The sequence below is a fragment of the Streptomyces sp. NPDC005483 genome (assembly GCF_040606035.1).
Taxonomy (GTDB): Bacteria; Actinomycetota; Actinomycetes; order Streptomycetales; family Streptomycetaceae; genus Streptomyces.
This window is the reverse complement of sequence record NZ_JBEXEA010000020.1, coordinates 55,229-109,576: the sequence shown is the minus strand read 5'-3', so window position 1 is coordinate 109,576 and position 54,348 is coordinate 55,229. Positions and strand designations below refer to the sequence as shown.

The window sequence follows — 54,348 nt, the reverse complement described above, 5'->3', positions numbered from 1 at the left end:
AGACCGCCCAGAAGAACATGTCCGAGGCGATCAGTGCGCTCGGCAAGGGCAACATCAAGGCCGTGTACTCCGCCAACGACGCCATGGCCGGCGCCGCCATCCAGGCGATGGAGAACGCGGGCATGACCAAGATCCCGCCGATCACGGGCCAGGACGCTGAGCTGTCCGCCGTGCAGCGGATCGTCTCGGGCGAGCAGTACATGAGCGTCTACAAGCCCTACCCGGACGAGGCCGAGGCCGCCGCCGAGATGGCCGTCACGAAGATCCAGGGCAAGGGCATCCAGTTCGACGCCCTCGCCACGGACAAAGTCGACAGCCCCACGAACAAGGACATCCCGGCCCAGCTCGTCCAGGTCGTCGCCCTGACGAAGGACAACGTCAAGAGCACGGTCGTCAAGGACGGCATCTACACCATCAAGGACATCTGCACCTCGGACTACAAGAGCGCCTGTGCGGCCGCGGGCCTGCAGTAGCCGGTGACGGGGAGGGGCCGGAGGGTGATCCCCCTTCGGCCCCTCCCCGCTGTCACGCCACCCGCGTGAACTCCACCGTCACCTCCGGCGACCCGCCCGCGGCACCCCGGTAGATCCCCTTGTGCGGGGTCACGTCGTCGTAGTCGCGGCCCCGGGCCACCACCACATGGGTCTCGTCGGCGCGGACCCGGTTCGTGGGGTCGTAGCCGCACCAGTCGCCCGCCCAGTACTCGATCCAGGCGTGGCTCTCCCCCGCGACGGGCCGGTGGAGTTCGGCCTCGCGCTCCGGATGGAGGTAGCCGGAGACGTAGCGGGCCGGGAGGCCGACGCCCCGGAGCATGGCGATGGTGAGGTGGGTGATGTCCTGGCAGACGCCCGCGCCCTGCTCCCATGCCTCCACCGGGGAGGTGTTCACGCTGGTCGCGCCGGGGAGGTACGACACCCGGTCGGCGACCAGGTGGGACACCGCGACCGCCGTCTCGTGCGGGTCGAGGCCGGCCGCCGCCTTCCGGGCCTTCTTGGCGAGCCTCGGCGGGACCGTCGTACGGCCCGTCGGGCCCGCGAACTCCAACAGGCGTGAGCGCGCGACGCGTTCGCCCACCTCGGTCCAGGTGGGCGCGGCCGGCAGCGGGCCCGGCGGTGACGTCTCGACCAGGCTGGAGGCCGTGATGGTGAGATGGCCGTGCGGGTCCGCCAGGTCGAAGCCGGTGACCTGGGTGCCCCAGTAGTCCCAGTACGACCAGGTGGGCGTGGCCGGGCTGACGGTGACCCGGGCGTCCAGGGTGGTCTGGCCGGGCAGGGTCAGCGGGGTCATGCGGACCTCGTTGTGGGACGAGGCCGCGGGCTGGGCGTAGGAGACCTCGGTGACGTGCTTGATGCGGAGCCGGCGAGTCATCTCACGCGCCTTCCTGGGCCCACTCGACGGGCCCCTGGTACGGGAAGAACCGCTCCGCCACCGCTTCCGCGGAGACCATGCAGGCGGTCTGCAGGTCCCGGAGCAGCAGCGGGAGTTGCTCCTCCAGGGCGTGCAGGTCGAGGTATTCGAGGTGGGTGCGCATCCGGCCGATCGGGCCGCGCGCGGGGTCCTGGCGGGGACGGCCGAGCGCGGTCAGGCACTTCTCCGCCGTCGTCAGTGCGTGCAGCGCGGACCGCGGGAAGTCCCGGTCCAGGAGCAGGAACTCGGCCACCCGCGGGGTGTCGCCGAAACCGCCGTACAGGCGCGCGTACGCCTCGTCGGCGCCCGAAGCGCTCAGCAGGGTCGGCCAGTCGGGCGCGTGGGCCGCGTCCAGAACTCGCACCGACAGCAGCCGCACGGTCATGTCCACCCGCTCCAGGGACCGGCCAAGGACCACGAAACGCCAGCTGTCGTCCCGGCTCATGGTGGAGTCGGCGAGCCCGAAGAACAGGGCCGCGCGCCGCCGTACGAGTTCCAGATACGCGTAGGGGCCCGTACGGCGGGCCGCGAGCCGCTGGTCGGCCAGCGCGTGCCAGGTGGAGTTCAGGCACTCCCACATCTCCGAGGAGACGGCCTCACGGGCGCTCCTCGCGTTGAGCCGGGCCGCGCCGAGCGCGCCCTCGATGGAGCAGGTCGAGCGGGCGTCGAAGGCGAGCTGGTCGAGGACCTGCTGCATGTCGACCCGGGTGCCGCCCGCGTCGACGCCGAGGATCGCGTACAGCGACCGGCAGGCCACGTCCTCGTCGCGCCACGGGTCCTCCAGCATCCGGTGGAGGTAGGCGTCGAGGATCCGCCCGGTGTTGTCCGCCCGTTCGACGTACCGGCCGGTCCAGGTCAGTGCCTCGGCTATCCGGGAGAGGATCACGTCGTTCACTGCTGCTGCGCCCCTTCCTGTACGACGGTGGCGGTGCCGTCGGGACCGTGCTGACGTGGCGCGATGTCCAGGCGGGCGGTGCTGTCCGCGGGTGCGGGCGGTTCCGCGGGCCCCTCGGCGAGCACCCAGGTGTCCTTGGAGCCGCCGCCCTGGCTGGAGTTGACGATCAGGTTGCCCTCCTGGAGGGCGACCCGGGTCAGGCCGCCGGGCAGGACCCAGATGTCGTTGCCGTCGTTGACGGCGAAGGGGCGCAGGTCGATGTGGCGCGGTGCCATGCGTTCGCCCGCGAGGGTGGGGGAGGTGGACAGGGCGACCGGGCGCTGGGCGATGAAGCCGCGGGGGTCGGCTCTGACCGCCGCACGGGTGCGGTCGAGTGTCTCGCGGTCGGCCTTCGGCCCGATGACGATGCCCTGGCCGCCGGCCCCGTCGACGGGTTTCACGACGAGCTGGTCGATCTGGTCGAGGACGGCCTCCAGCTGCCCAGGTTCGTCGGGCCGGAACGACTCCACGTTGGGAAGAACCGGTTCTTCGGAGAGGTAGTAGCGGATCAGGTCCGGGACGTACGTGTAGAGCAGCTTGTCGTCCGCGATGCCGTTGCCGACCGCGTTGGCGAGGGTGACATGGCCCGCCATGGCCGCCCCCAGAATGCCCGGGCAGCCGATCACCGAGTCGGGGCGGAAGTGCAGCGGGTCGAGGAAGTCGTCGTCCAGACGCCGGTATACGACGTGGACGGGCACCTCGCCGCGGGTCGTGCGCATCCACACCCGGTTGCCCCGGCACACCAGGTCGTGGCCCTCGACCAGCTGCACGCCCATCAGCCGGGCGAGCAGGGCGTGTTCGAAGTAGGCGGCGTTGCTGGGGCCGGGCGTGAGGACCACGACCCGGGCGTCCTGGACGCCGTTCGGCGCGGCGGCGCGCAGGGCGGCGAGCAGCTTCTGCGCGTAACCGTCGACGGGGAGCACGTGCTGCCCGTCGAAGAGGGACGGGAAGACCCGGGTCATGGCGCGCCGGTTCTCGATGACGTACGACACGCCACTGGGAACCCGGACGTTGTCCTCCAGGACCCGGAAGTCGCCCTGTTCGTCCCGGACCAGGTCGATGCCGGAGACATGGATGCGCACGCCGCCCACGGGCTCGAGCCCGTGCGCGGCCCGGTGGAAGTGCGGGGAGTTCAGCAGCAGCCGCCAGGGCACGACCCCGTCCTCGAAGGCACGGGCGGGTCCGTAGGCGTCGGCGAGGTAGGCCTCCAGGGCCCTGACCCGCTGGCTCACCCCGCGTTGTACGAGGTCCCATTCGAGGGCGTCGAGGATCCTGGGCACGAGGTCCAGCGGCCAGGGCCGCTCCTCGCCCGCGAAGGCGTAGGTCACGCCCCGGTCGGTGAAGGCCCGGGCCATCTGGTCGGCCCGGAACCTGAGTTCACTCGGCTCGATCGGCTGGAGCGCGGCCAGCACCGGCTCGTAGGCGGTCCTGACCTCGCCCGGCCGCTCGAACATCTCGTCCCACGCGTCGGCCAACGCGTACGCGTCAAATATGTCCGCCATGACCTGACGTTAAGTGCGGCGCGTAACGAGGTGATCACTCCGGGGTTTCCGGGAGTTGACGTACGGAGCGGGTTGTTCCGATGCACCCGTGAGGGTGGCCGCACCACCAGCAGCTTGTCGCAGGGATGCGGGCAAAGGCCCGTAGGTAACGGTGGATACCGGCCGTTGTGCCTGCCGTCGGCCCGAGGAGCCGTGTTGCGGAGCCGGTCCGGTCCGCGCATAGTTGCGGAGCCGAGGGGGCTTCCGGGCTCCGATGGGGAACAGGACAAGAGGGCGGTAGACGCTGGAACCGGGGGTGGGATGGGCAATGGCCGGGCTCGGGACGGACGACCATCCACACGGTGCTGACCGGCTCTGCGAGGCCGGGGACCGGGTGTACTCCCGGGCGGTACGGCGCGGCCGCGTGCCGCGGACCGACGCCGAACCGGTGCCCTGCCTGCTCGAACTTGCCCTGCTGCACCCGGACCCCGACGACATGGACTGGCTGGTGCCCACGGCCCCGCAGGAGGTCATGACCCGGCTGCTGCGCGGGGTCCACGACGAGGTCAGCGCGAGCCAGCGGCGGGTGGGCGAGGCGGTCGCGGCGGTGGAGCGGTACGCCGGCCTCGGGCCCAGTGTCCTGCCGGGCGCCGGTGAGGGGACCGCGATCCGGGTCCTCGACGGCCTCTCCCGGATCCAGGCCGCGATGGACGAGGCGACCGAGGCGTGCACGACGGAGGTCCTCACGGTCCAGCCCGGCGGGATCCGTCCCGAGCACGAGCTGACGGAGGGCCTGCACCGGGCGCTGGCGCTGCGCGGCCGGGGCGTGCGGATGCGGGACCTGTACACCCATGTGGCCCGGCACGGCCAAGGGCTGCTGAACTACCTGGAGTTGATGGGCGGTTCGGTCCAGGCGCGGACGCTGGACGAGGTCATCGACCGGCTGATCCTCTTCGACCGCACGGTGGCCTTCATCCCCGCCAACGCCGACCGCACCCTCGCCCTGGAGCTACGGCACCCGGCGCTGGTGGAGTACCTGGTGACGGTCTTCGAGCGGCTGTGGCGCCTGGCGATCCCCCTCACCGCGCCCCTGCCCGACACCGGGATCGAGGGCATCTCCCACCGCGAGCAGTCCATCGCCGCACTGCTGGCCGAGGGTCACCAGGACGCGGTGATCGCGGAACGGCTGGGGATCAGCGTGCGCACCTGCCGGGCCCATATCGCGCGGCTGTCGGAGACGCTCGGCGCGGCCAGTCGTACGCAACTGGGCGTCCGGATAGCGCAGGTCGGCCTGGACGGCGCGCCGGCCGTGTCCTCGATCACGCTCCCCGGTCAAGAATCCCGGACCGTCCGATGAGGTAGCCGAGCTGGGCGCGGCTCTCGCTGCCCAGGGTGGCGGCGAGCTTGGCGATGTGGACGCGGGCGGTGCGGATGTTCATGCCGAGCCGGTCGGCGATGACGGCGTCGGTGTGACCTTCCACGAGCAGCCCGGCGATGGCCCGTTGGCGGGGCGTGACGCCGTTGAGGCTCGGCCGGTGCACGGTCTGCGGGTACATGGGCGTGGCCTGCCACCACAGCCGGTAGAAGGTCGCGGCGAGGAACTCGACCAGGGCCGGGTGCCGCACCTCCAGCGCGACCGTGCCGTCCTCGCCGGCCGGGATGAACGCCACGCCCCGGTCGGCGACGATGAGCCGGTCGGTGACCTCGTCCAGGGAGCGCGCCTCGGCGTCGCCGCGCAGTTGTTCGTACCGGGCGAGGACCAGCGGCATGTGGCGCTGGGTGTGCTGGTACAGGGTGCGGATGCGGGCGCCGCGGTCGAGCAGCGCCTGGTCCCGGTCCATCGCCACGACCTGGGCGGCGGCGCCCCGGCTGTCGCTGTAGTGGACGTTGGGCTGCACACACAGGAGTTCGTGCACGACACCGGTCATGGCCTCGGTGATGGCCTCGTTGATGGGGCCGGTACCGCTGACGACTTTGATCGCCGGGTTCTCCGCGACCGCCGTACCGCCGCCGCCGATCCGCATGAGCGGCGCGAACGCCTCGGCGAGCCGTTCCTCACGCCGCCGCTCGTGCGCCACACGGTCCGTGGTGGCGCGGAGCATGCGGTACAGGGCCAGGGCGGGCGGTACGGGCTCCAGGCGGCCGATGTCCCGGGCGTCGGGCCGCAGCAGCCCGGTGTCGACGAGACAGGGGACGGACGAGGCGTCCTGGCGGTCGATCCCGCCCTCGCGCAGGGCCCGTGCGTAGAGCTCGATGCCTTCCGGGCACGGGTCTTCCGGGCCGTGCTCCGGATGTGCCGCCGCCGTCGTCACTCGCCCGCATCCTCCTGCCCGAGGATGCCGGACTGCCCGATGAGATAACCGAGTTGGGCCCGGCTCTCGCTGCCCAGCGTCGCCGCGAGCTTGGCGATGTGGACGCGCGCGGTGCGGATGTTCATGCCCAGCCGGTCGGCGATGACGGCGTCGGTGTGGCCTTCGACGAGAAGGGCGGCGATGGCTCGTTGGCGGGGGGTGATGCCGTTGCGCGAGGGCTGCTGCACCGCCTCGGGGTACATGGGGGTGGCCAGCCGCCACAGCCGGTCGAAGGCGGTGACGAAGAAGGCGATCAGGGCCGGGTGGCGGATCTCCAGGGCGAGGGTGCGGTCCTTGTTGGCGGGGATGAAGGCCACGGTCCGGTCGACGATGATCAGGCGTTCCGTCACCTCGTCCAGGCTGCGGGCCTCGACATCGCCGTCCAGACGCTCGTAGCGGGCCACGACGCTCGGCGCGTGCCGGAGGGTGTGCTGGTAGAGGGTGCGGATACGGCCGCCGCGGTCGAGCAGGGCCTGGTCGCGGTCGAAGGCCTCGACATGCACGAAGGGAGGCGGCTCGGTGTGTCTGTCGCTGGTGTTCGGCTGGATGGACAGCAGCTCCGAGCCGTCGGCCATGGCGACGGTGGGGGCGACCGGCTCCAGCCTCTCCGGGTCCGTGACGGCGGGATGCAGGAGTCCGAAGTCGAGCAGACAGGGCGCTTCCCCGGCGTCGACGCCGAGCACGTACCCCTCGCGCAGGGCACGCGCGTACAGCTCCGTCCCTGCCGCGCACAGGTTCTCCACGCCGTGCTCGGGATGGGGCACCGGAATCACTCGGTCACTCCCTCCTGCTCGAGGATTCCTGATCCCGCGACGAGGTGGCCGAGCCGGGCCCGGCTCTCGCCGCCGCGGGCGGCGGCGACTTCGGCGCCGGGGAGGCGGGCGGTGCGGGTGTTCCTGCCGAACCGGTCCGCGAGGACGGCGTCGCTGATCAGCCGGTCGGTGACCGCGTCCAGGGTGCGGACCCGCCCGCGCCGGTCGCGCTGGGGCCGGTCGCGCCAGGCTTGGTCGGCCGCTGGGGCCGTGCGGTCATGTCCGCGCCGGTCGCGCTGGGGCCGGTCGCGTCGGTTCTGGTCGGTCGCCGGGGCCGTGCGGTCCCGCCCGCACCGGTCGCGCCGGGCCTGGTCGCCCGCCGGGGCCTCTTGGCCGGCATCGGCCACGGCCTGGGGGAGGGCCGCGTGGATCCGCTCGCATCCGCCGAGGACGCTGATCGCCATGGCCCCGGCGGCTGTCGGGTGACCGCTGCCGACACCCGTGACGGGCTCGGACAGCGCCGCCGGCCGCTCCGCGCGGCGCCGTTCGTCGGCGATGCGGTCCGCGACGCCGCTCCGCAGGGGGTGCGGGGCGAAGGCCGGGGCGACGGGGCGCAGCCAGCGCGGGTCCTCGACGTCGGGCCGGAACAGCCCCAGGCCGAGCGGACGGGGCGTTTCGTCCGCCGCTGCCCGGCGCACCCGCCCGTCACGCGGTGCACGGGTGTACAGGTTCAGGCCCGCCCCGCACAGTTCCTCCGTGCCGTGCGTGTGAGCCCCGGTCACGGGTGGTCGTCTCCCCCGGATATCGGCTGGTCGGGCTTGAGGATGCCCGACTGCGCGATGAGGAAGCCGAGCTGGGCGCGGCTGCCGCTGCCGAGGGCGGTCGCCAGCTTGGCGATGTGGGCCCGGCAGGTGCGCACGTTCATGCCCAGGCGGCGGGCTATCGCCTCGTCCACGTGACCCTCGACGAGGAGCTTGGCGATGGAGTGCTGGATGTCGGTGATGCCGTCGGCGGCCGTTTCGTACGGAGCTCCGGCGCTCAGCGGCACCGCGCGGCTCCACATGAACTCGAACACCTTGATCAGGTAGCGGACCAGTCCGGGGTGACGGAGCTCCAGGGCGACCTGCCGGTCGTCACGGGTGGGGATGAACGCGACGGTCTCGTCAAGGATGATGAGGCGCTCGACCAACTCGTCGATGGTGCGGTACTCCGCCTTCCCGTCGGCGAAGTGGTCCACCCAGGCGAGCCGTTCCGGACTGTACCTGGCGGTGTGTTGGTAGAGAGTCCGGATCCGCACACCGCGCTCTATGAGTGGTCTGTCGCGTTCCAGAGCCTCCATGAGCCTGTTCTCGGAGCTGCGGCGACCGCTCGGCTGGACCGTGAGCATTTCGGTCTGGCACTGGGCGGTGGCCAGGTCGAGCGCCGCGTTGATGCGGTCGAGGCCCTCCAGCACGGTGATCGAGTGGGTGGAGGTGGTCTCCTGCGCGCTGAGGGCCATGAACGGCTCGAAGACCTCGGTGAGCGCGATCGACAGCCGCCGGTTCTGGCTGATCTCGTGCTCTATGGGGTGCAGGCGCTGTGCCAGGGCAACGGCAGGTGAGACGGGTCGCAGCCAGTTCGCGTCGTCAGGATCGGGGTGCAGAAGAGCGAACTCCATCAGGCACGGGGCGGGTTCGATGTCCGCCCGGAGAATTCGTCCCGTGCGCAGAGCGTTTGCGTAGAGGCGACTTCCCTCTTCGCACAACTCGGTCATCGCATGGGGATGTGTCGCCTTAATCCCATTTGTTGCCAAATCTCCACCCCCCAGGGTCCTGAACATGCAGGAACATGATGCACCGATCGTGTGGCCATGACGTGCCTGAATGAGCCATCGTCTTACTCGACGGGGGAAGAGGGGACCTTCAAGTGAGGACGAAGCCGACTATGCGTAAGAGAATGCTTCGCTCGGTGCTTGTCGCCGCCTTCTCCGCCGTTGTGGCCTTCGGAGCTCTGAGTGGCCTCTCCGGTGCGAAGAGCGATGCGCACGAGACGGGTGGTGTGCAGTCTGCCGTCGTCGCGGGCGATGATGACGTGGTCATGGTCCCGGCCGACAGCAAGTGGGACTGAGGCCGATGACCACCCCACCCGACGACCGCTCGTTCCGCAGAGAAATGGCCACCGCCTACCGCTCCGGCTGGCACTTCATCGACCTCGTCACCGCGATCCCCCACCCCGGTGACTCGTTGATGGTGACCGTCTTCGGCGAACCGGTGGTGGTCACGCGGGACGATGACGAGGACGTGCGGGCGTACCGGTGTCTGCGGCGGCCTCGGGGGGCGCCGCAGCCCGTTCGGTGTGCCATCCGGTACGGAATGATCTTTGTGAATCTGGACCAACGAGACCATCGGCTGGTGGAACCGGAAACCCCCACCCCGCGGACCATCTCAGCCACCCCCCGCAGTGCCTGACGCGATTCCCCCGTCGTAACAGATCGCTCAGGTGCTTCCCCCCGCAGCGGCGTCACCGTGACCTGAACACGGTGACGCCGCTGCAGTTTCGGGCGACATTTCGGAGTATCGGGTGATCGCGCCCTGGCTCAAAAATGCCCTCAGAAATGCCCCATCGCTCCCGTGAGGGAGATCTCGATGACCACGCGCAGCGGGTTCGGCGCCGGGGTGCGCTCGTAGCGCTCGGCGTACCGCCGCACCGCCTCCGCCACCCGGTCCGGCTCCGTGCGGACGTGCGCCCGCCCTTCCAGTGTGGCCCAGCGCCGCCCCTCCACCTGGCACACCGCCACCGCCGCCCCGTCCGCACCGGCCGCCAGCACGTGCCGTACCTTCGCGCTGGTCCGGTTCGTGATCACCCGGGCGAGGCGGGCCTCCGGGTCGTACGTCACCCCGACGGGCACCAGGTGCGGCGTGCCGTCCGGGCGCGGTGTCGTCAGTGTGCACAGATGCCGTTCGCGCCAGAAGCTGAGGAACGACGGGTCCGGGGCACCCGGATCCTGGGCGTAGGAGGTCATGCCGGGAAAGCTAGTCCCCTCATCCCTCCCGTGGACCGCCTTGAGTGGAATAGACTCAACTTTATGTACGCTGACTGAATCAGTGCAGGAGTCGGTACAGGAGCGACACCAGGAGGAGTACGGACACGTGGATGCCGAGCTGACCAACCGGAGCCGGGACGCGATCAACGCGGCCAGCAACCGGGCCGTGACCGAGGGACACCCGGACCTCACCCCCGCCCACCTGCTCCTCGCTCTGCTCCAGGGGCAGGACAACGCGAACATCGTCGATCTGCTCGCGGCCGTCGACGCCGACCAGGCCGCCGTGCGGGCCGGGGCCGAGAAGGTGCTCGGCTCGCTGCCCAGCGTGGCCGGGTCCACCGTCGCGCCCCCGCAGCCCAACCGCGACCTGCTCACCGTCATCGCGGACGCCCAGGCCCGCGCCAAGGACCTCGGTGACGAGTACCTGTCCACCGAGCACCTGCTCATCGGCATCGCCGCCAAGGGCGGACCGGCCGCCGAGGTGCTGACCCATCAGGGCGCCACCCCGAAGAAGCTGATCGACGCCTTCCAGAAGGCCAGAGGAGGGCGCAGGGTGACCACCGCCGACCCTGAGGGGCAGTACAAGGCCCTGGAGAAGTTCGGGACCGACTTCACCGCCGCCGCGCGGGACGGCAAGCTCGACCCCGTCATCGGCCGCGACCAGGAGATCCGCCGGGTCGTCCAGGTGCTGTCCCGCCGTACGAAGAACAACCCCGTCCTCATCGGCGAGCCCGGCGTCGGCAAGACCGCCGTCGTCGAGGGACTCGCCCAGCGGATCGTCAAGGGGGACGTGCCCGAGTCGCTCAAGGACAAGCGGCTGGTCGCGCTCGACCTCGGGGCCATGGTCGCCGGTGCCAAGTACCGGGGTGAGTTCGAGGAGCGGCTCAAGACCGTCCTCGCGGAGATCAAGGACTCCGACGGGCAGATCATCACCTTCATCGACGAGCTGCACACCGTCGTGGGCGCGGGCGCCGGCGGCGACTCCTCCATGGACGCTGGCAACATGCTGAAGCCGATGCTGGCACGCGGTGAGCTGCGGATGGTGGGTGCCACCACCCTCGACGAGTACCGGGAGCGGATCGAGAAGGACCCCGCCCTGGAGCGCCGCTTCCAGCAGGTCCTGGTCGCCGAGCCCACCGTCGAGGACACCATCGCCATCCTGCGCGGCCTCAAGGGGCGCTACGAGGCCCACCACAAGGTCCAGATCGCCGACAGCGCGCTCGTGGCCGCCGCGACCCTCTCCGACCGGTACATCACCTCCCGCTTCCTGCCCGACAAGGCCATCGACCTCGTCGACGAGGCCGCCTCCCGCCTCCGCATGGAGATCGACTCCTCGCCCGTCGAGATCGACGAACTCCAGCGCGGGGTCGACCGGTTGAAGATGGAGGAGCTCGCCCTGGTCAAGGAGACCGACCCGGCCTCCCGTGAGCGCCTGGAGCGGCTGCGCCGCGACCTCGCCGACAAGGAGGAGGAGCTGCGGGGCCTGACCGCCCGCTGGGAGAAGGAGAAGCAGTCCCTCAACCGGGTCGGTGAACTCAAGGAGAAGCTGGACGAGTTGCGCGGCCAGGCCGAACGCGCCCAGCGCGACGGCGACTTCGACACCGCCAGCAAGCTGCTCTACGGCGAGATCCCCACCCTGGAGCGGGACCTGGAGGCGGCCTCCGAGGCCGAGGAGGAGGTCTCCAAGGACACCATGGTCAAGGAGGAGGTCGGCGCCGACGACATCGCCGACACCGTCGCCGCCTGGACCGGCATCCCGGCCGGCCGCCTCCTGGAGGGCGAGACGCAGAAACTCCTGCGCATGGAGGAGGAGTTGGGCAAGCGGCTCATCGGCCAGAGCGAGGCCGTGCAGGCCGTCTCCGACGCCGTACGGCGCACCCGGGCCGGCATCGCCGACCCCGACCGGCCCACCGGCTCCTTCCTCTTCCTCGGCCCCACCGGCGTCGGCAAGACCGAACTCGCCAAGGCGCTCGCCGACTTCCTCTTCGACGACGAGCGGGCGATGGTCCGCATCGACATGAGCGAGTACGGCGAGAAGCACACCGTCGCCCGGCTCGTCGGCGCGCCCCCCGGCTACATCGGCTACGAGGAGGGCGGCCAGCTGACCGAGGCGGTGCGCAGGCGGCCGTACAGCGTGGTGCTCCTCGACGAGGTGGAGAAGGCGCACCCGGAGGTCTTCGACATCCTGCTCCAGGTGCTGGACGACGGGCGCCTGACGGACGGGCAGGGCCGTACGGTCGACTTCCGCAACACGATCCTGGTGCTGACGTCCAACCTGGGCAGCCAGTTCCTGGTCGACCCGATCACCAGCGAGACGGAGAAGAAGGAACAGGTCCTCGAGGTGGTCCGGGCCTCCTTCAAGCCGGAGTTCCTCAACCGGCTCGACGACCTGGTCGTCTTCTCCGCCCTCAGCAAGGACGAGCTCGGCCGGATCGCGCGGCTCCAGATCGACCGGCTCGCACAGCGCCTCGCCGAGCGCCGGCTCACCCTGGAGATCACCGACGCGGCCCTGGACTGGCTCGCCGTCGAGGGCCTGGACCCGGCCTACGGCGCCCGCCCGCTGCGCCGCCTCGTCCAGACCGCGATCGGCGACCGACTCGCCAAGGAGATCCTGTCCGGCGAGGTCAAGGACGGCGACACGGTCCGGGTGGACGCCTTCGGCGACGGCCTGATCGTGGGTCCGGCGACCGGCAAGACGCTCTGAGCGCGGTGGTGACGAGGGGGCGGCGGCGCCCCCTCGTCCGTCACTCCGTGAACGCCACGAACCGCACGACGGACCACTTCGGCCCGTCGTAGGTGACCTCCAGCTGCACGGAGGCGCTCTGCCCGGCGACCGGGCCGCGGTTCATGCAGGCGTAGACGTCGTGGTCGCCGCCGCATGCCACGTGCCGCAGTCCCGGCCCGTCCGGGTAGCTCGCGGCCACCCAGGCGCTCACCTCGGAGCTCCGCAGCAGGAAGCGGGCCTCGTACCGGGGGTCCGGCGCGGCCTCCAGCACACACCCGAGGTCGCGCGCCCCGGTCGGGGGCTTCGCTCCGCCGTAGGCAAACGCCTCGGCGCACGAGACCTTCTGCTCTCCCGTGTCGACTGAGTCGTCCGTGAACAGCCAGGCGACCAGCAGCGCGATCAGGCCCGCCACCACCAGGGTCGGCACGGCCATGATCGCCGCGAACACCCCCCATCTGGTCCCGCCCGGCACGGTCTGTTCCACCGGCTCTTGGGCCTGCGTCTCGGTCTGCGTCTCGGTCATGTCTTCCCCGTTTCCTCGACACCTGCGTGCAGTGCTGACCGGATCATGTCAGCCCTGGGAGGACAGGGTCTGTCTGGGCTTGCCACCCCCCTCCCCGGATGGGGGAGGATGGCAGGATCCGTACGAAGGGAAATTCACGGTGACCATCGACCCGTCCTCGATTCCGAACTTCGGGGGCCAGCCCGAGCCGCAGCAAGGACCGGCGGGCCCCGTCGTCCCGGATCAGGATCTTGTGAAGCAGCTCCTCGACCAGATGGAGCTGAAGTATGTCGTCGACGACGAGGGTGACCTCGCGGCGCCGTGGGAGCAGTTCCGTACGTATTTCATGTTCCGCGGCGAGGGCGACCAGCAGGTCTTCTCGGTACGGACGTTCTACGACCGCCCCCACCAGATCGACGAGAAGCCGCAGCTGCTCGAGTCGATCGACGACTGGAACCGCCGCACCCTGTGGCCCAAGGTCTACAGCCACACCCATGACGACGGCACCGTCCGTCTGATCGGCGAGGCGCAGATGCTCATCGGCACCGGCGTCGCTCTGGAGCACTTCGTCTCCTCGACCGTCAGCTGGGTGCGCGCCGCCATCGAGTTCGACAAGTGGCTCGTCGAGCAGCTCGGCCTCGAGGAGGACGTCAACGACTCCGAGAAGCCCGAGGACGACGAGTAGACGTCCTTCCGCTACTGGTGCGTATCGGCTACGGGGGCGTATCGGCGACCGTATACACGCCGTAGGCGAACGAGAGCCCGGCCAGGGCACCGGCCACCACGGCCGCGTGCCGGGGCCGGGCTCTGGTCGTTTGCACCAGCCGGGCGGGGTGAGCGCGGCTTCCGTCCACAGCCTGTGGGTAACTTTTCGCTTCTGCGAGTGCAGTGACGCTTGGGAGGCAAGTGCACGTGAAGGTGGTGAGACGAACGGTGAGGCTGGGAGTCCTCGTGATCGTGTCCGCCGTGGCGGTGACCGCGTCGGCGTGCAGCAGCTCCAAGCCGTGCGCCGGCGTCGGCGTCACATCGCAGGTCGGCGTGATGTTCCTCCAGCAGGGCTACACCGACCTCGCGGGCACCTCCTACGAGCTGTGCGCAGGGGGCACATGTGTCAAGGACAGGCTCGAACAGGAGGACATCACCCGAGTGAGCCTGCCTCTTCCCGGCGACGTGGATCCTGACCTCGGTACGGTCCGGTTTCGCGTCACCCCGAACGGAAGCAGCAGTCCCGAGATCGACGCCTCCACCGACGTGAAGCTCACCCGCCGGTCGGACGGCTGCGGGGGCGGTGCTTACAGTCAGGGCCTCGCCTTCACCAAAGAAGGCGGGTTGACCATCAAGATCCCGTCAAGCGTTACGGTTGCCTGGCGCGATCACCTCAAGTCACTGGCCTCACCCTCCGGATCCTCCTGAGACACATGCTCCTCCACAGCCGCACATGGCTGTGAAGGAGCGTTGATCAGGTGCGGACGGGAGAAGGGCTGGACGGCGATGACCTCGTCGTCCGGCTCACCCCAGCCGCTTCAGCCGGCCCACAGCCTCCTCCAGCACCGATGTCTGCTTGCAGAACGCGAACCGCACGAACGGCGCCCCCGCCTCCCGGTGGTCGTAGAAGACCGCGTTCGGGATGGCGACGACGCCCACGCGTTCGGGCAGGGCGCGGCAGAAGGCGAAGCCGTCGCTCTCGCCGAGGGGGCGGATGTCGGTGGTGACGAAGTACGTGCCGGCGGGCCGGAAGACCTCGAAGCCCGCGTCCGCCAGCCCTGCCGACAGCAGGTCCCGCTTGGCCAGCATGTCCTCGCGGAAGGCGGCGAAGTAGCTGTCGGGGAGGGCGAGCGCCTCGGCGACCGCGTACTGGAAGGGGCCGGAGGACACGTAGGTGAGGAACTGCTTCGCCGAGCGGACCGCCGAGACCAGGGCGGGCGTCGACGTGATCCAGCCGACCTTCCAGCCGGTGAAGGAGAAGGTCTTGCCGGCCGAGCCGATCGAGACCGTGCGCTCCCGCATCCCCGGGAGGGTCGCGAGGGGGAGGTGCTCGGCGTCGTCGAACACCAGATGCTCGTACACCTCGTCCGTGACCACCAGCAGATCCCGCTCCACGGCCAGTTCGGCGATCGCGGTGAGCTCCTCGCGGGTGAGCACCGTGCCGGTGGGGTTGTGCGGGGTGTTGATGAGCAGGAGACGGGTCCGGTCGGTGACCGCGGCACGCAGTTCGTCGAGGTCCAGGCGGAACGAGCCCTCGTGGGGGCGCAGGGTGACCGGGACCCTGGTCCCGCCCGCCATCGCGATACAGGCCGCGTAGGAGTCGTAGTACGGCTCGAACGCGACGACCTCGTCACCCGGCTCCACCAGCGCGAGCAGCGCGGCCGCGATGGCCTCCGTGGCGCCGGCCGTGACCAGGACCTCGGCGTCGGGGTCGTAGGACAGGCCGTACCGGCGCTCCTGGTGCGCGGCGACCGCGGTGCGCAGCTCGGGGACGCCCGGACCCGGCGGGTACTGGTTGCCGCGCCCGTCGCGCAGCGCCCGCACGGCCGCCTCCCTGACCTCCTCGGGGCCGTCCGTGTCGGGGAAGCCCTGCCCCAGGTTGATCGAGCCGGTCCGCAGGGCCAGGGCGGACATCTCGGCGAAGATCGTCGTCCCGAACTCGGCGAGACGGCGGTTGAGCAGGGGGCGCGCGCTGGAGGTCATGCGGGTCATCCTGCGCCGAAGCTCTCGAGTTCCTCAACTTACGTTCGGGGTTTGGCGCCTGCGTCGGGATCTGGTGCATCGGCTCTGAGCAGGGGGTGAGCTGTCGGGAACTGTTGTCGTCTGTCGTCGTTGGCCCCCGTCGGACGGCCCACAGAGGGCCCGAGCTGGGGGTGGGTGACCTGCGGGAACGTGGGTCGAAGGCGGGCGGGTGTAAAGACGGAGCGCCTAGTCGAGGATGCCCAGTGCCGTGTCCGGCCGGCACTGCGGGCAGGCGTCGACGCCCTCGGCGAGCGGCGCAGCGCCTGGTCCCGCTCGATGCCCTTGAAGCGTGAGCCTGCGTTCCAGCAGCCGCCGACGTGGACGTACACGGCGTTGCGCTGGGACAGGCCGTGCTCGATCAGCCAGTCCGGCGCTGGCGCCCGGGCGGCGAGACCGGACTCCCATTCGCTCAACGTTGAAAGCGATCCCACTCGACCTCTATGCGCCGCCGGAAAATCGCATAAAAGGTGTTTTGTTCCTTTTGGGGTGGTTAACCGGACAAGTCTGTAGATAAAACGCGAGACAAGAAAGCAGGGTGAGGTCCAGTGATCTCCCATGAGCAGATCCCGACCGTGCTCGATCATCCGGTCTACGATGCCGGCGACAACAAGATCGGCGAAGCCAAGCACGTCTTCTTCGATGACGTCACCGGCCAGCCGGAGTGGGTGAGCGTGAAGACCGGCCTGTTCGGCACCAGCGAAACCTTCGTGCCTATCCACGACGCCTCTGTGGTCGAGGACCACTTGAAGGTCCCTTACGCCAAGGACACGGTCAAGGACGCGCCCAACGTCGACGTCGACGCCGGCGGGCACCTCTCCGAGGCCGAGGAACACCGCCTGTACGAGCACTACGGCATCGACTGGGACGTATCGTGGCAGCAGGCCAATGCCCCCGGCGAGGGTGGCTGGGCGCAGGCCGGCACCGACCAGGCGAGGCGTGGTGAGGACGCCATGACGCGTTCGGAGGAACGCATGCACGTCGGCACTGAGCGCAGCGAGGTCGGCCGGGCTCGGCTGCGCAAGTACGTCGTCACCGAGGAAGTGCAGAAGACGGTTCCCGTGCGTCGGGAGGAGGTCCGCGTCGAGCGCGAGCCGATCACCGACGCCAACCGCGATGACGCCATGGCCGGGCCCGACATCAGCGAGGACGAGCACGAGGTCATCCTGCACGAAGAGCGTCCCGTGGTGGAGACCGAGACGGTTCCGGTGGAACGGGTACGGATGTCGACGCAGGAACACACCGACGAGGAGACGGTGCACGGCAAGGTACGCAAGGAGCGCATCGACACCGAAGGCGTCGAGGGCGACGACCCCCGCGGAACCTGACCAGGCCTCTGCACCGCACGCGTCGGCCTGCTCGAACTCGTCAGAGCGGGCCGGCGGTGCGTTGCCTGCAACCCCTTCGTCGCGTACGGCTGCCCCGCCGGGCGCATCTCTCTGGAAGATCACGGCCCACAGACGGCCCAATGAGCCACGGACGGTCCCTGAACTGCCCTTATGTGCAGGTCAGGGGCCGCTGCCCGGAGAGAAGCCTCTGAAGTTCCTCAACTCTGCTTTGGCCCGTGAGACGGAAGGGCATCTCCAGCTCACGCAACCGGCGAGGCGCCCACGGGGGGTCGCTTCGGGGGGTAACGGAAGGAGGGTGGCGCCATGGTCATCGGCATCATCCTGTTGGTCTTCGTGGTCGTGTTCCTGGTGGGCGTGGCCGCCGTCGTGTTCAGGAACGGTCAGACGCGCCGTCGGGTGCGGGCCGCCGGCGGTGGCGGCGCCGCGGGCAGCAGCAGCTGGTGGGTCGGCGGAGGCGGTTCGGACTCCGGGGGCAGCGGGCACCACGGGGGGCACTCCGGTGGGCACTCGTGTGGTGGTGGGCACTCCTGCGGCGGTGGGTCGTCCTGTGGTGGCGGGTCGTCCTGCGGCGGCGGGGGCGGATGCGGGGGAGGCAGCTGACACGGGGCAGCTGAGCTTCGGCAGGGGGAACCGCATCCGAAAACGGGGGAGCGGGGGAAAGCGGGGGCGTGGGGCCGGACCTGGGTCGGGTCGCACGCCCCCGCTTGTCGCTTTTTCACTCCGGTGCTCCGCTGCTCCGGCGCACGCTGTGGCCGCCGTGGCGTGCGCCGTGGTTGAACAGTTGAGCTGGGGAGCCCACGCAGGGATGGAAACCGCACGAAGTTGGGTAAAAACGCTGTGACGGCACCACCGTTCATGATTCCCTCTAAACCACCAACGCAGCCCCTCGGACGTCCTACGGACACGTCCTGACCTCCTGGGCTGACCGGGCCGATCCCCCCACAGTCGCCCGGGTGCGCCGGAACCCCACACCACCCTTTCTTTGCGTGCTAGCGGAGCCGATCCATGCTCACGACCCTGAACACCTCGTACACCGACACGCGCGCGGCCGATCTCGCCTGGGCCCTGGGGCGCGAGCCGCTGCCCGCCCTCGCCACGCTCGACCTCGACATCGCCGGGGCGAAGCTTCAGTTGAGACTCCTCGGCGCGTCCCACCAAGTGCTCCTGGAGGAGGATCGACGCACCTGTTCGGAGACGGTGGCGTGCATCGCCGGCAGCAGTACGCCGCTGCCACTGGGCGTGGCCAAGCGGGTGGGGGACTGGGAGTACGAGTTCGCCGCGCGCGTCGAGGTACTGACGCCAGGCCAGTTCGCGGGGCGGGCACAGGAGTTGCTCGCGCTGGTGTCCGACCATCCGAACGGTCTTGCCGGTGTCTTCCCCGGCAGCCCGCACGCGTTCACGGCCCTGCTGGCCCAGCGGTACGACGGCCAGGTGCACTGGCGGACCTGGCACGCGTATCCGCAGGACGGGCAGTTGGTGGCCACGCGGACGCGCGTCGGGGTGCGGGTTCCGGTGGGGACGTCGAGGTGAGTCACCCAAACCCCCCGTTTCCCGGTTCACTCCCAGTTCCACACGTGTGGGTGACGAAGCGTGCCGTAGCCGTGACGTAACGTCGCACCGTGATCGAGCCGCACGCCCCCGCTCCGCCCGGCGCTCCGCCGCCCTGGGCCAGGCCCGCGCGGCTGCCGGTCCGGCAGGACACCGGGCGGTTCCTCGTCCTCGCCTGTGTCTTCGTCTGCGCGGCCTGCGGACTGGTGTACGAGCTCGAACTGGTCGCCCTGGCCTCCTACTTGATCGGCGACTCGGTCACCCAGGCCTCCGTGGTGCTGTCCGTCATGGTCTTCGCCATGGGCATCGGCTCGCTGGCCGCCAAGCGGCTGCGCCGGCACGCGGCGGCGGCCTTCGGCACGATCGAGGCGCTGCTCGCGCTGGTCGGCGGGTGCAGCGCGATGGCGCTGTACGCCGTGTTCGCGTGGACCGGTGACTGGGGCGGCCTGTGGGCGAGCGCTCCGCGCTGGCTCCTGGTCGCCTTCTCCCTCGCCATCGGTCTGCTCATCGGCGCCGAAGTCCCCCTGCTGATGGAGCTGATCCAGCGCATCCGCCGCCAGGACGCGGGGGGCGCGGTGGCCGACCTGTTCGCGGCGGACTACGTCGGCGCGCTGGTCGGCGGCCTGGCCTTCCCCTTCCTGCTGCTGCCCCTGCTGGGCCAGTTGACCGGCGCGATGCTCACCGGTGCGGTCAACGCCCTCGCGGGCGGCGCCCTGGTCCTCGGCCTGTTCCGCCGCGACCTGACCCGCCGGGCCCGCTGGCTGCTGCTGGTCGCCAACCTCGCCGTGCTCGGCGTCCTCGCCACCGCCACCGTCCTGGTCGACGACTTCGAGCGGGCCGCGCGGGAGGCGGTCTACGGCAAGGACGTGCGCGTCGCCCTCCAGACCGGCGTACGGGAGATCGCCCTCACCGGCGGCACCGGCGGCCGCCCCCTCGACCTCTACCTCGACGGCCGCCTGAGGGTCAGCGGCGGCGACCAGGACCGCTACCACGAGGCCCTCGTCCACCCCGCGATGAACGGCCCCCACGCGCGCGTCCTCATCCTCGGCGGCGGCGACGGCCTCGCCGCCCGCGAGGTGCTGGGCCATCCGGGCGTACGGCGGGTCGACATCGTCGAGCTCGACGGCGCGGTGGTGGACCTGGCCCGCAGCGACCCGGCGCTCTCCCGGCTCAACGGCCATGTCTACGGCGACGCGCGCGTCCACGTGAGCACGGCGGACGCGTTCCGCCGGCTGCGGACGTCGGCGCCCGTGCCGTCGTACGACGTGGTGATCGCCGACCTGCCCGACCCCGGTGTCACCGCCAGCACCAAGCTGTACTCGGAGGAGTTCTACGGCCTCGTCCGGCGCGTGCTGTCCCCTGACGGCCGTCTGGTCGTGCACGCGGGGCCGGTCGCCTCCCGCCCGCACGACTTCTGGACGGTGGAGGCGACCCTGCGCGCGGCGGGCCTGCGCACCACGCCCTACCTCGTCGGCGGCCGCCGCCCCGGCTCCGCCGCGGGTTCCGACCGCACGGCCGACGCGTCCCGCACCCCCCGCGACTGGGGCTTCGTACTGGCGTCGCCGAAAGCCCGCCCGGTGCTCGGCCTGGACCCCCGGGCGCCGCAGCCGGCGACCCTGACGCAGAAGTCCCTGCGGGCGGCGCGACGAGCAGCGGAGGCGACCCGGGTCGCCGGTCCGGTGGCCTCGACGTTGGTGCATCCGCGCTACTGATCCCCACCTCGGGACGGAAGAGCGCTGTCACTTTCCACCAACGGGGGTGCACGACCGGCGCCCCTGGGTAGGCTCGGCAACCATGGAGCATGAGGTGTTCGTTCCGGTTCCGGTCGAGCGGCTGAGGCAGGCCCTGGGGGATCCCGGCAGGGTGGCCCGGGCCGTTCCCGGGCTCCAGCAGGACGCCGGCGCGGAACCCGTCGCCGGGCGCCTGAAGGTGCGGGTCGGCAGCCACTCCATCACCTACCGGGGCGCGGTACGCCTCTCCGCCCGGGACGACGGCTCCTACGCCGTGGAGGGCGACGCCACCGAGACCCGCGGCACCGGCTCCGTCAAACTCGCCCTGACCGTCCGCCTGCGCGCCACGGACGGCGGCACGACCCTCACCTTCGACGCCACGGCCACGGCGGACGGCCGCGTCACGGAACTCCCCCAGGACGCCGTGGGCTCCGCGGTCGTACGCCTGCTGAACCGTTTCGCGGAGGCGCTGGGCGACGCGGAGGCAGTGGCGGAGGCAGTGGCGGAGACGGCACCGGAGCAGCCCACGGAGGAGCGGGAGGAGCCGGAGACACAAGCGGCGGAGGCTCCCGAGGCCGTGGAGACATCCGAGGCCGTGGAGACACCCGAGGCCGTGGAGACACCCGACGAACCCCCGGCGCCCCCCGTCGACGACTTCACCGAACCCGCCGGCCCCCCGGCCGAGGCGGCCCACGCCCGCCGCACGATGATCGGCCGCAGCGCGGAAGAGGTCGACCACGCGCCCCCGAGGGGCCGCTACGCCCCCGTCCCCGCTCCCCAGACCGTGGCCTCGAGCGCGGCCCTGCGCTGGGCGGCGCCCGCGGCGGCCGTGGTTCTGGCATCGGCGATCGTGGTGGGAAGGGCACTGAGAAAGCGCCGTTGAGCAGCCGTTGAGTAGGGTCGTCCCGTGAGCCAAGAAGACATCACGCTGACCGCGGGCGACGCGGAAGTGACCTTGCAGCCGGGAAACGGCGGACGGGTCGGGGGACTTCGGGTCGGAGGCGTCCAACTGCTGCGCCAGGGCGAGCGCTTCGGCTGCTTCCCGATGGTCCCCTGGTGCGGCCGCATCCGGGACGGACGGTTCCGTGACGGCGCCGACGTCCACCAGATGCCGCTCAACTCCCCGCCCCACGCCATCCACGGCACGGCCCGCGACGGCGCGTGGAACATCGCCCGCACCACCACCGACGAGGCGGTCCTCACGTACGACCTCGTCGAGCCCTGGCCCTACCCGGGCCGCATCACCCAGATCGCGGCGCTCACCCCGGACGCCCTGACGCTGACCATGTCCGTCGAGACGTACGACTCCTCCTTCCCGGCCCAGATCGGCTGGCACCCCTGGTTCAACCGCACCCTCGACGGCGGCGAGCCGGTCCGGCTCGACTTCACCGCCGCCTGGCAGGAGGAGCGCGGCGACGACCACCTGCCCACCGGCAACCGCCTCGACCCCAAGCCCGGCCCCTGGGACGACTGCTTCGGCATGCCCGACGGCGTCGACGTCACCCTCACCTGGCCCGGGCAGCTGGAGCTGAAGGTCGCCAGCCGCGAGGAATGGGTCGTGGTCTACGACGAGCAGGAGGCCGCCGTCTGCGTGGAACCGCAGACCGGGCCGCCCAACGGCCTGAACACGCTGCCGCGCCTGGTCACGCCCCTGGAGCCGCTGGAGGCCTCGACGACCTGGAGCTGGCGCCGCCTCTAAGCTGACAGGCATGACTGACGCTCGCGCCGCCCTCAAGCAGCAGATCCTCGACAAGGCCGTGGTGCACGGCAAGGTGACCCTTTCGTCGGGCCTGGAGGCCGACTACTACGTCGACCTCCGCCGCATCACCCTCGACGGCGAGGCGGCCCCGCTGGTCGGTCAGGTGCTCCTTGACCTGACGGCGGACCTGGAGTTCGACGCGGTGGGCGGGCTGACCATGGGGGCCGACCCGGTCGCGGGCGCCATGCTGCACGCGGCCGCCGCGCGCGGGCAGCGCCTGGACGCCTTCGTCGTCCGCAAGGCCGCCAAGGCGCACGGCATGCAGCGCCGGGTCGAGGGCCCCGACATCGCGGGCCGCCGGGTCGTGGTCGTCGAGGACACCTCGACCACCGGCGGCTCCCCCCTCGAAGCGGTCGCCGCCGTGCGCGAGGCGGGCGCCGAGGTCGTCGCCGTGGCGACCATCGTGGACCGGGCGACCGGAGCCGCCGAGAAGATCGAGCAGGGCGCGGGCGTGCCGTATCTCTTCGCGTACTCGAAGGACGAGCTGGGCCTGGACTGACCACGGACCGACCACGGGATGGACCATCCGGCCGAGTCTGGAAAGATGAGGCCGACGATGACGTCGAACCCCCACACAAGGTCTAGGTCAGGGCCGTAAGCACGCCGTACGCCAACCCGCAGATACAAGGAGCGGACACATGCCGATCGCAACCCCCGAGGTCTACAACGAGATGCTGGACCGGGCGAAGGCGGGCAAGTTCGCCTACCCGGCCATCAACGTGACCTCGACCCAGACCCTGCACGCTGCGCTGCGCGGCTTCGCTGAGGCCGAGAGCGACGGCATCATCCAGATCTCGACCGGCGGTGCCGAGTTCCTGGGCGGTCAGTACAGCAAGGAGATGGTCACGGGTTCCGTGGCCCTCGCCGAGTTCGCGCACATCGTCGCCGAGAAGTACCCGGTCACCGTCGCCCTGCACACCGACCACTGCCCCAAGGACAAGCTCGACGGGTACGTACGCCCGCTGATCGCCGTGTCCGAGGAGCGGGTGAAGGCCGGCGGCAACCCGCTGTTCCAGTCGCACATGTGGGACGGCTCGGCGGAGACCCTCGCCGACAACCTCTCCATCGCCCAGGAGCTCCTGGAGCGCGCCCGCGCCGCCAAGATCATCCTCGAGGTCGAGATCACCCCGACCGGTGGCGAGGAGGACGGCGTCTCGCACGAGATCAACGACTCCCTCTACACGACGGTCGACGACGCGATCCGTACGGCCGAGGCGCTGGGCCTCGGTGAGAAGGGCCGCTACCTGCTGGCCGCCTCCTTCGGCAACGTCCACGGTGTGTACAAGCCGGGCAACGTCGTGCTCCGCCCCGACCTGCTGAAGGAGCTGAACGACGGCGTGGCCGCCAAGTACGGCAAGCCGGCCGGGTCGCAGCCGTTCGACTTCGTCTTCCACGGCGGCTCGGGCTCCACGGAGGAGGAGATCCGCACCGCGCTGGAGAACGGCGTGGTCAAGATGAACATCGACACCGACACGCAGTACGCCTTCACGCGTCCGGTCGCCGACCACATGTTCCGCAACTACGACGGCGTCCTGAAGGTCGACGGCGAGGTCGGCTCCAAGAAGACCTACGACCCGCGCACCTGGGGCAAGCTCGCGGAGGCCTCGATGGCCGCCCGTGTCGTCGAGGCCACGCAGAACCTGCGTTCGGCGGGCACGAAGATCAAGTAACACCCGCGTTTTCTGCGAGCCCGGTGCCACGGCACCGGGCTCGCTGTATACCTGGGGCATGTCCGACGTCCGGCTGGCCTCGCCGCAAGGCAAGTGGATCCTGCTCACCACCGTCCTCGGCTCCAGCATGGCGCTGCTGGACTCGACCGTCGTCAACGTCGCCCTGCCGCGCATCGGCCAGGACCTCGACGCGGACCTCGGCGCCCTGCAGTGGACCGTCAACGCGTACATGGTGACGCTGGCCGGGCTGATCCTGCTCGGCGGCTCCCTCGGGGATCGGTTCGGGCGCCGCAAGGTCTTCGTGGTGGGTGTCGTGTGGTTCGCGGCCGCCTCCCTGCTCTGCGGGCTCGCCCCGAACGCGGGCGTCCTCGTCGCCGCCCGGGCCCTCCAGGGGGTGGGCGGCGCCCTGCTCACACCCGGCTCCCTGGCCCTGATCCAGGCCTCCTTCCATCCCGACGACCGGGGCCGGGCCGTCGGCCTGTGGTCCGGCTTCGGCGGCATCGGGGCGGCCGTGGGCCCCTTCGTGGGCGGCTGGCTCGTGGACGGTCCTGGCTGGCGCTGGGTGTTCCTGCTCAACGTCCCGCTGGCGCTGGTGTGCGCGCCGATCGCCGTACGGCATGTCCCGGAGTCCGCGGACGGCCGTAGCGATCACGGGCGCTTCGACGTGCTTGGAGCGGTCCTGGGCGCGCTGGCGCTCGCGCTGGTGACGTACGCGCTGATCGAGGCGCGCTCGGGTTCCCTGCTGGTCGCCGTCACCGCGGTCGCGGGGGTGGCCGCCGGAGTCGCCTTCGTGATGGTCGAGAAGCGGCGGCCCGATCCGATGATGCCGCTCGGGATCTTCGCGTCCCGGCAGTTCACCGCGGTCAACCTGGTGACCCTGTGCGTGTACGCGGCCTTCGGCGGGTTCTTCTTCCTGGCAGCGCTCCAGCTCCAGGTGGTGGTCGGCTGGTCGGCTCTCCAGGCCGGTACGGCCCTGCTGCCCACGACCGCCCTCATGCTGCTGTTCTCCGCCCGCTCGGGCGCCCTCGCCGACCGTATCGGGCCGCGCATCCCGCTCACCGTGGGCCCGCTGCTGTGCGCGGCCGGGATGCTGCTGATGCTGCGGGTCGGGCCGGGGGCGTCGTACGTGGGGGATGTCCTGCCCGCGCTGCTCGTCCTCGGCACCGGCATGGTCGCGCTGGTCGCCCCGCTGACGGCGACCGTGCTGGGGTCGGTGGACGTCGCGCGGGCCGGCCTGGCCAGCGGCATCAACAACGCGGCGGCGCGGGCGGCGGGCCTGATCGCGGTGGCCGCGTTGCCGCTGGTCGCGGGGATGGGGGAGGAGGCGTATCGATCGGCTTCGGCCTTCGATGACGCGTTCGGGCGGGCCATGGTGGTGTGTGCGGGGGTGCTGGTGGTGGGGTCGGTCATCGCTGTCGCGACGGTGCGGTCGCTGCCGCCGGGGTGCCGTCGGCCGGAGTGCCGTACGTACGGGGCGGTCCTTACACCGCCGCTGGAGGGGGAGCGGGCTCGGGGGAGGCTGTCGTAGTTCGTCTGCGCGTGCGTCGTGGCTGGTCGCGCAGTTCCCCGCGCCCCTAAAAGCGTCACAGCCAGGCATCCGCAACTGCACCCACCGGCCCGCAGACGAAACCAGGCCCCCGGCGAGGGAGACTGGACCCATGTCGATTCACGAGAACCTCCTCGGGGGCCCGCCCCCGACCCACCTCCCCGACGACCCGGAGCCCCGTGAGCTCCTGGCGAACGGCACCGCGCCCGCGGATGTCGCCGCGAAGTACCCGACCTCCTCGCTGGCCTGGGCCCAGCTGGCCGACGAGGCGTTCGAGCGGGGCAGCGTCGTGGAGTCGTACGCCTATGCCCGTACGGGCTACCACCGCGGTCTGGACTCGCTGCGCCGCAACGGCTGGAAGGGCCACGGGCCCGTCCCGTGGGAGCACGAGCCGAACCGCGGTTTCCTGCGCGCCCTGCACGCCCTCGCCCGCGCCGCCGGTGCCATCGGCGAGCAGGCGGAGTACGAGCGCTGCTCGCAGTTCCTGAAGGACTCCTCGCTCACGGCGGCCGAGACGCTGGGCTGATCCGTCACCGCTCTTCGGGCCCGCCTGTGTGACCAGGCGGGCCTTGCCATTTCCGGGGAGCATGGAAGAGGATGCCCGGCGGGGACCGGGGCCCCGTGTCGGTAACGGCAGGGCGGACCGCTACCCGGAGTACACAACAGGAGACAGCGATGTCGTCCCATGAGGCTCAGGAACCGCAGGAGCCGGAGACCCCGCATCTCGACTTCCAAGGCACGACGCCGTACGAGGACTACGTCAAGGCGGACGTGCTCACCCACCTCCAGCACACCCTCTCCGACGATCCCGGAGAGATGGTCTTCCTGGTCACGACCCAGGTCATGGAGCTGTGGTTCACCGTCATCGTGCACGAGTGGGAGACCGCGGCCGCCGCGCTGCGCTCCGACGACGTGCCCACCGCCGTTGCCGCGCTGAAGCGTTCCGTACGGGAGCTGGAGGCGCTGACCGCCTCCTGGAAGCCGCTGGGCCAGCTGACCCCGGCGCAGTTCAACTCGTACCGCAGCGCCCTCGGCGAGGGCTCCGGCTTCCAGTCGGCGATGTACCGCCGCATGGAGTTCCTGCTCGGCGACAAGTCCGCGTCCATGCTCGTCCCGCACCGGGGCGCGCCCCGCGTCCACGCCGAGCTGGAGAAGGCGCTGCACGAGCCGAGCCTGTACGACGAGGTGCTGCGGCTGCTCGCGCGGCGCGGGCACGCGATCCCGTCCGCTGTTCTGGACCGGGACGTGTCGCGCCGGTACGAGCCGTCGGAGGAGGTCGAGGCTGCCTGGACGGCCCTCTACTCCGGCCCCGAGAACGACGAACTCGCCCGCCTGGGCGAGGCGTTGACCGATGTCGCCGAGCTGGTGTGGCGCTGGCGCAACGACCACCTCGTCGCCACCCGCCGCGCGATGGGCTCCAAGGCCGGCACGGGCGGCTCCGCCGGGGTGGCCTGGCTGGAGAAGCGCGCGCGGAACAACGTGTTCCCGGAGCTGTGGACGGCGCGGTCGTATGTCTGAACTTGCTTTCAAAGCACAGGAGTTGGACGCCGGTGACGAACTGGCGGGCGTGCGCTCCCGGTTCGTGCTCGATGACGCGGTCTACCTCGATGGGAACTCACTGGGCGCGCTCCCGGCCGCCGTCCCGGGTCGCGTCGAGGACGTCGTACGCCGTCAGTGGGGGTCCTTGCGGATCCGGTCCTGGGACGAGAGCGGCTGGTGGACCGCGCCCGAGCGGATCGGTGACCGGATCGCCCCGCTGGTCGGGGCGGCGGCCGGGCAGATCGTGGTCGGCGACTCGACAAGTGTCAACGTCTTCAAGGCACTTGTGGGGGCGGTCCGGCTCGCGGGCGGCCCCGACTCCGGCCGTGACGAGGTGATCGTCGACGCGAGCACCTTCCCCACGGACGGGTACATCGCCGAGTCCGCGGCCCGGATGACGGGCTGCACCCTGCGCGCGGTGACCCCGGCGGAGGTGCCGGGCGTGCTGGGCGGCCGTACGGCGGCCGTCCTGCTCAACCACGTCGACTACCGCACCGGGCGCCTGCACGACCTGCCCGGGCTCACGGCCGCGGCGCACGCTGCGGGCGCGATCGCCGTCTGGGACCTGTGCCACAGCGCGGGCGCCCTCCCGGTCGGACTCGACGCGCACGGCGTCGACCTCGCGGTCGGCTGCACCTACAAGTACCTGAATGGCGGCCCCGGTTCACCGGCGTACCTCTATGTGCGCCACCAGCACCAGGACCGCTTCGACTCCCCGCTCCCCGGGTGGAACTCCCATGCGGAGCCCTTCGGGATGCGGCCGTCGTACGAACCGGCGACGGGCGCGCTACGGGGCCGCGTCGGCACGCCCGACATCCTCTCCATGCTCGCCCTGGAGGCGGCGCTGGAGGTCTGGGACGGAGTCTCGGTCGAGTCGGTGCGCGCCAAGTCCCTCGCCCTGACGGACTTCTTCCTGGAATGCGTCTCGTCGTACGTCGAGGAGGGCCGCGTCGAGTGCGTGACCCCCCTGGCGCACGGGGAGCGGGGCAGCCAGGTCGCGCTGCGCTGCGAGGACGCCGGTGAGGTGATGAAGCGGCTCGTCGAGCGGGGTGTGGTGGGCGACTTCCGGCATCCGGACGTGCTGCGGTTCGGGTTCACGCCCCTGTACGTCGGGTTCGCGGACGTGGAGCGGGCGGCGCGGGTGCTGGCGGAGACGCTCGGCTGACCGGTCCGCCGCCCTCAGTCCCGCGTGACGTACACCCCCGCCTTCGCCGCCGCGAGCGCCGCGTCCGCCGCGCGTTCGGCGGCGGCGGGGCCGGGGGCCGTGCCGGTGGTGAGGAGGCCGTAGTAGAGGGGGGCCGAGACCGCCCGTACGACGGTCGCCGGGTCCGTGCCGGCGGGGAGCTCCCCGCGCGCGACGCCCTCCGTCACGCACGGGGCCCACTCGGCGACCCGTACGTCGTAGAAGTGCCGCAGCGCCTCGGCCGTCCGCGCGTCGCAGGCCGCCGCGGCGATGACCGCGCGGAACAGCGCGCCTTGGCGGGGGTCGGCGAGGGTGCGCTGGACCAGCGAGGCGTTGGCCCTCAGGTCGTCGCGGACCGAGCCGGTGCGGGTGCGGGGCAGCGACTGCTCGGCCATGTCGGCGAGCAGGTCGGCGACCAGCGCGGTGACCGTCCCCCAGCGCCGGTACACGGTCGTCTTGCCGACCTCCGCGCGCCGGGCCACCTCCGCGAGATCGAGGCGGTCGAAGCCCTGCTCGGCGAGCACGTCTCCGGCCGCCCGCAGCACGGCCGCACGGACACGCGCGGTACGCCCTCCGGGACGGACGGTGCCGGGTTCGGCGGACATGTCGGACTCCTCGGTGCGCTCGGGATCCGCGGGGGCGGACACCTCGCCAGCGTAACGAAACAGCAGAACCGTTTAACCCTCACCGAGCGTGACATCCCCGTGTCCGCGCACGTCATGGGCCTGATACCGTCCCGGCCAACGGCCGAATTCTCTTCCAGGATGCTTTCACGGTCCGTCAGATCCGTTTCGTAGCTGAGAGGTTGGAGCATGCCGGACGACGCCGTAGCCCGTGCCGCCGCGGAAGCCCGTGCCGCGGCGGATGCCCGTGCCGCGGCCGAGGAGGAGTCGGCCTTCTCGCACCCGGCGGTCGACCCCGACGCCACCGCGGCGTACGGCGCCGACCCCGACCAGGTGATCGACTTCTACGCCCCCCGCGTGTCGGTGTCCCCCGGGGGCGGTCTCGCGCCGCTGGTCGTCGTCCTGCACGGCGGGGCGTGGCGGGCGCCGTACGACCGGCGGCATGTGACACCGTTCGCCGACTTCCTGGCCCGGCGGGGGTTCGCGGTGGCCAACGTGGAGTATCGGCGTGGTGGGGTGTCCGTTCCGGCGCAGGACACCGCGGCCGGGGGTGGCGCGGGTGATCTCGGCGCGGTGGACGTGGGGCCCGTGGCCGGGCGCTGGCCCGAGACCTTCGACGACGTGGCCGCCGCCATGGACGCGCTGCCCGGGCTCGTGAGGGAATTCCTTCCGCAAGGCGACCCGCGCCGCATGGTGGTCACCGGTCACTCCGCCGGCGGTCACCTCGCCCTGTGGGCCGCGGCCCGGCAGCTCCTGCCGGCCGACGCCGCGTGGCGCATCGACCGGCCGGCCCCCCTGCGCGGGGTCGTCGCCCTCGCCCCGATCGCCGACTTCACGGTCGCCGACAAGCTGGACGTGTGCGGCGGGGCGTGCCGTCAACTCCTCGGCGGCGACGAGGGTTTCGCCGCGCGCGTGCCGTACGCCGACCCCGCCCTGCTGCTGCCCACCGGCATCGCGACCACCCTGGTCCAGGGCCGCACCGACACGGTCGTCCCGCAGGCGGTCGCCGAGGCGTACGCGGACGCGGCGGCCAAGGCGGGCGAGGTGGTGGGCCTGACCCTGCTGGAGGACGTCGGCCACTTCCCCCTGATCGACCCGGCGGCGGACGCGTGCGCGGTGGTGGCGGAGGAGATCGCGCAGTTGGCGTGGTGACGGCGGAGAAGGGCGCGCGGTTCCGGCCCGTCCTGGTGATACCGACCGTCCTCCAGGACCCGTAGTACCTGAGGGGGATGCCGAAGGACCCGTCTCACTGGTGACGACGGGGACGCCCACCCCCACCTACCGTCGTGGACGTGACCGATACGACCGAGACGACGCGCATGACCCGCCCGCACGACGGCAGCGGAGAGTACGAGGCGTACAGGCCCCGCAGCCCGGAGTTCAGAGCCGCCGTGAACGCCCTGCGCGGCCTGCGGCGCGACCTGATCAGCGAGGCGTTCGCCTACCAGCCGCTGCCCCCCAGACGCCTCGACAGAGGGCTCGGACGCCAACTGTCCGGCCGGCTGCGGGAGTACGCGGTCTGGACGCCGCACGCGCTGATCACCGCGGCCGGTCTGATCGCGATGTTCATCGCCGCGGACAACAGCGGCCGCGCCGCGACCACCAATGTCTTCGTCGGTGTGCTCGCCCTGGCCCCGATCCTGCTGACCATGGTGCGCCCGATCATGGCCTTCTGGCTGTCGTTGGCCGCGACCGCGGTCGCCTATCCGATGGTTTTCGTCAACTCCTGGGAGCAGGACTGGCCATGGCTGCCAGGCAGCTTCGTCTGCCACCTCGTCGTGCTCACCGTGGTGGCCGTGCGCACCAGGCCGCGCACAGCGGCCTGGATGTGGCTGCTGACCGGGGCCTACGGCCTGATATGGCAGGCCACCCTGGGCGACAGCCACTACTACCGCTCCAACACCATGGATCTGCTGTTCATATCGGCCCTGTCGCTGCTCGCCATCACCGTGTGGCACATACGCAAGGACGCCCAGCAGACGGTGACCGCCCAGCAGACGGTGACCGCCCACGAGCGTTCCCGCCGCACGCTCCTGGAGGAGCGCACCACGATCGCCCGCGAGCTGCACGACGTGGTCGCTCACCACATGTCGGTCGTCGCCATCCAGGCGGAGGCCGCGCCCTACCGGGTGGAGAACCCGCCGCCGGAGCTGGAGAAGGCGTTCGCCACCATCCGGGAGAACGCGGTGGCGGCCCTGACCGAGCTGCGCCGGGTCCTGGGCGTGGTCCGCGCCGAGGACTACGAGGCCCCGGACGCCCCGCAGCCCACCCTCGCCGACCTCGACAGGCTGATCGACAATGTGCGGCAGGCGGGCCTGAGCGTCGACAAGGCCGTCACCGGGGCGGTGCGCCACCTCCCGCCGGGCGTCGAACTGTCGGCGTACCGGATCGTCCAGGAGGCGCTGAGCAACACCCTGCGCCACGCCCCCGGGGCGAGCGCACGGGTCGAGATCGGGTACGTCCTCGGTGGTCTGGGCCTGCGCGTGGTCAACGGCCCGCGGCCCGAGCTGTCGATGCTGAAGCCCTCGCCCGGAGCGGGCCACGGCATCACCGGCATGCGGGAACGGGTCTCCATGCTGGGCGGCGAGATGACGGCGGGCGCCACGGACGAGGGCGGGTACGAGGTGGCGGTCTTCCTGCCGGTGCCGCTCAGGGACGAGGCTGAGGCATGACGATCCGGGTCCTGGTCGCGGACGACCAGATGATGGTCCGCGAGGGCTTCTCGGTGCTGCTGAACGCGATGCCGGACATCGAGGTGGTCGGCGAGGCGGTCAACGGTCGCGAGGCGGTGGACCGGGTCCGCGAACTCGCCCCCGACGTGGTCCTGATGGACATCCGGATGCCAGAGCTGAACGGCATCGAGGCGACCAGGGAGATCGTCGCGGCCGACGGCACGGCGAAGGTCCTGGTCCTGACGACCTTCGACCTCGACGAGTACGTGTACCAGGCCCTGCGCGCGGGAGCCTCGGGCTTCCTCCTCAAGGACGCCTCGGCCCGTCAACTCGCGGACGGAGTGCGGGTGGTGGCCTCCGGCGAGGCACTCCTGGCCCCCTCCGTCACCCGGCGCCTGATCACGGAGTTCTCCAAACTCTCCGAGTCCCCCCGCCTGATGGCCTCCGCCCACACGGCCTACGGCGACCTCACCGACCGCGAGACGGAAGTACTGGTCCTCATCGCCCAGGGCCTGTCGAACTCGGAGATCGCCGAGCGGCTGGTGGTGGCCGACTCGACGATCAAGACCCACGTCAGCCGCATCCTGGTGAAGCTGGGCCTCAGAGACCGCACCCAGGCGGCGGTGTTCGCCTACGAGGCGCGGCTGGTGACGCCGGGGTAGGGGAGGTGCGGTCCCCTTGGCGACGGCCCCTTCGCGGCGGCCCCCTTGGCGCCCCGGTGTCAGTCCTCCAGGCGGACCGGCATCAGCATCGAGCATCCGTCGACCTGAAGGGCGGAGATCAGTGGGGACCGTCGCGCGCGAGGTGTCAGCGGAGCTGTTCAGGCGTCCGCGTCGTTCCCGGCCGGCAAGAGCTCGGCCAGTTCGGTGTCGTCCGGGCGGTGGACCGCCTTGGCCGCCTCGCGCAGAACGGCGCGGTCGACCTTTTCCTGGTCGGCGATGAGCCTGACGACCACGCCGTCGCGGGGTATCGCGTACTCGTGGGAGGCGCCCGCCTTGCGATACCAGGCGTCACCGTCGCGCTCACAGCTGACCCGCTTGGCCGTCACCTCACCCAGCGGCTGCTCGGAGCAGTTCTCGGCCGTCAGCGTGCGGCGATCCACGAAGAGGCCGAACCGGGTTTCGCGATCCTTGGACCGATAGGCAGCGGCGAACTCGCCCTCGTACGCGCCGACCGACTCCTGGAACACGGTGTAGCCGGAGACCTCGGTGACATAGACGAGTTCCGGTTCGACGCCCCAGGTCTTGGCTGCCGCGTCGAGGCCGGCCGCTGTCCGTGCCGTGCCCTCCTCCTTGTCCGCGTCGCATCCGGTGAGCAGGATCGGCAGCAGGAGCAGAGAGAGCAGCGCACGGCTGTTTTGCGTCATGCACACATCCTGGCGCATGAACATGCCACGTGAGCGGCCAGTTCGCACCACACGTACTTGCCGCGGTTGCCGTTCCTGGACAGCGGCTGCCAGCCCCACAGGTCGGCACAGGCGCTGACCAGGGCGAGGCCGCGGCCGTTCTCGGTGTCGGTGAGGTCATCCAACGGTGTCGGTGGCTCGGGCGGCTCGGGGTCCGCGTCCCATGCGCCGAGGCGGAGCGTTCCCGGCGGCGACCAGCGCACTCGCAGGGCTGCGGGGCCCTGGGTGTGCAGTACGGCGTTGGAGATCAGTTCGGTCGCGAGCAACTCCGCGGTGTCGACCAGGGTGATCAGGCCGTGCATCGTCAGGATGAGGCGGAGGGTCCGGCGGCTGACGGTGACGGCGCGGGGGTCGTTGGGGATGTGGAGCACGTACTCCCAGGGTTCGGGCATGCGGCAACTCCGTTCAGGTGGTGGGGGGTTGCGGTCGGCGGGCGGTGGCAGTGCCGCGGCCGTCATGGCAGGACGGCGCGGTGCGCTTCCGGTACCCCGGGGTTCCGCAGCGTGTGCGTCGCGTCACTGACGGTAGGGCAACAATTGTTCCTGGGGCAAGTGATTGGCTACCCTGACGCTCCAACGAGGCATGGCGACAGGGCCATTGAGGAGGGTGCATGGCGCCGAGGAGTCACGCCACGGCACGGCAGGTGCGACTGGGCACCGAGCTGCGTCGGCTGCGGGAGGCGGCGGGACTGAAGGCTCGCGAGGCAGCCGGGCTGTTGAACTCGACCTCGACCCAGATAAGTCAGGTGGAGCTGGGCTTCGCGGGTGTCAGCGAGGAGCGGGTCCGGCGCCTCGCGGCTCACTACGCCTGCACCGACGAGGTGTTGATCGACGCCCTCGTGGCCATGGCAACCGACCGTACGCGGGGTTGGTGGGAGGAATACCGGGGCGTGCTGCCTTCGGTGTTCCAGGACACCGCCGAGACCGAGCATCATGCGACCTTCCTTCGCGAGGTCGTGATCACGTACGTTCCAGGGCTGCTCCAGACCGCCGACTACGCCCGGGCGGTCTACACGTACGCGCAACCGGGTCTGCCCGAAAGCGAGTTGGCGCCTCGGGTGGAGCACCGGATCAGGCGGCGCGCTGTGATCGAGGGTGCTGATCCGACGCCGTACGAGACGCTCATCCACGAGTTCGCGCTCCGTACCCGTGTGGCGGACCGTGGCGTCTGCCGTGCTCAACTGGAGCGGGTCCTCGAGCAGATCGAGCAGGGGCATGCCGCGGTGCGGGTCATCCCGATCGACCAGGACGGTTTCGGCGGTGCCGGGATCTCGATGATGTACGCCGGTGGCCCGGTGCCCCGATTGGACACCGGCCTTCGGGACGCTCCCACCGGCGTCGCGTTCATCGACGCGGAGGCTCAGCTGAAACAGCTTCGAACACTCTTCCTTAGGATGCAGGCAGCGTCACTGGAACCCGTGGCGTCGCGGGACTTCATCCACCGCCTGAAAAAGGAGCTGTGATGCACTGGCGCAAGTCCTCGTACTCCGGCGGCGGCGACGGCGACACCTGCGTCGAGATCGCGGACGTACACCCCCGAATAGCCGTCCGCGACTCCAAGACCCCCACCCGGGCCACCCTCACCTTCCCCGCCCCCGCATTCACGGCGCTCATCGACCACCTGAAAGAACACCCCTGGTCAGAAGCCCGCATCAGCGGCTAGCGTCCCCGCATGGCAGCCTTCGATCCCTGGGACCCGGCGTTTCTCGCCGACCCGTACCCCGCTTACGCCGAGCTCCGTGCCGCAGGCCGGGTGCAGTACTACGAGCCCACGAACCAGTGGCTCGTCCCGCACCACGCGGACGTGTCCGCGCTGCTCAGGGACCGCAGGCTCGGGCGGACCTATCAGCACCGGTTCACGCACGAGGACTTCGGGCGTACGGCACCGTCGGCGGAGCACGAGCCGTTCCACACGCTCAACGACCACGGGATGCTCGACCTGGAGCCGCCGGACCACACCCGGATCCGGCGTCTGGTGTCGAAGGCGTTCACGCCGCGCACGGTCGAGCAGCTGAGGCCGTATGTGACCGACCTGGCCGGTGACCTGGTGGACCGGCTGGTCGCGGCGGGCGGCGGTGATCTGCTGACCGATGTCGCCGAGCCGCTGCCCGTCGCCGTGATCGCCGAGATGCTGGGGATCCCCGAAGAGGACCGGGCGCCGCTTCGGCCCTGGTCGGCGGACATCTGCGGGATGTACGAGCTGAACCCGTCCGAGGACGTGGCGGCGAAGGCCGTGCGGGCGTCGGTCGAGTTCTCCGAGTACCTGCGCGAGCTCATCGCCGAGCGGCGCAAGCAGCCCGGTGAAGACCTCATCTCAGGGCTCATCGCCGCGCACGACGAGGACGACAAGCTCACCGAGCAGGAGGTGATCTCCACGGCCGTACTGCTGCTCAACGCCGGTCACGAAGCCACCGTGAACGCCACGGTCAACGGCTGGTACGCCCTCTTCCGCAACCCGGAGCAGCTCGCCGCACTGCGCGCGGACCACTCCCTGGTGCCCCAGGCCGTCGAAGAACTCATGCGCTACGACACCCCGCTCCAGCTCTTCGAACGCTGGGTCCTGGACGACATCGAGATCGACGGCACGACCATCCCGCGCGGCGCCGAGATCGCTCTCCTCTTTGGCTCCGCCAACCACGATCCCGCCGTGTTCCGCGATCCCGAGCGCCTCGACCTCACCCGCGCCGACAACCCGCACATCTCCTTCAGCGCGGGCATCCACTACTGCATCGGCGCCCCTCTGGCCCGTATCGAACTGGCCGCCTCCATGACAGCCCTGCTGGAGAAGGCCCCGACGCTGGCCCTGGCGGCGGAGCCGGAGCGCAAACCGAACTTCGTGATCCGGGGGCTGGAGGGGCTGCGGGTGAATGCCCTTCCCTAGGTATGTGCAAGGACGCAACGGCCGTTACTCAGGCTCCAGTTGAGTACGCGTGCTCATACCCGGCGCTCGCCGCGCGACCAGTATTGGACCCACGGCGCCGCCAAGAGCGCCAACGGGATCCAACTGAGCTTGCGGGAGAATTTCTCATGTCGCGTCGTATCGCTGTCTCTGTCGCCGCCGGTGTCGTCGTCCTCGGAGGCGCTGGTGCCTTCGCCCTCGCCTACGCCGGGGACCAGTCGCCCACGCTGGCGCACAGCACGGCCCGCTACACCGCCCCCGCCGCCGACCGCGACGGCTCGTTGACCTTCACCACCGACGTCACGGCGTCCTCCGATCTCAAGAGCGTGAAGGTGGTGGCCTGGCCGGCGAACTCGTCCTTCGCGAAGAAGGGGCTGACGGCCAAGGACATGGCCGCCGTCGACTCGGCCGTCTGCAAGCCCTCGGGCGGGGACAGCGAGCGCTGCACCTACAAGATCCCCGTCACCCGCGCCGATGCCGAGGGCTCCCCCCGGGGTCTGTGGCACGTGGCCGTCCTGGTCACCGCCAAGGACGGCGACACGACCCTGAACACCAAGGCGGCCGACTTCACGGTGGCCTGATCCCCTGATCGGGCCCGAGCTCCGCACGGTTCGGGCCGCCCGGTCACTCCGGGCGGGGCCGCCGGCGGGCCGTCAGCCGTACGAGAGCAGTGAAGACCAGCAGCGGCAGGAAGGCCCCGCCGAGGATCACCAGGGGCAGTTCCGTGAACAGGACCGTCAGGTCCATGCCCTCGTTCTCGAAGCCACCGCCCAGGTGGCGCTGGGTGCGGGGCATGGACAGCCACAGCGAGGGGGCCGCGGTCGCACCCGCCGCCGACAGCGCGCAGCCCCCGCAGGTCACTCCGTCCACTCTCCGCTTCATGCAGACAGGGACGCCTGTGCCCCGGCCTGCGGTTCAGGTCGTCAGGTCCCGCCGCCGCAGCCCCGCCAGGCCCCCCGCCACCAGCACCCCCCCGAGCCCGAGCAGGACCAGTACCGGCCCCCACTCCATGTCTCCTCCCGGCAGCTTCGGCAGGTGGCCGAAGGGGGAGAGGTCCAGGACCGGTCGGGGGACATCGAGAGCCGGGCCGACCCAGCCGATCAGGAGCACCGCCCCGGCGACCGCCCAGGACAAGGGGGCGAGCCGGGGGGCCAGCCCGTACAGCAGGACGGTCAGTCCGCCGATCACCCACACCCCCGCCACCTGCACCAGGCACGCGCCCAGGATCGGGCCGGCCTCCCTGCCGTAGCCCACGGCGAAGCCGAGACCCGCGAGCAGCATGATGAGCGCCGAGCCGCCGAAGGCGATCACCAGGTGGCCCGAGGCCCACCGCAGCCGGCCCACCGCGTTCGCCAGCACCGGTTCCGCGCGCATCGACGTCTCCTCGCCGTGCAGCCGCAGCACCGACGCGACGACGTACAGCGTGGCCACCAGCCCCAGCATCCCGGTCATCGAGGCGAGGAACGCGTCCGTGATCCCGGACTTACCGCCCATCCGCTCGAAGATCTCGCGGGCCTTCTCGTTGTCGCCGACCAGGTCGGCGACGCCGTCCGTGAGACCGCCGTAGACCACCCCGGCGAGGAAGAAGCCGACCGACCAGCCGAGCACCCCGCCCCGCTGGAGCCGCCAGGCCAGCGCGCCCGCCGTGCCCAGGCGGCCGGCAGCGGGTCCCGGGCGGGTCGGCACGAAGCTCATGCCGACGTCCCTGCGGCCCGCCAGTGCATAGGCCAGCGCGCCCTGGCCCGCCACCGCGGCCGCGAACAGCAGCAGCACCCACCAGCGCTCACCGGCGAAGGGACGCAGCTGCGACAGCCAGCCGAGCGGCGACAGCCAGGTCAGCACCGACGAACCGTCGCTCGACACCGAGTCCCCGGCCGCCCGCAGGACGAAGGCGGCGCCCAGCACTCCCGCCGTCAGGCCCCGCGCCAGCCGCGCGCTCTCCGTCAGCTGCGCGACGATCGCGGCCGTCGTGGCGAAGAGCATGCCCACGGCGGCGAGACCCAGGCCGAAGGCCGCCGCGCCCACCGCTCCCTGGCTCGCCAGACCCGCCGTCACCAGCAGGGCCAGCACCCCGTTCGCCACGGCAGCCGCCAGCAGCGCCGCGGTCAGGGAGGCGCGTCGGCCCACCACGCCCGAGGCGATCAGCTCCTGCCGCCCGCTCTCCTCCTCGTCACGGGTGTGGCGTACGACGACCAGGAGGCCGGTGACGGCGGCGAGCGCGCCCGCGTAGACGCCGACGCGCCAGGCGGTGAGGGCGCCGAGGGAGTCGCCGAAGACGGGGCCGATCAGCGCGCGGAAGGAGGAGTTGGTGGCCACCTGGTGCAGCAGGTCGGCGCGCTCGGCCTCGGTGCCGTACAGGCCCTTCAGGGTGCTCGGCATGGAGAGGACCATCAGGGCGTTCACCGCCACCCACACCGGGATCATCAGCCGGTCGCGGCGCAGGTTGAAGCGCAGCAGTACGCCGGTGCCTGCCAAGGAAGTCATGTCACCTCCTGGTAGTGCCGCAGGAACAGCTCCTCCAGCGTCGGCGGCGTCGATGTCAGCGAGCGCACCCCGGATTCGCTCAACTGCCGTAGCACCGCGTCGAGTTTGTCGGTGTCCACCTGCAGCCGGACCCGGTGGCCCTGGATGTCGAGGTCGTGGACGCCGGGCAGGTGCGCCAACCCGTTGGGCGGGGCCGCGAGTTCGGCCGTGACGCTGGTGCGGGTGAGGTGGCGCAGGTCGGCCAGTGAGCCCGTCTCCACCGTGCGGCCGCGCCGGATGATGCTGACCCGGTCGCAGAGTCGCTCGACCTCGCTGAGGATGTGCGAGGACAGCAGGACCGTACGGCCGCGCTCGCGCTCCTCCTCCACGCAGTGCTGGAAGACCTCCTCCATCAGCGGGTCCAGGCCCGAGGTCGGCTCGTCCAGGATCAGCAGGTCCACGTCCGAGGCGAACGCGGCGACCAGGGCGACCTTCTGCCGGTTGCCCTTCGAGTAGGTGCGGCCCTTCTTGGTGGGGTCCAGCTCGAAGCGCTCGATCAGCTCGGCCCGCCTCGTGGGGGAGAGGCCGCCGCGCAGACGGCCGTAGAAGTCGATGACCTCGCCGCCGGAGAGGTTGCGCCACAGCGTCACGTCCCCCGGGACGTAGGCGATCCGGCGGTGCACCTCGACCGCGTGGGCCCACGGGTCGCGGCCCAGCACCTGGGCGGCGCCGGAGTCGGCGCGCAGCAGGCCGAGCAGGACGCGGACGGCGGTGGACTTTCCGGCGCCGTTGGGGCCGAGGAAGCCGTGCACCTCGCCGGTCTCGACGTCCAGGTCGAGGCCGTCGAGCGCGTGGGTCCGCCCGAACGACTTGTGCAGTCCGGAGACGGTGATGGCCTTCGTCATGGTTCAGAACGTACGCTTGCTTCAGAAATTTGTGAAGTTAAGGAAGCGTATGAAGCCCCGTTAGGCTGGTGACCATGACGGATGCGGTGGGACGTGACCCGGAGGCGGTCTCGAAGTTCGTGGAGAGCTTCGCGGCCCAGCTCGTCGAGGCCGGGATGCAGCGCATGCCGGCCCGGGTCTTCGCCGCGCTCCTGTCCTCCGACGAGGGCACGATGACCTCCGCCGACCTGGGGGAGCAGCTGCGGATCAGCCCGGCCGCGGTCTCCGGGGCGGTGCGCTACCTCGCCCAGACGCACATGGTCTCGCGGGAGCGCGAGCCCGGTTCACGCCGGGAGCGCTACCGGGTGCACGGCGACCAGTGGTACGAGGCGCTGACCAACCGCGAGGCCCTCATCAAGCGGTGGGAGGGCGCGCTGCGCGAGGGTGTCAGCAGCCTGGGCGCCGACACCCCGGCGGGACGCCGCATGGCCGAGACGCTCGCCTTCTTCGAGTTCGTCGAGGGCGAGGTCGCGGCCATGATGGAGCGGTGGCGGGTGCACCGCGAGAGGCTGTTCGGCGCCCCTTAGCGTTCCTTCGTCTCCTCCAGCACCGTCCGCCCCAGCAGCAGGTACCGCTCGGGCGAGCGCCGCTTCAGGTACTGCGCGTACCCGACGCCCAGCGCCGCGACCGCCGCCACCAGCCACGGCGTGGCCTTCAGCACCAGCGAACCGGACTCCTTGCCGGCCGCCGCGCTCATGTTGGACACCAGCAGGACGACCACGGCGAGCATCGCGAGCCCGCCGGCCAGCGGGGCCGTGAGGGTCCTGAACCAGTGCCGGCTCTCCGGGTGGTGCGTGCGGAAGTACGCCAGCACCGCGAAGGAGCACACGGCCTGCACGACCAGGATCGCCATGGTGCCGAGGATCGCGAGCAGCACGTACGTCCCGTCGTACGGGTCCTTGCCGGCCGCCCAGAACGCCACCAGGAGTACGGCCGTCACGACCGTCTGCACCAGGCCCGCGATGTGCGGAGAGCCGTGCCGGGGGTGGGTGCGGCCGACCGTGTTCTTCAGCGAGGGCAGGACGCCCTCGCGGCCCAGCGCGTACATGTAGCGGGCGGCGCAGTTGTGGAAGGCCATGCCGCAGGCGAGCGAGCCGGTGATCATCAGCCACTGCATGACGTCGACCGCCCAGTGACCGACGTACTGCTCGGTGGGCCCGAAGAACAGCCCCAGGGGGTTGGCGGTGGCGACCTCGACGGCCTTCGACTCGCCGGTGCCCGAGATGGCCATCCAGGAGACGAAGACGTAGAAGACGCCGACGCCGAGGACGGAGATCATCGTCGCCTTGGGGATGATCTTCTTCGGGTTGCGGGACTCCTCGCCGTACATCGCCGTCGACTCGAAGCCGACCCAGGACCAGAAGGCGAAGAAGAGGCCGAGGCCGGCGGACGTGCCCTTGAAGGCGTTGACCGGGTTGACCGGGTCGAGGCTGAAGCCGTCGGGGCCGCCGCCGTGGAAGGCGACCGAGATCGCCATCGCGGCGAGGACCGTCACCTCGGTGGCGAGCAGGACGACGAGCAGCTTCTCGGCGACCGAGACGCCGAACCAGGTGCCCATCGCGTTGACCGCGAGCATCAGGGCCGCGAACGCCCACCAGGGGATGTGCACCCCGGTCTGGTCCTTCAGCGTCCCCGTCGCGAACGACGAGAAGATGCCGATGAGCGCCGGCTCGAAGACGACGTACGCGAAGGTGGCGAGCAGCCCCGAGGCGAGACCGGCGGTGCGGCCCAGGCCGTAGGAGATGAAGCCGTAGAAGGCGCCGGTCGAGGTGATGTGCTTGGCCATCGAGGTGAAGCCGACGGAAAAGATTGCCAGGACGACCATTGCGACGAGATAGCTCGCGGGGGCGCCGATGCCGTTGCCCGCCGAGACCATGAACGGCACGTTGCCGGTCATCGCGGTGATCGGGGCGGCGGTCGCCACGGCCATGAAGACCACGCCCAGCAAGCCGATGGCGTTGGGTTTCAACCGGTGGAGCGTGCCGTCCTCGTCCGTCCTCGCCGCCGGGGCGACTGACTCGTCCACTGCCATCGGGTGGCCCCTCTCCTTGCCCGTCCACTGTGTGCCGAACCGGAACTCTGTAGCCCGAATGAGTCGAGCAAGGGTCTCGGGGCGTTAAATGTTTGTCAACCAGACCTTTAGAAATCTGGTGGCAATCTAGGGCTCGTAGCGTCACCGGCATGAGTTACACGTCCGTCCTCGGCGGTCACCGCCACCGCTTCGAGACCCTCGCCCGACTGCTCGCCGCCGCGAGCCCCGAGCGCTCCGGCGACCGGCTGGCGGGACTCGCCGCCGCCTCCGAACAGGAACGGGTCGCCGCACGCTGGGCGCTCGCGGAGGTGCCGCTCGCGGACTTCCTCACCGAGCCGCTGATCCCGTACGAGAGCGACGACGTGACCCGGCTGATCCTCGACACGCACGACCCGGTGGCGTTCGCGCCGGTGGCCTCGATGACGGTCGGCGAGTTCCGGGAGTGGCTGCTGTCCCCCGCGGCCTCCCCGCAGACGCTGGCCGCCGTGTCGCCCGGGCTCACGCCCGAGATGGTCGCGGCGGTCTCCAAGCTGATGGGCAACGCGGATCTGGTCGCCGTGGCCCGCAAGGTGCGGGTGGTCACCGCGTTCCGCTCGACGATCGGGCTGCCCGGACGGCTGGCGACCCGGCTCCAGCCCAACCACCCGACCGACGACCCCGCGGGCGTGGCCGCGGCCCTGCTCGACGGACTGCTGCTGGGCTCCGGCGACGCGGTGATCGGCATCAACCCGGCGACGGACAGCCCCCAGGCCGTACGCGACCTGCTGGAACTGCTCGACGGGGTGATCCGGCGGTACGCGATCCCCACCCAGTCCTGTGTGCTGTGCCATGTCACGACGAGCGTGGACCTGATGGCGAGGGGCGCACCGGTCGACCTGGTCTTCCAGTCGATCGCGGGCACGCAGGCGGCCAACGCCTCCTTCGGGGTGACGCTGGGCCTGCTGGACGAGGCGTACGAGGCGGCGCTGAAGCTGGAGCGGGGGACCGTCGGGCGGAACGTCATGTACTTCGAGACCGGGCAGGGCAGCGCCCTGTCGGCGGGCGCGCACCACGGGGTCGACCAGCAGACGGTGGAGGCACGGGCGTACGCGGTGGCCCGGCGGTACGACCCGCTGCTGGTGAACACGGTCGTCGGCTTCATCGGCCCGGAGTACCTGTACGACGGCCGCCAGATCCTGCGGGCCGCCCTGGAGGACCACTTCTGCGGCAAACTCCTCGGCCTGCCCATGGGGTTGGACATCTGCTACACCAACCACGCGGACGCCGACGACGACGACATCGCCACCATGCTGACCATGCTCGGCGTGGCCGGCGCGTCCTTCGTGATCTGCACGCCGGGCGGTGACGACATCATGCTCAACTACCAGTCGGCCTCGTACCACGACGCGTTGTACCTGCGGGAGGTCCTGGGCCTGCGCCCGGCACCGGAGTTCGAGGCGTGGCTGGACGCGATGGGGCTGCTGGACGAGCGGGGCGGGATCCGTGAGGTGGCCTCGCATCCGCTGACGGCGATCGGAAGGGAGCTCGCGGCATGAGTGAAGTGACCGTACAGGCAGGTGAGTTGTGGTCGGCGCTACGGCAGCGCACCCAGGCCCGCATCGGCCTCGGCCGGGCCGGCTCCGCCCTCCCCACCCGGCACCGCCTGGAACTCCAGGCCGCCCACGCGGCCGCGCGGGACGCGGTGCACTCGCCGTTCGAACCGGACGTGATCGCGGCGGGACTGACCGGGACACCGACGGTACGGGTCCGCAGCGCGGCGGGCGACCGGCTCACCTACCTCCAGCGCCCCGACTTGGGCCGCCGCCTCGACCCCACGGACCGGGCCCATCTGCCCACGGGGGACTGGGACGCGCTGTTCGTCGTCGCCGACGGGCTGTCCAGCCGGGCGGTGCACGAGCACGCGGCGGCGGTGGTGCGAGCGACGACGGCACGGCTCGGCGACTGGCGGATCGCCCCGGTCGTCCTCGCCGAACAGGCCCGCGTGGCCCTCGGTGACGAGGTGGCGGCGGCGATGGGGGTGGCGATGGTGGTGGTACTGATCGGCGAACGGCCCGGGATGTCGGCGGCGGACTCGCTGGGCGCGTATCTGACGTACGCGCCCAAGCCGGGGGTGACGACCGACGCCGACCGCAACTGCCTGTCCAACATCAGACCGCCGCTGGGGCTGTCGTACGAGGGGGCGGCGGGGAAGCTGGCCGGGTTGATGGGAAGGGCACGGGAGCTGGGTTTGACGGGGGTGGGACTGAAGGACGAAAGCGATCATGCGGACGTAGTGGATTCACTACGCTGAGTGGTGGCTGGTCCGTTTCAGAGGGAGGGCGCATCATGACACTCATGGCAGAGCGACCGGTGATGAACGGCACTGAGCCCGGTAGCGACTTCGGGGACATGCTGAATCTCCTCGACGAGCTGAACGTGCCCGACGGCTACAAGGCCGAGATCATCAGGGGGAGCATCGTCGTGTCGCCGTGGTCGAAGGGGTACTACAACCGCGTCATGCGGTCGGTGTGCAGCCAGCTTGAGCCGCATCTCCCAGAAGGCCACATCATCGATCGGGCGCCCTTCCTGTTCGTGATTCCAGGCCTTGAGCGTGCCTACGGACCCGGCATCCATGCGGCGCATGAGCAGACGTATGACACGGACAGCAACCGCCTGGACGGAGAGGGCCTCTCCTTCGTCGCCGAACTGACCTCCGGCTCCACCAGGGAGGACGACCTCACCGACAAGGTCGAGACGTACGGCAAGTGCGGTGTCCCCGTGTACATGGTCCTCAACATGCAGAAGAAGCAGGCCATCGTCTTCGGGTCTCCGTCCTCGAACGGTTACGAGGTTCGCTTCACCAAGCCGTTCGGCGAAAAACTCCAGATCCCCGAGCCTTTCGACTGCACGCTCGACACCACCGGCTTCCACGCCCCCGAACAGCCGCTCACCGCGGCACAGTGAGCCGCAGGGCCCCCTCCCGCACCGTCCACGTCCGCCTCCGCACCGGTCCCCCCACCCCCGCGTCCGCCCGGTACCGGAAGTCCGCCCCGGTGACGGTCACCGTCCTGCCCATGGCCAGCAGCGGGGACGCCTCTGCCCCCACCGACAGCCGGCGCACCTCCACCGAGGCCAGGCCGCCGGCGGAACCCGGGGTCACCGAGACCGCCTCCAGGGGCTGGTCCAGGTCCACCAGCGTCACCCCGTCGACCTCCACGCGCAGCCGCGAGGGCCCGGGAACGACAGGCGCGGCCTCCCGGGCGGGACGGGCCGGCACCAGGGTCCGTACCAGGTACTGGCAGGTCCGAAGCCAGGGCCGCGCGGCGTCCACCGGTGCCTCCCGCGCGGCCGGCGCGGGAATCCGCAGGGCCCCGAGGACCACCCCGTCGCTGTCGTCCACCAGCATGTCGAGGCGCCGCTCGGCCCCGTCCAGGACCGCCCGTGCGGCCGCCACCGCCCCCGTGGGCACCCCGAGGGAGTGGGCGATGCCCTGGGCCGGGCCCACCGGCACCACCGACAGCACACATTCGGCCAGCTCCCGCTGCCGGTGCAGCTGCACCACTGCCCGCATCAGCGCACGGTCGTCACCGACCACCACCGGGCGCCGTGAGCCGCGCCGCGCCAGGGCCCGGGCGAACTCCTCGGGCCCCTCCGGCAGACACACCTTCGTCGCCGCACCCGCGCTGAGCACGTCTTTCACGATCCGAACGGACTCGCCGTCCGTCTGCCGGGCGACCGGGTCGATCACCACCAGCAGGTGATCGGAAGTCGCGGAAGTCGCCACCTCGGCCATGCCTCGCTTCCTCGGGTAGCATCTTGGTGCAAGAGCCCCTTGCGCTATTGCGCCAGGGGCTTCGTCTATTCCGGGGCACCCGGGTCCGACGGGCAGCGGCCGACGACGGCCGTGGTGCACGCGACGGAGGAACCGTACGCGTACGCCCCCGACCTTGGACATGCCCCGCCCGGAAGGGGTGTACGCGCGTGCCCGCACTTGTGCTGCTCGGTGCTCAGTGGGGTGACGAAGGCAAGGGAAAGGCAACCGACCTGCTCGGTGGCTCGGTGGACTATGTGGTGCGCTACCAGGGCGGCAACAACGCCGGCCACACGGTAGTCGTGGGCGATCAGAAGTACGCCCTCCACCTCCTCCCTTCCGGAATCCTGTCTCCGGGGTGCACCCCGGTCATCGGCAACGGTGTCGTCGTCGATCCGTCGGTCCTGTTCTCCGAGCTGAACGGACTGAACGACCGCGGCGTCGACACCTCCAAGCTCCTGATCAGCGGTAACGCCCACATCATCACGCCGTACAACGTCACCGTGGACAAGGTGACGGAACGCTTCCTCGGAAAGCGCAAGATCGGCACCACGGGGCGCGGCATCGGACCGACCTACGCGGACAAGATCAACCGTGTGGGCATCCGGATCCAGGACCTGTACGACGAGTCGATCCTGACCCAGAAGGTCGAGGCGGCCCTCGACGGCAAGAACCAGCTCCTCACCAAGGTCTTCAACCGCCGCGCCATCGACGTGGAGCAGGTCGTCGAGGAGCTGCTGAGCTACGCGGACCGGCTGAAGCCCTACGTCGCCGACACGGTCCTGGTCCTCAACAAGGCGCTGGAGCAGGACAAGGTCGTCCTGTTCGAGGGCGGCCAGGGCACGCTCCTGGACATCGACCACGGCACGTACCCCTTCGTCACCTCCAGCAACCCCACCGCGGGCGGGGCGTGCACGGGTGCGGGCGTGGGCCCGACGAAGATCAGCCGGGTCATCGGCATCCTCAAGGCGTACACGACCCGGGTCGGCTCGGGCCCGTTCCCGACCGAGCTGCTCGACGAGGACGGCGAGGCGCTGCGCCGCATCGGCGGTGAGCGGGGTGTCACCACCGGCCGTGACCGTCGCTGCGGCTGGTTCGACGCGGTGATCGCCCGGTACGCGACCCGCGTCAACGGCCTCACCGACTTCTTCCTCACCAAGCTCGACGTGCTCACCGGCTGGGAGCAGATCCCGGTCTGTGTCGCGTACGAGATCGACGGCGAGCGCGTCGAGGAACTGCCGTACTCCCAGACCGACTTCCACCACGCGAAGCCGGTCTACGAGTACCTGCCCGGCTGGAGCGAGGACATCACGAAGGCCAAGACCTTCGCCGACCTCCCGAAGAACGCCCAGGACTACGTGAAGGCGCTGGAGGAGATGTCCGGCGCCCCGATCTCCGCGATCGGCGTGGGCCCGGGCCGGGACGAGACGATCCAGATCAACTCGTTCCTGTAAATCCCTTTCGTACGTCAGCTGTTGGGCCGGTCATGGACTTCCTTGACCGGCCCATGGCTTGCTCCTGGTTCCGTGCGCAACCGGCGGGACGCGACTATCTACGCGGGTAGTTCCGTCTCTCCTCCCTCCCTCTTTCCAGGAGCCCTTCCATGCCCGTCAGTCCCCTGAACCGTCGCGCGTTCGTGAAGAAGTCGGCCGTCACCGGGGCGGCCGTGGCCGTCGCGGGGTCGGTGGGAGCGCCCGCCGCCGAGGCCGCCGAGCGGCCCCCGGTGAAGAAGAACCGCACCTGGTCGTTCTCCATCCTCGGCACCACCGACCTGCACAGCCACGTCTTCGACTGGGACTACTACAAGGACGCCGCCTACAGCGACAGCAAGGGCAACTCCGTCGGCGTCGCCCGGGTCGCCACGCTCATCAAGCAGCAGCGCGCGGCCAAGGGCGAGGAGCACGTGCTGCTCGTCGACGCCGGCGACATCATCCAGGGCACCTCCCTGGCGTACTACTTCGCGCGCGTGCAGCCCATCACGGACAAGGGCGCCCCGAAGCACCCGATGGCCGTCGCCATGAACCACATGCGCTACGACGCCGCCGCCCTCGGCAACCACGAGTTCAACTACGGCATCGAGGTGCTCCGCAAGTTCGAGAGCCAGTGTCACTTCCCCCTCCTCGGCGCCAACGCGCTGGACGCGAAGACGCTGAAGCCCGCCTTCCAGCCCTACACCGTGAAGCGGATCTGCGTCCCCGGCGCCCCCGACATCAAGGTCGGCATCCTCGGCCTCACCAACCCCGGCATCGCCCTGTGGGACAAGGACAACGTCAGCGGCAAGATGGTCTTCCCGGGCCTGGTCGAGCAGGCGAAGAAGTACGTGCCCCGGCTGCGCGCCCTCGGCTGTGACGTCGTCTTCCTCACCGACCACTCGGGGCTCGACGGCTCCTCGTCGTACGGCGACGAGCTGCCGTACGTCGAGAACGCCTCCAACCTCGTCGCCCAGCAGGTCCCCGGCATCGACGCGATCCTGGTCGGCCACACCCACGTCGAGGTGCCGTCGTACACCGTGAAGAACGACGAGACCGGCGAGGACGTCCTGCTGTCCGAGCCGTACTGCTGGGGCTACCGGCTCAGCGTCTTCGACTTCGAGCTGGAGCTCGTGCGCGGGCAGTGGAAGGTCACCAAGAAGGCCGCCCAGACCCTGAACCCCAACACCGTCGACGAGGACCCGGAGATCAAAAAGCTCCTGGAGGCCGACCACGAGTTGGTCGTGAAGTACGTCAACACGGCGGTCGGCACCTGCACCGAGGACCTCTCCGCGGCGGACTCCTGCTGGAAGGACGTCCCGATCATGGACTTCATCCACCAGGTCCAGATGGACACGGTCAAGGCAGGGCTCTCCACCTCCGACGCGGCCCTCCCGCTGATCTCGGTCGCCGCGCCCTTCTCCCGCACCGCCGACATCCCCGCGGGCAGCGTCACCATCAAGGACATCGCCGGGCTCTACATCTACGACAACACCCTGTACGGCAAGAAGCTCACCGGCGCCCAGCTCAAGGACTACCTGGAGTACGCGGCGAAGTACTACCACCAGGTGCCGGCGGGCACGGCCGTGGACACCGCCACCCTCACCAACGCCAACAACTTCTGGGACTACATGTACGACACCGCGGCCGGGGTCTCGTACGACATCGACATCGCGGCGGCCGAGGGCTCCCGTATCAAGAACCTCTCCTACAACGGCACTCCGGTCGCCGACGACCAGGTCTTCGTCGTCGCCGTCAACAACTACCGGGCCAACGGCGGCTCCGGCTACCCGCACATCGCCGCCGCCGACATCGCCTACAGCTCCACCAACGAGATCCGCCAGCTGATGATCGACTACGTGACGTCGAAGGGGACGCTGGACCCGAAGGACTTCGCGGTCACCAACTGGAAGCTGACGCAGGGCGGTACGGCGGTCTTCTCGTCAACTACCCGTCGCTAGAGCGACGGGCTTGCACAGCGGGCGCCACTGGTTGTGGTGCTGCGCTTGCATCCGGTCCCGCCCTCGGGTGTCGGGGGCGGGACCGGGGCGGTTGACTGCGCCCCGCGTCGCCACAACTCTTCCGCGCGAGCACGGATGTTGCGGGAGCCTCCCCCACTCTCGGCTTCGCTCGAGCGGGAGGTGCCCCCATCGGTCTGCGTGATCAACGAATCCGCAGGACCGGCACGCGAACCAGGCCTGGGAGACCTGGTTCGCCCTGTCGACGTGGCCGCACTCGGCGCAGGTGCGGGTGGTGTACGCCGGATCGACGTCCACCACCGGCACTCCCGCGCGGCGGGCCTTGTACGCGATGAACGACCCCAGCTGGGCGAAGCTCCAGCTGGAGTGGGTGGACCTCCCCCACTGCCTTAAGGGCGTGGGAGGTGCCTCCAGGCTTGCGAAGCCGTACCCTCTCGCGGATGCCCCTCAGATCTTCCAGGGCGATGCCACGCGAGGTGCGTTCTGCCTCGGCCACCACATGTTTCGCGATCTTGTGGTTGATGTCCTTCGCCCGTCGGGCCTCCTTGCGCCGCCGCTTCTTCAACCGGCGTTTGGCGGACGGGTGTTCTTCTTCATGAGGAGCACCCCGTCCACGCCCGCGAAACGGCTCCGGCTCCCCGGCCGCCGTGAGCCGCCCTGCCAGCCCGCTTCCCACCTGGCCCGTCGCTCCGGTCACCAGGATCATCACGCTCTCCCCTCGATCCGGCTGCTCCCCCGGAGTAGCCAGGCAGAAATGCCGCATACGGGCATATTCTTGGAATGAGCATCTCTGCCTGTCGATCTGGAGAAGGTGAGTGCGATGCGCGTACTGCTCAAGGTGTCCATGGACACGGAGAAGGCGAACGACGCCATCAGCCACGGCACCCTGCCGAAGCTGATCGAGCAGTCGATGGAACAGATCAAGCCCGAAGCCGCCTACTTCACCGCCGAGAACGGTCAGCGCACCGCCTACATGGTCTTCGACATGCAGGACAGCTCACTGATGCCGGTGATCAGTGAGCCGTTCTTCCAGAACCTGGGCGCGAAGATCACCTACACCCCGGTGATGAACTACGAGGACGTGCAGAAGGGGCTCTCCCAGCTGGGGCGCTGACCCTCAGCCGTCTCCACCCGCCCTCAGCTGAAGATGATCATCGAGCCCTGGGCGAGGCTCCGGGTCGCCGCCGCGTGCAGCCCCAGCCAGACATGCCGTTCGCGGGCGAAGGGACTGGGGTCGTACGGCGCGGGGACGGCCGGCTCCTCCAGTTCCGTGGGGGCGCGCGGCGGCTCGGGGGGCGCCGGGGGGTTGGCCGGATCGATACCGATCACCGGGGCCACGTACTCCAGCTCCCGCAGCAGGCTCTGCGAGGAGCCCAACGGGCCGCCGCCCGCGAGGAGTTCGTCGTTGGCGAGGGGGTGCGGGAAGTCGACGGGGACGTACGCGCCCGCGTGGTCGTAGTGCCAGACCAGATGGGACTGCTGGGCCGTCGCCTCGAACATCTCCAGCAACTGCTCGTAGTCACCGCCGAGTTCGTCCACCGGGGTGACCGGGAGTCCGCACACCTGGAGCAGATAGGCGCGGCGCAGGAAGTGCAGGGCGTCGTAGTCGAAACCGGCCACCGGGGCGACCTCGCCCGACAGTCCCGGCATGTACTGGTACACCGGCACCGGCGGCAACCCGGCCTCGGCGAGCACCTTGTTGTATTGCGCGAGTTCCTCGGCGAACGGGTTGTCCGGGGTGTGGCACAAGACGTCGACGAGAGGCACCAGCCACAGGTCACAGGCCAAAAGACAGCTCCTCGGATACTCGCGGTGCGCGGACATCGTCACACGGTGGTCAGGGAAGGGTAGTCGCTGGAATCGCGGGGCGGGGCCCCTCGTGCAGGTTGTGCTGGTCCCTTACCCGTGCCGGGGGCGGTCAGTCGGCGGTGAGGCCCTCTATGAGGGTCAGATAGTGGCCGTTGTAGGCGGTGAGGAGTTCGCGGGCGGCCTTGGTGTCGCGCCGGTAGAGGGCGTCGGCGACCTCGGGGTGTTCGGACCACAGGCTGCCGCGCAGATCGGTGAGCCGGCGCAGGTGCTGGACCGTGCACACCCAGGTCTGCACCCGCAGCCGGTGCAGGAAGTCGGCGAGATAGGGGTTGCCGAACAGGACACTCAGCTCGCGCCAGAAGCGCAGGTCGTAGCCGATCAGTACGGTCAGGTCGCCCGCGGCGGCGGCCCGCTGGGCCTCCTCGCCGCGCCGCCGTACGCCCGCCACGGCCGCGGCGGTACGGGGTTCGTCCAGCTCCTGGAGGATGCGGTGGCCGGCGTCGAGTGACTGGAACATGCCGTCCGTGACCAGGTTGCGGGCCTCGATCATGCCGCGGAAGTCGCCGAGGGAGTACTCGTGCACATGGAAGCCGCGGTGCTGGTCGGCCTCCAGGAGCCCCTGCGCGGACAGATCGACCAGGGCCTCGCGGACCGGGGTCGCGGAGACGCCGTACTGCTCGGCGATCTCCTTGACGGTGAACTCCTGCCCGGGCTGGAGCCGCCCGGCGAGCACCTCGTCGCGCAGCGCGTCCGCGATCTGCTGCCGGAGCGTACTGCGCGTGACGGTACCGCTGCCGCTGCTGCCGGGCATCGTCGGGGCGCCTCCCTCGCGCGTGTGCAGATGGCGTGCTCGTACATATGTCTACGAGCACGCCACCTTACGCGTTCGAAGGACCGGGATGTTTACTCCGTGTGCTCGTCCGCCACGGAGAGCGCCGTGTCCAGCGCCGCCAGCCCTTCCTTCAGTTCCGCCTCGCTGACATTGCACGGCGGCACGACGTGCGTCCGGTTCATGTTGAGGAACGGCCAGATGCCCTGCTTCTTCGCCGCGGCCCCGAACGCGGCCATCGGGGCGTTCGCCTCACCGGCGGCGTTGTAGGGCACCAGCGGCTCGCGGGTCTCCTTGTTCTTCACGAGCTCGAGCGCCCAGAACATGCCGACGCCCCGCACCTCTCCGACGCTCGGGTGCCGCTCGGCGAGTTCCCGCAGCGCCGGTTCCAGGACGGCCGTACCGAGGTGCCTGGCGTTGTCGACGACCCCTTCCTCCGCCATGACGTTGATGGTCGCGACGGCGGCGGCGCAGGCGAGGGGGTGCCCGGAGTAGGTGAGGCCGCCGGGGTACGGCCGCTTCCCGAAGGTCTCGGCGATGGCGCCGGAGATGGCGACCCCGCCGAGCGGCACGTAACCGCTGTTGACGCCCTTGGCGAAGGTCATCAGGTCGGGTGTGACGTCGAACAGGTCGGCGGCGAACCACTCGCCGGTGCGCCCGAACCCGGCCATGACCTCGTCCAGGACGAAGACGATCCCGTACTTGTCGCAGATCTCCCGGACACCGGCGAGGTAGCCGGGCGGCGGGACCATGATCCCGGCGGTGCCGGGGATGGTCTCCAGGATGATCGCGGCGACCGTGGCAGGACCCTCGAAGGCGATGGTCGTCTCCAGGTGCTCCAGCGCCCGCGCGGTCTCCTGCTCCTGCGTCTCGGCGTAGAAGCGGGACCGGTACAGGAAGGGCGCCCAGAAGTGCACGACCCCGGCGGAGGCGCTGTCGGAGGCCCAGCGCCGCGGGTCACCGGTGATGTTGACGGCCTGCTGCGTACCCCCGTGGTACGAGCGGTAGGCGGCGAGCACCTTGGCCCGCCCGGTGTGCAGCCGGGCCATGCGTACCGCGTGCTCCACCGCGTCCGCGCCGCCGTTGGTGAAGAAGATCTTGTCCAGGTCCCCGGGCGTCCGCTCGGCGATCAGCCGGGCCGCCTCCGACCGCGCCTCGATGGCGAAGGCGGGCGCGAAGGTCGTCATCTTCGCCGCCTGCTCCTGTATCGCGGCGACCACCTTCGGGTGCTGGTACCCGATGTTGGTGTAGACGAGCCCGCTGGTGAAGTCGAGGTAGCGGTTCCCGTCGTAGTCCCAGAAGTACGAGCCCTCCGCGCCGGCGACGGCGAGCGGGTCGATGAGCTCCTGCGCGGACCAGGAGTGGAACACATGAGCACGGTCCGCGGCCTTCACGGCGGCGCCGACCTCGGGGTGTGGCTGAGGGGTCATGTGAGTGAGCGTAAATGTCCGCGATGCGGAAGCGGTATCGGCGTCCTGTCTGTGGACGGGGGCTTTCCACGACAGGTTGTCCAGGTGTCCGTCATTGACAACATGCTGTCGAAATGACAGCATGTTGTCATGAATGCCAACCCTGTGCATCTCGCCGTGTACGACACCTACGCCGACTGGGAGACGGGACACGCCACGGCCTACCTGGCCCGCGCCGGGTACGGGATCCGGACGGTCGGCCCGTCGCGCGAGCCGGTGAACTCCCTCGGGGGCCTGCGGGTGCAGCCCGCCTGCGCCCTGGACGAGCTACGCCCCTCCGACAGCTCCCTGCTGATCCTCCCGGGCGCCGACCTCTGGGACAGCTCCGACGACCTCGCCCCCTTCGCCCGCAAGGCGCGGGAGTTCCTCGACGCCGGGGTGCCCGTCGCCGCGATCTGCGGGGCCACCGCGGGGCTCGCGCGCGAAGGGCTGCTCGACGACCGGGCGCACACCAGCGCCGTGTCCTTCTATCTGGCGGCCACGGGATACGGCGGCGGCGAACGGTACGTCGACGCGGACGCCGTGACCGACCGCGGGCTGATCACCGCCGGACCCACCGAGCCCGTCGCCTTCGCCCGGGAGATCTTCCGGCTGCTCAAGGTGTACGAGGGCGAGGTGCTGGACGCCTGGTACCGGCTGTTCCACGACTCCGACCCGCAGGCGTACGCCGTGCTGCAGAAAGCGACCGCGCGGTGAGCCGGGAGCGACAGGACCTGCTCAGCCGCAGCGCGCTCGGGGTGTTCCGGCTCAACGGCCAGTTCCTCGCGGTGGCCGAGGAGCTGGCGGACCCCGCCGGACTCACCGCCGCCTGGTGGCAGGTGCTCGGCGCGGTGCTCCGGCAGCCGCTTCCGGTCGCCGGGATCGCCCGGGAGATGGGCATCACGCGGCAGAGCGTGCAGCGGATCGCCGACCTGCTGGTCGAGCGGGGGCTGGCCGAGTACCGGCCCAACCCCGCCCACCGGCGCGCCAAGCTCCTCGCGCCGACCGAGGAGGGGCTGACCGCCATGCGGCGGATCGACCCGGGGCACGCGGCCTTCGCCGACCGGCTCGCCGAGGCCCTCGGGGAAGCCGAACTCGCCGAAGCCGTAGGGGTGCTGGAGCGGCTGTCCAAGGTGCTCGACCAGATCTCGACGGACGGCCGACGGACGTAGACACTGGACTTCTGTCGTACGGGTGCGCGGGCGCGCGGTCTCGGGGGAGGGCCTGCGATGGAGGAACACGGCTCCGCCGGCCCGGCGGACGGTGAGGCACGGGGCCACGCCCGGGAGCGCCCCGCGCCCGGCGCCTATATGACGCCGTACCGGTGGGAGTCCGATCCGGAGACGGGGAACCGCAGCCGAGCCGTCACGCTGGCGCTCCTCGCGGTCGCGCTCGTGGTGGCGTTGGGCGCCGGCGGTACGGTCTACGCCGTCCTCGACGAGGAGGGCCCCGGCGCGGCACCGCCGGCCCCTTCGGCCTCGCCCTGAAAGCTGCGGGAGTTGCGAGGGCACCCACAGTGCAGTGGCTGAGCGCGGAGAACTTCGTGGCGGTGGGCGCCGCCCTCCTGGGCGGTGACCAGCGCCGGGCGCCCTCGGTTACAGCGAACTCACCCTGGCCACCGGCCACCGGGGCGTACGCCGGGAACCGCTGGACGGTACTGGCCGCCGGCTTCCTCGCCTACCTCGACGAGGGCACGAGCCAGGACGTGATCCGGGAGCAGGGGCATCTGCCGTGCGGACGCGGGGCGGGGCCGTGCGGCTGACGG

59 protein-coding genes and 1 pseudogene (1 of these 60 running past the window's edge) are annotated in these 54,348 nt (G+C 70.6%); 37 read left to right on the top strand and 23 right to left on the bottom strand.

Annotation, left to right across the window (positions count from 1 at the left end; all coding sequences use genetic code 11):
• A protein-coding gene (locus ABZT06_RS33250; RefSeq protein WP_355749383.1) for a substrate-binding domain-containing protein crosses the window boundary here: on the top strand, positions 1-473 show its 3' portion. 631 nt of this gene lie to the left of the window's left edge; only the last 473 of its 1,104 coding nucleotides appear in the window; the start codon falls outside the window, past its left edge; the stop codon is at positions 471-473.
• A 52-nt stretch (positions 474-525) separates the two neighbouring features.
• Here ABZT06_RS33250 and ABZT06_RS33245 read toward each other — a convergent pair whose 3' ends face one another.
• Genes ABZT06_RS33245 through ABZT06_RS33235 form a run of 3 tightly spaced genes read right to left on the bottom strand, consistent with a single transcriptional unit; the run spans position 526 to position 3,843 of the window.
• Positions 526-1,368: a transglutaminase family protein gene (locus ABZT06_RS33245; protein WP_355749380.1), complete on the bottom strand. Its 843-nt coding sequence runs from the start codon at positions 1,366-1,368 to the stop codon at positions 526-528.
• Between the two features lies 1 nt (position 1,369).
• A complete protein-coding gene (locus ABZT06_RS33240; protein WP_355749377.1) occupies positions 1,370-2,302 on the bottom strand; it encodes an alpha-E domain-containing protein in 933 nt (310 codons plus the stop codon).
• Entirely contained in the window at positions 2,299-3,843 is a 1,545-nt protein-coding gene (locus ABZT06_RS33235) for a circularly permuted type 2 ATP-grasp protein (protein WP_355749374.1), read from the bottom strand. The genes ABZT06_RS33240 and ABZT06_RS33235 overlap by 4 nt, the downstream gene beginning before the upstream one ends.
• A 307-nt stretch (positions 3,844-4,150) precedes the next feature.
• On the opposite strand from ABZT06_RS33235, the gene ABZT06_RS33230 reads away from it, so the two are divergent.
• On the top strand, positions 4,151-5,179 hold the full coding sequence (locus ABZT06_RS33230) for a LuxR C-terminal-related transcriptional regulator (RefSeq protein ID WP_355749371.1): 1,029 nt from the start codon (positions 4,151-4,153) through the stop codon (positions 5,177-5,179).
• Here ABZT06_RS33230 and ABZT06_RS33225 read toward each other — a convergent pair.
• Genes ABZT06_RS33225 through ABZT06_RS33210 form a run of 4 tightly spaced genes read right to left on the bottom strand, consistent with a single transcriptional unit; the run spans position 5,142 to position 8,744 of the window.
• Positions 5,142-6,134, bottom strand: coding sequence for a helix-turn-helix transcriptional regulator (locus ABZT06_RS33225; RefSeq protein WP_355749368.1), 993 nt, complete (start codon positions 6,132-6,134; stop codon positions 5,142-5,144). The two genes, ABZT06_RS33230 and ABZT06_RS33225, sit on opposite strands and share 38 nt — an antisense overlap.
• On the bottom strand, positions 6,131-6,946 hold the full coding sequence (locus tag ABZT06_RS33220; RefSeq protein ID WP_355749365.1) for a helix-turn-helix transcriptional regulator: 816 nt from the start codon (positions 6,944-6,946) through the stop codon (positions 6,131-6,133). The genes ABZT06_RS33225 and ABZT06_RS33220 overlap by 4 nt, the downstream gene beginning before the upstream one ends.
• The gene (locus ABZT06_RS33215; protein WP_355749362.1) at positions 6,943-7,707 is read right to left on the bottom strand and encodes a hypothetical protein; all 765 of its coding nucleotides are present in this window, start codon (positions 7,705-7,707) and stop codon (positions 6,943-6,945) included. The genes ABZT06_RS33220 and ABZT06_RS33215 overlap by 4 nt, the downstream gene beginning before the upstream one ends.
• The gene (locus tag ABZT06_RS33210) at positions 7,704-8,744 is read right to left on the bottom strand and encodes a helix-turn-helix transcriptional regulator (RefSeq protein WP_355749359.1); all 1,041 of its coding nucleotides are present in this window, start codon (positions 8,742-8,744) and stop codon (positions 7,704-7,706) included. Before ABZT06_RS33210 ends, ABZT06_RS33215 begins: the two co-directional genes overlap by 4 nt.
• A gap of 128 nt (positions 8,745-8,872) precedes the next feature.
• On the opposite strand from ABZT06_RS33210, the gene ABZT06_RS33205 reads away from it, so the two are divergent.
• Complete coding sequence (locus ABZT06_RS33205) at positions 8,873-9,031, top strand: hypothetical protein (protein ID WP_355749597.1); 159 nt, start codon at positions 8,873-8,875, stop codon at positions 9,029-9,031.
• Positions 9,032-9,036: 5 nt separating this feature from the next.
• Entirely contained in the window at positions 9,037-9,372 is a 336-nt protein-coding gene (locus tag ABZT06_RS33200; protein WP_062049350.1) for a hypothetical protein, read from the top strand.
• Between the two features lie 140 nt (positions 9,373-9,512).
• Here ABZT06_RS33200 and ABZT06_RS33195 read toward each other — a convergent pair whose 3' ends face one another.
• Positions 9,513-9,926, bottom strand: a complete 414-nt coding sequence (locus ABZT06_RS33195; protein WP_355749356.1) for a TIGR03618 family F420-dependent PPOX class oxidoreductase — start codon at positions 9,924-9,926, stop codon at positions 9,513-9,515.
• Positions 9,927-10,053: 127 nt separating this feature from the next.
• Here ABZT06_RS33195 and clpB point away from each other — a divergent pair, with 127 nt between their 5' ends.
• The gene (gene clpB / locus ABZT06_RS33190; RefSeq protein ID WP_355749353.1) at positions 10,054-12,651 is read left to right on the top strand and encodes an ATP-dependent chaperone ClpB; all 2,598 of its coding nucleotides are present in this window, start codon (positions 10,054-10,056) and stop codon (positions 12,649-12,651) included.
• A 40-nt stretch (positions 12,652-12,691) separates the two neighbouring features.
• Here the strand turns inward: clpB and ABZT06_RS33185 are convergent, their stop codons facing one another.
• On the bottom strand, positions 12,692-13,195 hold the full coding sequence (locus ABZT06_RS33185) for a hypothetical protein (RefSeq protein WP_355749350.1): 504 nt from the start codon (positions 13,193-13,195) through the stop codon (positions 12,692-12,694).
• A 139-nt stretch (positions 13,196-13,334) separates the two neighbouring features.
• On the opposite strand from ABZT06_RS33185, the gene ABZT06_RS33180 reads away from it, so the two are divergent.
• Both ABZT06_RS33180 and ABZT06_RS33175 read left to right on the top strand, forming a co-directional pair.
• A complete protein-coding gene (locus ABZT06_RS33180) occupies positions 13,335-13,859 on the top strand; it encodes a YbjN domain-containing protein (RefSeq protein ID WP_355749347.1) in 525 nt (174 codons plus the stop codon).
• A 248-nt stretch (positions 13,860-14,107) separates the two neighbouring features.
• Positions 14,108-14,587 (top strand): hypothetical protein, encoded by a 480-nt coding sequence (locus tag ABZT06_RS33175; protein ID WP_355749344.1) that lies wholly within the window; start codon positions 14,108-14,110, stop codon positions 14,585-14,587.
• A 96-nt stretch (positions 14,588-14,683) separates the two neighbouring features.
• Here ABZT06_RS33175 and ABZT06_RS33170 read toward each other — a convergent pair whose 3' ends face one another.
• Complete coding sequence (locus ABZT06_RS33170) at positions 14,684-15,871, bottom strand: pyridoxal phosphate-dependent aminotransferase (RefSeq protein ID WP_355749341.1); 1,188 nt, start codon at positions 15,869-15,871, stop codon at positions 14,684-14,686.
• A gap of 29 nt (positions 15,872-15,900) precedes the next feature.
• On the bottom strand, positions 15,901-16,458 hold the full coding sequence (locus ABZT06_RS33165; protein WP_355749589.1) for a DUF6233 domain-containing protein: 558 nt from the start codon (positions 16,456-16,458) through the stop codon (positions 15,901-15,903).
• Between ABZT06_RS33165 and ABZT06_RS33160 the strand changes: the two genes are divergently transcribed.
• The 12 genes from ABZT06_RS33160 (at position 16,447) to kynU (ending at position 28,204) form a co-directional block, all read left to right on the top strand.
• Positions 16,447-17,226, top strand: a complete 780-nt coding sequence (locus ABZT06_RS33160; RefSeq protein WP_355749338.1) for a PRC and DUF2382 domain-containing protein — start codon at positions 16,447-16,449, stop codon at positions 17,224-17,226. The genes ABZT06_RS33165 and ABZT06_RS33160 overlap by 12 nt on opposite strands.
• A gap of 324 nt (positions 17,227-17,550) precedes the next feature.
• Positions 17,551-17,847 (top strand): hypothetical protein, encoded by a 297-nt coding sequence (locus tag ABZT06_RS33155; protein WP_355749335.1) that lies wholly within the window; start codon positions 17,551-17,553, stop codon positions 17,845-17,847.
• A 405-nt stretch (positions 17,848-18,252) separates the two neighbouring features.
• On the top strand, positions 18,253-18,777 hold the full coding sequence (locus ABZT06_RS33150; protein WP_355749332.1) for a DUF2617 family protein: 525 nt from the start codon (positions 18,253-18,255) through the stop codon (positions 18,775-18,777).
• An 89-nt stretch (positions 18,778-18,866) separates the two neighbouring features.
• Complete coding sequence (locus ABZT06_RS33145; protein WP_355749329.1) at positions 18,867-20,507, top strand: polyamine aminopropyltransferase; 1,641 nt, start codon at positions 18,867-18,869, stop codon at positions 20,505-20,507.
• Between the two features lie 82 nt (positions 20,508-20,589).
• Complete coding sequence (locus tag ABZT06_RS33140; RefSeq protein ID WP_355749326.1) at positions 20,590-21,408, top strand: SRPBCC domain-containing protein; 819 nt, start codon at positions 20,590-20,592, stop codon at positions 21,406-21,408.
• Between the two features lie 24 nt (positions 21,409-21,432).
• Entirely contained in the window at positions 21,433-22,224 is a 792-nt protein-coding gene (locus ABZT06_RS33135) for an aldose 1-epimerase (protein ID WP_355749323.1), read from the top strand.
• Positions 22,225-22,234: 10 nt separating this feature from the next.
• Positions 22,235-22,783, top strand: a complete 549-nt coding sequence (gene pyrE / locus ABZT06_RS33130; RefSeq protein WP_355749320.1) for an orotate phosphoribosyltransferase — start codon at positions 22,235-22,237, stop codon at positions 22,781-22,783.
• A 139-nt stretch (positions 22,784-22,922) separates the two neighbouring features.
• A complete protein-coding gene (fbaA, locus tag ABZT06_RS33125) occupies positions 22,923-23,954 on the top strand; it encodes a class II fructose-bisphosphate aldolase (RefSeq protein ID WP_355749317.1) in 1,032 nt (343 codons plus the stop codon).
• 58 nt (positions 23,955-24,012) lie between these two features.
• Positions 24,013-25,482: an MFS transporter gene (locus ABZT06_RS33120; RefSeq protein WP_355749314.1), complete on the top strand. Its 1,470-nt coding sequence runs from the start codon at positions 24,013-24,015 to the stop codon at positions 25,480-25,482.
• Positions 25,483-25,612: 130 nt separating this feature from the next.
• On the top strand, positions 25,613-26,026 hold the full coding sequence (locus ABZT06_RS33115) for a DUF3151 domain-containing protein (protein ID WP_266516087.1): 414 nt from the start codon (positions 25,613-25,615) through the stop codon (positions 26,024-26,026).
• A 149-nt stretch (positions 26,027-26,175) separates the two neighbouring features.
• Positions 26,176-27,018: a tryptophan 2,3-dioxygenase family protein gene (locus ABZT06_RS33110; RefSeq protein WP_355749310.1), complete on the top strand. Its 843-nt coding sequence runs from the start codon at positions 26,176-26,178 to the stop codon at positions 27,016-27,018.
• Positions 27,011-28,204: a kynureninase gene (gene kynU, locus ABZT06_RS33105; RefSeq protein WP_355749307.1), complete on the top strand. Its 1,194-nt coding sequence runs from the start codon at positions 27,011-27,013 to the stop codon at positions 28,202-28,204. The genes ABZT06_RS33110 and kynU overlap by 8 nt, the downstream gene beginning before the upstream one ends.
• Before the next feature lie 14 nt (positions 28,205-28,218).
• On the opposite strand, the gene ABZT06_RS33100 is transcribed toward kynU, so the two are convergent.
• A complete protein-coding gene (locus ABZT06_RS33100; protein ID WP_355749586.1) occupies positions 28,219-28,827 on the bottom strand; it encodes a TetR/AcrR family transcriptional regulator in 609 nt (202 codons plus the stop codon).
• A gap of 207 nt (positions 28,828-29,034) precedes the next feature.
• Here ABZT06_RS33100 and ABZT06_RS33095 point away from each other — a divergent pair, with 207 nt between their 5' ends.
• From ABZT06_RS33095 to ABZT06_RS33085, 3 genes are all read left to right on the top strand, one after another.
• Positions 29,035-29,997: an alpha/beta hydrolase gene (locus ABZT06_RS33095; protein WP_355749304.1), complete on the top strand. Its 963-nt coding sequence runs from the start codon at positions 29,035-29,037 to the stop codon at positions 29,995-29,997.
• Between the two features lie 167 nt (positions 29,998-30,164).
• Positions 30,165-31,517, top strand: a complete 1,353-nt coding sequence (locus tag ABZT06_RS33090) for a histidine kinase (RefSeq protein WP_355749583.1) — start codon at positions 30,165-30,167, stop codon at positions 31,515-31,517.
• Entirely contained in the window at positions 31,514-32,179 is a 666-nt protein-coding gene (locus ABZT06_RS33085) for a response regulator transcription factor (RefSeq protein WP_355749301.1), read from the top strand. The genes ABZT06_RS33090 and ABZT06_RS33085 overlap by 4 nt, the downstream gene beginning before the upstream one ends.
• A gap of 158 nt (positions 32,180-32,337) precedes the next feature.
• Here ABZT06_RS33085 and ABZT06_RS33080 read toward each other — a convergent pair whose 3' ends face one another.
• Both ABZT06_RS33080 and ABZT06_RS33075 read right to left on the bottom strand, forming a co-directional pair.
• Positions 32,338-32,883, bottom strand: coding sequence for a hypothetical protein (locus ABZT06_RS33080; protein WP_355749298.1), 546 nt, complete (start codon positions 32,881-32,883; stop codon positions 32,338-32,340).
• Positions 32,880-33,314, bottom strand: coding sequence for an ATP-binding protein (locus ABZT06_RS33075; RefSeq protein WP_355749295.1), 435 nt, complete (start codon positions 33,312-33,314; stop codon positions 32,880-32,882). The genes ABZT06_RS33080 and ABZT06_RS33075 overlap by 4 nt, the downstream gene beginning before the upstream one ends.
• A gap of 218 nt (positions 33,315-33,532) precedes the next feature.
• Here ABZT06_RS33075 and ABZT06_RS33070 point away from each other — a divergent pair, with 218 nt between their 5' ends.
• From ABZT06_RS33070 to ABZT06_RS33055, 4 genes are all read left to right on the top strand, one after another.
• Positions 33,533-34,384 (top strand): helix-turn-helix transcriptional regulator, encoded by an 852-nt coding sequence (locus ABZT06_RS33070; protein ID WP_355749292.1) that lies wholly within the window; start codon positions 33,533-33,535, stop codon positions 34,382-34,384.
• Positions 34,384-34,584, top strand: a complete 201-nt coding sequence (locus ABZT06_RS33065; RefSeq protein WP_355749289.1) for a DUF397 domain-containing protein — start codon at positions 34,384-34,386, stop codon at positions 34,582-34,584. The genes ABZT06_RS33070 and ABZT06_RS33065 overlap by 1 nt, the downstream gene beginning before the upstream one ends.
• Positions 34,585-34,593: 9 nt before the next feature.
• Positions 34,594-35,802, top strand: a complete 1,209-nt coding sequence (locus ABZT06_RS33060; RefSeq protein ID WP_355749286.1) for a cytochrome P450 — start codon at positions 34,594-34,596, stop codon at positions 35,800-35,802.
• Between the two features lie 146 nt (positions 35,803-35,948).
• Positions 35,949-36,401: a DUF5707 domain-containing protein gene (locus tag ABZT06_RS33055; protein ID WP_355749283.1), complete on the top strand. Its 453-nt coding sequence runs from the start codon at positions 35,949-35,951 to the stop codon at positions 36,399-36,401.
• 43 nt (positions 36,402-36,444) lie between these two features.
• Here ABZT06_RS33055 and ABZT06_RS33050 read toward each other — a convergent pair whose 3' ends face one another.
• From ABZT06_RS33050 to ABZT06_RS33040, 3 genes are read right to left on the bottom strand one after another with little or no spacing between them, the layout of a single operon-like run.
• The gene (locus ABZT06_RS33050; protein WP_355749280.1) at positions 36,445-36,702 is read right to left on the bottom strand and encodes a hypothetical protein; all 258 of its coding nucleotides are present in this window, start codon (positions 36,700-36,702) and stop codon (positions 36,445-36,447) included.
• Positions 36,703-36,735: 33 nt separating this feature from the next.
• Positions 36,736-38,304, bottom strand: a complete 1,569-nt coding sequence (locus ABZT06_RS33045; protein ID WP_355749277.1) for an ABC transporter permease — start codon at positions 38,302-38,304, stop codon at positions 36,736-36,738.
• Positions 38,301-39,188, bottom strand: a complete 888-nt coding sequence (locus tag ABZT06_RS33040; protein ID WP_355749274.1) for an ABC transporter ATP-binding protein — start codon at positions 39,186-39,188, stop codon at positions 38,301-38,303. Before ABZT06_RS33040 ends, ABZT06_RS33045 begins: the two co-directional genes overlap by 4 nt.
• Before the next feature lie 74 nt (positions 39,189-39,262).
• Between ABZT06_RS33040 and ABZT06_RS33035 the strand changes: the two genes are divergently transcribed.
• The gene (locus ABZT06_RS33035) at positions 39,263-39,754 is read left to right on the top strand and encodes a MarR family transcriptional regulator (RefSeq protein ID WP_355749271.1); all 492 of its coding nucleotides are present in this window, start codon (positions 39,263-39,265) and stop codon (positions 39,752-39,754) included.
• On the opposite strand, the gene ABZT06_RS33030 is transcribed toward ABZT06_RS33035, so the two are convergent.
• Entirely contained in the window at positions 39,751-41,259 is a 1,509-nt protein-coding gene (locus ABZT06_RS33030) for an APC family permease (protein WP_355749268.1), read from the bottom strand. The two genes, ABZT06_RS33035 and ABZT06_RS33030, sit on opposite strands and share 4 nt — an antisense overlap.
• A 149-nt stretch (positions 41,260-41,408) precedes the next feature.
• Between ABZT06_RS33030 and ABZT06_RS33025 the strand changes: the two genes are divergently transcribed.
• Genes ABZT06_RS33025 through ABZT06_RS33015 form a run of 3 tightly spaced genes read left to right on the top strand, consistent with a single transcriptional unit; the run spans position 41,409 to position 44,202 of the window.
• Complete coding sequence (locus tag ABZT06_RS33025; RefSeq protein WP_355749265.1) at positions 41,409-42,794, top strand: ethanolamine ammonia-lyase subunit EutB; 1,386 nt, start codon at positions 41,409-41,411, stop codon at positions 42,792-42,794.
• The gene (gene eutC / locus ABZT06_RS33020) at positions 42,791-43,549 is read left to right on the top strand and encodes an ethanolamine ammonia-lyase subunit EutC (RefSeq protein ID WP_355749262.1); all 759 of its coding nucleotides are present in this window, start codon (positions 42,791-42,793) and stop codon (positions 43,547-43,549) included. Before ABZT06_RS33025 ends, eutC begins: the two co-directional genes overlap by 4 nt.
• A gap of 35 nt (positions 43,550-43,584) precedes the next feature.
• Positions 43,585-44,202, top strand: a complete 618-nt coding sequence (locus ABZT06_RS33015; RefSeq protein ID WP_355749259.1) for a Uma2 family endonuclease — start codon at positions 43,585-43,587, stop codon at positions 44,200-44,202.
• Here the strand turns inward: ABZT06_RS33015 and ABZT06_RS33010 are convergent.
• Positions 44,186-45,031: a diacylglycerol kinase family protein gene (locus ABZT06_RS33010; RefSeq protein WP_355749256.1), complete on the bottom strand. Its 846-nt coding sequence runs from the start codon at positions 45,029-45,031 to the stop codon at positions 44,186-44,188. The genes ABZT06_RS33015 and ABZT06_RS33010 overlap by 17 nt on opposite strands.
• A gap of 188 nt (positions 45,032-45,219) precedes the next feature.
• Between ABZT06_RS33010 and ABZT06_RS33005 the strand changes: the two genes are divergently transcribed.
• Entirely contained in the window at positions 45,220-46,503 is a 1,284-nt protein-coding gene (locus ABZT06_RS33005; protein WP_355749253.1) for an adenylosuccinate synthase, read from the top strand.
• A gap of 149 nt (positions 46,504-46,652) precedes the next feature.
• A complete protein-coding gene (locus ABZT06_RS33000) occupies positions 46,653-48,479 on the top strand; it encodes a 5'-nucleotidase C-terminal domain-containing protein (RefSeq protein WP_355749250.1) in 1,827 nt (608 codons plus the stop codon).
• On the opposite strand, the pseudogene ABZT06_RS32995 reads toward ABZT06_RS33000, so the two are convergent.
• Positions 48,476-49,077: pseudogene (locus ABZT06_RS32995) on the bottom strand (transposase); the annotation flags it as partial. The gene ABZT06_RS33000 and the pseudogene ABZT06_RS32995 overlap by 4 nt on opposite strands.
• 240 nt (positions 49,078-49,317) lie before the next feature.
• Here ABZT06_RS32995 and ABZT06_RS32990 point away from each other — a divergent pair.
• Entirely contained in the window at positions 49,318-49,611 is a 294-nt protein-coding gene (locus tag ABZT06_RS32990; RefSeq protein WP_355749247.1) for a hypothetical protein, read from the top strand.
• Positions 49,612-49,634: 23 nt separating this feature from the next.
• Here the strand turns inward: ABZT06_RS32990 and ABZT06_RS32985 are convergent, their stop codons facing one another.
• From ABZT06_RS32985 to ABZT06_RS32975, 3 genes are all read right to left on the bottom strand, one after another.
• Positions 49,635-50,285 (bottom strand): hypothetical protein, encoded by a 651-nt coding sequence (locus tag ABZT06_RS32985; RefSeq protein WP_355749581.1) that lies wholly within the window; start codon positions 50,283-50,285, stop codon positions 49,635-49,637.
• A gap of 130 nt (positions 50,286-50,415) precedes the next feature.
• Positions 50,416-51,117, bottom strand: coding sequence for a GntR family transcriptional regulator (locus ABZT06_RS32980; protein WP_355749244.1), 702 nt, complete (start codon positions 51,115-51,117; stop codon positions 50,416-50,418).
• 92 nt (positions 51,118-51,209) lie between these two features.
• Positions 51,210-52,565, bottom strand: coding sequence for an aspartate aminotransferase family protein (locus ABZT06_RS32975; RefSeq protein ID WP_355749241.1), 1,356 nt, complete (start codon positions 52,563-52,565; stop codon positions 51,210-51,212).
• 129 nt (positions 52,566-52,694) lie between these two features.
• On the opposite strand from ABZT06_RS32975, the gene ABZT06_RS32970 reads away from it, so the two are divergent.
• From ABZT06_RS32970 to ABZT06_RS32955, 4 genes are read left to right on the top strand one after another with little or no spacing between them, the layout of a single operon-like run.
• Positions 52,695-53,300 (top strand): type 1 glutamine amidotransferase family protein, encoded by a 606-nt coding sequence (locus ABZT06_RS32970; RefSeq protein WP_355749238.1) that lies wholly within the window; start codon positions 52,695-52,697, stop codon positions 53,298-53,300.
• Positions 53,297-53,755: a helix-turn-helix domain-containing protein gene (locus ABZT06_RS32965; RefSeq protein ID WP_355749235.1), complete on the top strand. Its 459-nt coding sequence runs from the start codon at positions 53,297-53,299 to the stop codon at positions 53,753-53,755. Before ABZT06_RS32970 ends, ABZT06_RS32965 begins: the two co-directional genes overlap by 4 nt.
• Before the next feature lie 57 nt (positions 53,756-53,812).
• The gene (locus ABZT06_RS32960; RefSeq protein WP_355749232.1) at positions 53,813-54,070 is read left to right on the top strand and encodes a hypothetical protein; all 258 of its coding nucleotides are present in this window, start codon (positions 53,813-53,815) and stop codon (positions 54,068-54,070) included.
• Between the two features lie 29 nt (positions 54,071-54,099).
• On the top strand, positions 54,100-54,345 hold the full coding sequence (locus ABZT06_RS32955; RefSeq protein WP_355749229.1) for a hypothetical protein: 246 nt from the start codon (positions 54,100-54,102) through the stop codon (positions 54,343-54,345).
• Positions 54,346-54,348: the final 3 nt, after the last annotated feature.

Coding starts and splice junctions, on each gene's coding strand:
- ABZT06_RS33245 (WP_355749380.1), bottom strand. CDS start 1,368: ATGACTCGCCGGCTCCGCATCAAGCACGTCACCGAGGTCTCCTACGCC.
- ABZT06_RS33075 (WP_355749295.1), bottom strand. CDS start 33,314: ATGCCCGAACCCTGGGAGTACGTGCTCCACATCCCCAACGACCCCCGC.
- ABZT06_RS33235 (WP_355749374.1), bottom strand. CDS start 3,843: ATGGCGGACATATTTGACGCGTACGCGTTGGCCGACGCGTGGGACGAG.
- ABZT06_RS32980 (WP_355749244.1), bottom strand. CDS start 51,117: ATGCCCGGCAGCAGCGGCAGCGGTACCGTCACGCGCAGTACGCTCCGG.
- ABZT06_RS33095 (WP_355749304.1), top strand. CDS start 29,035: ATGCCGGACGACGCCGTAGCCCGTGCCGCCGCGGAAGCCCGTGCCGCG.
- ABZT06_RS33000 (WP_355749250.1), top strand. CDS start 46,653: ATGCCCGTCAGTCCCCTGAACCGTCGCGCGTTCGTGAAGAAGTCGGCC.
- ABZT06_RS32975 (WP_355749241.1), bottom strand. CDS start 52,565: ATGACCCCTCAGCCACACCCCGAGGTCGGCGCCGCCGTGAAGGCCGCG.
- ABZT06_RS32970 (WP_355749238.1), top strand. CDS start 52,695: ATGAATGCCAACCCTGTGCATCTCGCCGTGTACGACACCTACGCCGAC.
- kynU (WP_355749307.1), top strand. CDS start 27,011: ATGTCTGAACTTGCTTTCAAAGCACAGGAGTTGGACGCCGGTGACGAA.
- pyrE (WP_355749320.1), top strand. CDS start 22,235: ATGACTGACGCTCGCGCCGCCCTCAAGCAGCAGATCCTCGACAAGGCC.
- ABZT06_RS33030 (WP_355749268.1), bottom strand. CDS start 41,259: ATGGCAGTGGACGAGTCAGTCGCCCCGGCGGCGAGGACGGACGAGGAC.
- ABZT06_RS33140 (WP_355749326.1), top strand. CDS start 20,590: ATGGAGCATGAGGTGTTCGTTCCGGTTCCGGTCGAGCGGCTGAGGCAG.
- ABZT06_RS33040 (WP_355749274.1), bottom strand. CDS start 39,188: ATGACGAAGGCCATCACCGTCTCCGGACTGCACAAGTCGTTCGGGCGG.
- ABZT06_RS32990 (WP_355749247.1), top strand. CDS start 49,318: ATGCGCGTACTGCTCAAGGTGTCCATGGACACGGAGAAGGCGAACGAC.
- ABZT06_RS33045 (WP_355749277.1), bottom strand. CDS start 38,304: ATGACTTCCTTGGCAGGCACCGGCGTACTGCTGCGCTTCAACCTGCGC.
- ABZT06_RS33170 (WP_355749341.1), bottom strand. CDS start 15,871: ATGACCCGCATGACCTCCAGCGCGCGCCCCCTGCTCAACCGCCGTCTC.
- ABZT06_RS33120 (WP_355749314.1), top strand. CDS start 24,013: ATGTCCGACGTCCGGCTGGCCTCGCCGCAAGGCAAGTGGATCCTGCTC.
- ABZT06_RS33185 (WP_355749350.1), bottom strand. CDS start 13,195: ATGACCGAGACGCAGACCGAGACGCAGGCCCAAGAGCCGGTGGAACAG.
- ABZT06_RS33090 (WP_355749583.1), top strand. CDS start 30,165: ATGACCCGCCCGCACGACGGCAGCGGAGAGTACGAGGCGTACAGGCCC.
- fbaA (WP_355749317.1), top strand. CDS start 22,923: ATGCCGATCGCAACCCCCGAGGTCTACAACGAGATGCTGGACCGGGCG.
- ABZT06_RS33150 (WP_355749332.1), top strand. CDS start 18,253: ATGCTCACGACCCTGAACACCTCGTACACCGACACGCGCGCGGCCGAT.
- ABZT06_RS33065 (WP_355749289.1), top strand. CDS start 34,384: ATGCACTGGCGCAAGTCCTCGTACTCCGGCGGCGGCGACGGCGACACC.
- ABZT06_RS33100 (WP_355749586.1), bottom strand. CDS start 28,827: ATGTCCGCCGAACCCGGCACCGTCCGTCCCGGAGGGCGTACCGCGCGT.
- ABZT06_RS33165 (WP_355749589.1), bottom strand. CDS start 16,458: ATGGGAGATCACTGGACCTCACCCTGCTTTCTTGTCTCGCGTTTTATC.
- ABZT06_RS33035 (WP_355749271.1), top strand. CDS start 39,263: ATGACGGATGCGGTGGGACGTGACCCGGAGGCGGTCTCGAAGTTCGTG.
- ABZT06_RS33050 (WP_355749280.1), bottom strand. CDS start 36,702: ATGAAGCGGAGAGTGGACGGAGTGACCTGCGGGGGCTGCGCGCTGTCG.
- ABZT06_RS33200 (WP_062049350.1), top strand. CDS start 9,037: ATGACCACCCCACCCGACGACCGCTCGTTCCGCAGAGAAATGGCCACC.
- eutC (WP_355749262.1), top strand. CDS start 42,791: ATGAGTGAAGTGACCGTACAGGCAGGTGAGTTGTGGTCGGCGCTACGG.
- ABZT06_RS33210 (WP_355749359.1), bottom strand. CDS start 8,744: ATGTTCAGGACCCTGGGGGGTGGAGATTTGGCAACAAATGGGATTAAG.
- ABZT06_RS33110 (WP_355749310.1), top strand. CDS start 26,176: ATGTCGTCCCATGAGGCTCAGGAACCGCAGGAGCCGGAGACCCCGCAT.
- ABZT06_RS33025 (WP_355749265.1), top strand. CDS start 41,409: ATGAGTTACACGTCCGTCCTCGGCGGTCACCGCCACCGCTTCGAGACC.
- ABZT06_RS33080 (WP_355749298.1), bottom strand. CDS start 32,883: ATGACGCAAAACAGCCGTGCGCTGCTCTCTCTGCTCCTGCTGCCGATC.
- ABZT06_RS33085 (WP_355749301.1), top strand. CDS start 31,514: ATGACGATCCGGGTCCTGGTCGCGGACGACCAGATGATGGTCCGCGAG.
- ABZT06_RS33155 (WP_355749335.1), top strand. CDS start 17,551: ATGGTCATCGGCATCATCCTGTTGGTCTTCGTGGTCGTGTTCCTGGTG.
- ABZT06_RS33015 (WP_355749259.1), top strand. CDS start 43,585: ATGACACTCATGGCAGAGCGACCGGTGATGAACGGCACTGAGCCCGGT.
- ABZT06_RS33230 (WP_355749371.1), top strand. CDS start 4,151: ATGGCCGGGCTCGGGACGGACGACCATCCACACGGTGCTGACCGGCTC.
- ABZT06_RS33115 (WP_266516087.1), top strand. CDS start 25,613: ATGTCGATTCACGAGAACCTCCTCGGGGGCCCGCCCCCGACCCACCTC.
- ABZT06_RS33010 (WP_355749256.1), bottom strand. CDS start 45,031: ATGGCCGAGGTGGCGACTTCCGCGACTTCCGATCACCTGCTGGTGGTG.
- ABZT06_RS32960 (WP_355749232.1), top strand. CDS start 53,813: ATGGAGGAACACGGCTCCGCCGGCCCGGCGGACGGTGAGGCACGGGGC.
- ABZT06_RS33070 (WP_355749292.1), top strand. CDS start 33,533: ATGGCGCCGAGGAGTCACGCCACGGCACGGCAGGTGCGACTGGGCACC.
- ABZT06_RS33055 (WP_355749283.1), top strand. CDS start 35,949: ATGTCGCGTCGTATCGCTGTCTCTGTCGCCGCCGGTGTCGTCGTCCTC.
- ABZT06_RS33060 (WP_355749286.1), top strand. CDS start 34,594: ATGGCAGCCTTCGATCCCTGGGACCCGGCGTTTCTCGCCGACCCGTAC.
- ABZT06_RS33195 (WP_355749356.1), bottom strand. CDS start 9,926: ATGACCTCCTACGCCCAGGATCCGGGTGCCCCGGACCCGTCGTTCCTC.